The following is a 55015-nucleotide window of genomic DNA, read 5'->3' as shown; positions in this document are numbered from 1 at the left end:
CAAGGTCAGCGAATGGCTGGGCGGCGTGGTCTATGAGGACCCCTGGCTGGCGGGCGGCCACAACGGGCTGTCCAACAGCGAGGACCCGAAGAAGCCCGAGGCGCCCTATGAGCGCGTCCGCAAGCTGCGCGAGCAGATGCGCGCCTTCGGCCTGGACGCCACGCCCATCATCATGGCGGGCGGCGTCTGGTGGCTGGAGGAATGGGAGGATTGGATCGACAACCCCGAGCTGGGCCCCATCGCCTTCCAGTTCGGCACGCGGCCGCTGCTGACCAAGGAATCGCCCATCAGCGACGCCTGGAAGAAGCGCCTGACCGACCTGCAGCCTGGCGACGTGCTGCTGCAACCCTTCTCGCCCACCGGCTTCTATTCCAGCGCCGTCCGCAACGACTTCCTGGCCGAGCTGGAGGCCCGCAGCGAGCGCCAGGTGGCCTACACCATGGAGCCCGTGGGCGAGCACACGGCGGAACTCGGCATCGGGCCGCGCAAGCGCCTGGTGTGGCTGACGCCGGGTGACCGGGCGCGGGCGGAATCCTGGCTTTCGGCCGGCTTCACCGAGGCGATGCGGACGCCCGACAGCACGCTGATCTTTGTCACCCCCGAGAAGTCGCGCGAGATCGTGGCGGACCAGGTGGCCTGCATGGGCTGCCTCAGCCATTGCCGCTTCAGCAACTGGACGCAGATCGAACCCGACTATTCCACCGGCAAGAAGGCCGATCCGCGCAGCTTCTGCATCCAGAAGACCCTGCAGGACATCGCCCATGACGGCAGCCTGCAGGACAATCTGATGTTCGCGGGCCACAACGCCTACCGCTTCGGCAGCGACCCCTTCTATTCCAACGGCTTCGTGCCGACGGTCCGCCAGCTGGTGGACCGGATCATGACGGGGCGTTGATCCGCATCAAGGCGGGCCTTTCCGCCTTGCATTAGCTTTCGCGCAGATTGGGCGGCGGGCCTCTCCGTCGCTCTGGCGAAGGGATGACGGCGATGTTCGCAACCAATGTGGGCGGCGTGGACCGGATGCTGCGGGTCGCGGTGGGGCTGGCGCTGATCGTCGCCACCCTGGCCGGGCTGATCGGCGCCTGGGGCTGGGTCGGCATTGTGCCGCTGGCCACGGGGCTGCTGCGGACATGCCCGCTCTACACGCTTTTGGGCATCCGCACCTGCCCGGCGGCAAAAGGGGCCTGACGCGCCAGAGAATTCCGCGTATTGGTGGCGGAATGGACTTCCAGGCCAATCCAGACCCCGGGACCATTCTTCCCGCCGCGCTGCCGCCGGAGATGGAGGCACGCGCCGGCGAGGCCGCGCAATTGCTGCGCCTGCTGGCCAATGAACGGCGATTGCTGCTGCTGTGCCACCTCATCACCGAGGGTGAGGTGACGGTGGGGCGGCTGGCCGAAATGGTGGGGCTGTCGCAGCCCGCCATCTCCCAGCACCTGGCGCGGCTCAGGGCCGATGGGCTGGTGGCCACGCGCCGCGCCGCCACCACCATCCATTACCGCGTGGCCGACCCCCGGGTGGGGCGCATCCTGCTGACGCTGCGGGACATCTTCTGCCCGCCGGATGGCGGGCGCCAAATCTGACACGCGCAGGTTAGGAATTCACTTGTCTGTGCACGTTATGCGTGCATAGCCTGCTGCGGCTTGGTCCCGGAGGCGCCATGACGCGGTTCACCACGCAACAGAGCTTCACCATAGGCACGGGCCAGCTCGTGGTGATGACGCGGCCCACCACCAACATCGCCGTCTACGCCGCCGCGAAGATGTCGTTGAGCCTGGCGCGCGCCTTCCTGCGCCGCACCACCGCCGCGTTGCAGACCACCAACGGCCCGCGCGACCATGCCGCCCTGGCCGCGCGCTACTTCCTGACGCCGCCCACGCGCATCGACGCGGCCTCGCTCGGCACGATCCTGCAGATCCTCACGCAGACGAAGACGGGGCTGGAGGCCGATGTCACCCTCAAGGTCGGCGACAATGTCGGCAGCGGCGACAGCGACGACCTGGGCGAGGTGAACGGCGTGAGCGGCGGCGTTCCCACCAAGCCCTACCACAACATGGCGATCGACCGGGGCGATGGGACGAACACGCTCTGGGGTGCCATCAAGCTCAACGACGACCGCCTGCTCTCCGGCAAGCTCGGCGCGCAGGTGCTGATCCACGAGGCCACGCACAAATATGCGGGCACGGATGATTACTGCTATTTCAAGGACGACGCCGTCACGCCGGAGGGCGTCTTCACCGACAAGGCGCAGGCCCTGATCAACGCCGACAGCTACGCCTGGTTCGCCGTCATGCTGGGCAGCCAGTTGAAGGGATAGGCCGGGCTCTCAGCCCGGCCAGGCCTTCACCTCGGTCTCCACGAAGCTCAGCGGGCCGGGGCCGGCATTGACCACGTTGTGCTCCACCCCGGCCGGGCGGCTATAGGCGACCCCGGCCTTGAGCTGCGCCTCCATGGTGCTGCCATCGGGGAATTCGATGTGCAGCGTGCCGTCCATCATGGGCACCACGACATAGAGCCAGCCATGGCGGTGGAAGCCCGTTTCCGCGCCGGGCTCGAAATCCCAGCGGATGACGCGCACCTTGTCGTCATCCAGCTGGAGAACCGGCACGGCGGGCGGGCGGCAGCGCAGCGGGCCGGGGGATGCGGCGTCGGAAAAGCTCATTCCGCCGCGGCCTTCATCAGCCCCGGCAGGGGCAGGGCGCCGGCGGCTTCCCAGGCGGCCCAGGCCTTGTCGGCATCGGCCTGGGACAGCGGCAGGTGGGGCGGGCGGATGGTGCGCCAGCCGGCATCGCCGGTGCTGCGGGCGATGATCTCGCGCAGGCCCGGGATGAGGGCCACGCTGGTCGCGGCCTTGCGGGTGGCGGTCAGCATGGCCTGGGCGGCGTCGGCCTCGGGGCCGGTGCGCTTGGCGTAGACGATGCCACCCCAATGGGAATTGCCGTTGGAGGCGGCGGTGATGCAGCCGGCGCCGCCCTCGGCCAGGATCTTCTGCAGGAATTCATCGCTGCCCGAATAGACCTCGAAGCCGCGCGACGCGAAGGCGTCAATCATCGCCTTCATGTTCGCGTAGTCGCCCGAGCTGTCCTTCACGCCCTTGAACACGCCCGGATGCGCGTCCAGCAGGCGGCCGATCACGTTCAGGCTGAAGGGCACCGCCGATTGCTGCGGGAAGTTGTAGAGGTAGAGCGCGATGCCGCCGCCGACGCGCTTCGCCACCTCGTCGAAGAAGGCGAAGATGCCGTCATCGGAGGGGTTCTTGTAGTAGAAGGGCGGCAGCAGCAGCACGCCGCGGCAGCCCTGGGCGCGGGCATGCTGGGTCAGCTCCACCGTTTCCGTGATGGAGGAGACACCCGCACCTGGCATCATGGTGGAAGCCGGCACGCCGCGCGCGATCAGCCCTTCCAGGATGGCCATGCGCTCCTTCGCGGAGAAGCTGTTGGCCTCGCCCGTGGTGCCGAGGATGCCGAGGCCATTGCAGCCATTGGCCAGCAGCCACTTGGCGTGGGCGGCCATGCGGTCGAGGTCGGGCGAGAAATCCTCGCGCATCGCGGTCAGCACCGCGGCGTTCACGCCGCCGAACAGGGCATCCTTCATGGGGCAGTTTCCTCTGTGAGTGAGCCGGGCAGGGGCCTTGGCCCCGCCCGGCGCGGCCAGTCGCCCGGCCAGGTGGTGATGTGGTCCTCTAGCGCGCCCGCCTCGCGCTCCGCCACCGCGCGGCCGCGCACGGAGACGCCGGCGCGGACCACGCTCTCCGGGTCGCCGGAGCGGAGCGGGTGCCAGTCCGGCAAATCCCGCCCCTCGGCCAGCAGGCGGTAGGCGCAGGTGGGCGGCAGCCAGTCCATGCCCGCCAGCCGCTTGGGCGTGAGGCGGATGCAATCCGGCACGCGGGCGCGGCGGTTGGCGTAGTCGGTGCAGCGGGCCGTGGCACGGTCCAGCAGCCGGCAGGCCACGTCGGTGTGGTGCAGCTCCTCCGTGTCGGCGTCGCGCAGCTTGTGCAGGCAGCAGCGGCCGCAGCCATCGCACAGGCTTTCCCATTGGGCGCGCGTCATGCGCTCCAGCGGGACGGTCTTCCAGAAAGGCGGTTCAGGGGCCACGCCCCCTTTGTAGATCAGGCGCGCTAACGCGCCAGCCCTGCCGCCGCGAGGAAGGCCGCGCCCTCGCGCACCCGGGCGTTTTCCTTCAGTTCCAGCTTCAGGCGGGGCGTGGTGCCATGCGCAGCCATGACGCCCGCGATGGCGCGGAAGACGGCGGGCCAGGGGATGTTGCCCTCGCCCGGCACCCAGTGGCGGTCGCCATAGCCGTCCGTGTCCTGGAGGTGGACATGGTCCAGCAGCTCGCCGGCGGCGGTGATGTAGTGGTCCACCGGGGGCGCGCCGGTGCTGCCATGGGCGTAGTTGGCGTGGCCCGTGTCCACCGAGACGCGCACATGGGCGCTGTGGAAGCTGCGGGCGAGGAGCACGCGCTCCATCGGGTCCTTGTCCTCGATGTTCTCGATGACGAGGACGACGCCCAGCGATTCCGCGCGCCGGACGGCGGCGCCCAGCGTGTCGTGGCTCAGGTCCAGCACCTGCTGCCGCGCCGCCTGGTCATGGCCGAGATTGTTGTAGCCCCAGGTGGTGTAGGGGCTGTGGACCACCATCATGGTCGCACCCAGTTCGGCGCAGGCATCGAGGCCCTGGTCGAGCCGCCGCCGCACCACGGCGCGGATCTCGGGGTCCTTGGAGGCGATGGTGAAGCCCCAGAAGGGGCCATGGATGCCGAGCCGCCCCTTGTGCCCTTCCAGCAGGGATTTCGCGCGGGCGGCGCGGGCGCGCCAGTCGCTGTCCAGCACCTCGCTGCGGCAGAAATCCTGGAGTTCGAGGTCGCGTGGCTGCTCCAGCAGCCAGTCGCGGTGGTCGGGCAGGTCCTCGACGTTGAGGCAGGCGCCGAGAAGGGGAAGGGCGGGCGTGTTCGACATGCCGCCGAGCCTCCGTCACCCTCGCCCGCCGCGCAAGGCGGGGGGCGTGACGGGGGGATGAAATCCGCGCCTGATCGGATCAGCCGACCAGACGGATTACCGCGCGATGGGCGCCAGCGGCGCGCGGCCCACCCCGCTGGGCGCGGGGCCGGGGGCCGGGTTCACGAAGCCGGAATCGGCCGGCGGCGGCGGGGCGAAGCCCGGGCTGGGCGCGGGGGCGCGGGTCTGGCTGCCCGCGCGCAGCAGCGCGGCCCGCAGCGGGTCGGCGCCCGGATTGTGCACCGTCATGTTCCGCACGATGTCGCGCGCCACCACGGCGCGGCCGTAGTAGGCCTGGTCCCATTCGGGCTGGGGCTGCAGCACCGTCCCGTCCAGCGCCACGCCGGCATAGAGCCCGCGCGAGCGGGAGAAGGCCACGAGGTCCGCCCCCAGCGCCGTGGTGATGGCCCCCTCCACCGCGCCGCCCACATGCAGGACCGCCAGCGAGGCATCGGCGCCCAGCGTGAATTGCCGGTTGATCATGGCGTCCAGCGCGCGGTCGTTCATCACCAGGATCAGCGTCTGGCTGTCGCGGATGCCGGCCTGCAGGCCGAAGCTCGCCGAACCCAGCACATAGAAGGCGGGCGAGGACCAGGACCCCGCGGCGTCACGCCCCAGCAGCACGCAGCCCCCGCCCTCGCCGCCCGCGAAGAAGGCGGCGCGGAAGCGGCGCGGGCAGACCACGGCGCCGCGGGCGCGCGGCAGCAGGGTCGCGGCGTTCAGCCGGTCATTCTCGGATGAGAGGATGTCCTGGACCGACAGGGCCGAATTGTCCACGAGGCGCTGCGGCCCGGTGGCGCCGGGCGGGCCGGCGCAGGCGGCCAAGGCCAGCAAGCCCACCATCGCAAGCTTGGGGCCAAGCCCAAGCTTCCGCAGGATATTCCGGCCCGAAAGGCACGGCGAAACCAAGTTCCGCCAGATAAGGTTCCGCATGAGTTTCCCCCGATAACCCGTGCTGCGATCAGCATTCCTAACCGCAATCATGGCCGTACGAAAGCCGTTTCGCGGCGATCAGGAGACGCCGGGGAAGGGCCAGGGCTCCTCGTTTACCCCCGCGACGCGCCAATGCGCCCCATGCTTCTCCAGCGTGGTGAGCGAAAGGTTCTTCACCGAGAAGGCCAGCGCCTGCTGCGCCGAGAGCCCCATGGCGTGCATGATGGCCGCGCGGATGCTGCCGCCATGGGCCACCACAACAGCGTCGTTCGCCTCGGCCGCCAGGCGCTCGATCACGGGGCCGACGCGGCCGCGCACATCCTCCAGGCTTTCGCCCCCGGGCGGGCGGGTTTCGGCGGCATGGGGCCAGAAGGGGTGGGGCGGTTCCAGCAGGCGCTCGGTCAGCGCCTCATGCGTGATGCCTTGCCATTCGCCCAGATGCTGTTCGGCGAGGTCGGGCTCCACCGCCACCTCCTGCTCGGGGTAGCCGGCGGCGAAGATGGCGGCGGCCGTGGCGCGGGTGCGGGCCAGGGGCGTCGTCACCCACCGCGCCGGACGCGGCAGCCGGGCGGCGAGCCAGCGATAGAGCGCGGCCTCCGCCTCCAGTTGCGCCTCGCACAGGCGCACATCCATGTCGCCATAGAGGATGGCGCGGGCCGAGGGCTCCACCAGGGCGTGACGGACGAGGAAGAGGCGCGAGACGGACATGCGCGCGATGTAGCGGAGCGGCCGCGCGCCTGATAGCCAGGGCGAATGCGCGCTTTGCTCCGTGACCGCCGATTCCTCGTGATGCTGGCCCTGGGCTTCTCGGCCGGGGTGCCGCTGCCGCTGACGGGCTTCGTGCTGCGGCAATGGTTCTCGGAAAGTGACATCCCGCTCGCCGCCATCGGCTTCACGGCGCTGATCGGCCTGTCCTATTCGCTGAAATTCCTCTGGGCGCCGGTGCTGGACCATGCGCCGCCGCCCTTCTTCGCCTGGCTGGGGCGGCGGCGGGGCTGGCTGCTTTCCATCCAGCCGCCCTTGATGCTGGCCATCGTCGCACTCGGCTGGACCAACCCGGCGACGGCCGCGGCGGTGACGGCGGCGGTGGCGGTGGTGGTGGCCTTCCTCTCGGCCAGCCAGGACATCGTGATTGATGCCTACCGCATCGAGATCCTGGGCGAGGAGGAGCAGGGCTATGGCTTCGCCTGCTATGTCTGGGGCTATCGCTTCGCCATGCTGGCGGCCAATGCGGGCGCGCTGGGCATGGTGGGCCTGGTGGGCTGGGACGGCGCCTTCCTCTATTGCGCGGCGCTGGTGGCGGTCGGCCTCATCGCGGCCCTGCTGGCGCCGGAGCCGGAGGCGCCGCCGCGCGTCAAGCTGGCCTGGGGGGCGCGCCTCAAGCTCGCCGTGGTGGACCCCTTCCGCGACTTCATGCAGCGCCGCTACTGGCTGGCCATCCTGCTCTTCATCGCGCTGTTCAAGCTGGGCGAGGCGCTGGCGGGCATCATGACGGCGCCCTTCTACCGCTCGCTCGGCTTCACGCGGGGCGAGGTGGCGGCGGTGGCCAGCGTCTTCGGCCTGATGATGACGCTGCTGGGCGTGCTGGCCGGCGGCTGGTTCGTGGCCAAGATCGGCGTGGGCCGCGCGCTCATCATCACCGGCATCCTGCAGATGGTCTCGAACCTGATGTATGTGGCGCTGAACGAGGTGGGGCGCGACATGGGCATGCTCTACGCCCAGGTCGGCGTCGAGAACTTCACGGATGGCCTGGCCGACGCCGCCTTCGTGGCCTACCTGACCAGCCTGACCAACCGCGCCTTCAGCGCCACGCAATATGCGCTGCTCTCCTCACTGGCGGCGGTGCCGCTGCGCTTCCTGGGCGGCTGGTCCGGCCAGCTGGCGGAAAGCATGGGCTGGACGCCCTTCTTCCTGCTGACCACGGTGGCGGCCCTGCCCGCGCTGTGCATCATGCTGTTCCTGCTGAAGCGGCTGCCGCCGCCGCCGCGCGTCCCGGCCGCCGCCGCGACGGGGTAAGGTTTCACGCGCAGAGGCTGGTCCCGACGCGGCCGAGGGTGAAAGAGTGCGCGGGCCCATTCCGGAGCCCGCCGCATGTCCCTCCTCGCCTCGCCCTACTTCGCCACGCCGCTGCTGCTGGTGGCGAGCAACATCATGATGACCTTCGCCTGGTATGGGCATTTGAAGGCGCCGCATTGGCCGCTCTGGGTCGCGGTCATGGTGTCCTGGGGCATCGCCTTCTTCGAATACTGGCTGGCGGTGCCGGCCAACCGCATTGGCTACGGCACCTTCACGGGGCAGCAGCTGAAGGTGATGCAGGAGGTGATCACGCTGTCGGTCTTCGCCGTGTTCAGCGTGATGTTCCTGGGCGAGGCGCTGCGCTGGACCTATTTCGCCGCCATGGCCTGCCTGGTGGCGGCCGTGATCTTCATCTTCCTGCCGGTGGATTGATACGGTCGCGTGAAATTCCTGGGGAAAACCCCCTGCCGGGCGCATGGCGGCCCCGCATGGGCCCCGGAAGGGGTTGCGGCGCGGGAATCCGGTGCCATACCCTATCCGTGGTGGCGTTGCGCCGCCTGGACCCCCACCGCTTGCGTCAAGGGCGCGGTGGCCGGGCCGGACCCGCGGGGGAGGGTCCGTCACGGGACCAGGCCGCCCACGGGCCCTGAGGAGGCCCCCACCCGTACCGCCGCGCCGCCCGGGCCGGAGGTGCGTTCCTGACCGGGTTCCAGGGGGAGTGCCACATGTCCGGAATGCTGGCCGAGGTGACCGAGCGCGCGACAAACCCGCTCGATGTTCTGGAACAGATCGTCAACGCGCATGACTGGACCTTCGAGCGCCGCTCCGACCACGAGATGGCGGCCGAGGCGCCAGGCAAGTGGTGCAACTACACGCTGTTCTTTTCCTGGGCGCCCGAGATCAGCGCCATGCATTTCTCCTGCGCCTTCGACGTGAAGGTGCCAACGGGCCACCGCGCGCCCCTGTTCGAATTGCTGGCCATGGCGAATGAGCGCCTCTGGATCGGCCATTTCGGGCTGGAGGTGGAGGAGGGCGTGCCCGTCTTCCGCCACGCCGTGCTGCTGCGCGGCGCGCCGGGGGCCAGCGCGGAAAGCCTGGAGGACATGGTGGACATCGCGCTGACCGAATGCGAGCGGTTCTTTCCGGCCTTCCAGTTCGTGCTCTGGGGCGGGAAGAAGCCCGGCGAGGCGCTGGATGCGGCCATGCTGGACTGCGTCGGAGAGGCGTGATTCTCCGCCCTCAGGCGCCGGGCGAGTGATTTTCCGCCCTCAAACGCCGGGCGCGCGCTCCGCGCGCTTGGCTTGCGGCGCGCGGCGGGGGTACTGGCCGCGCGCGTAAGTGGGCGCCGCCGGCCGCTTTGCGGCCGGATGCTGTGAGGGCGCGCTGATCAGGGTTGAGGTGTACCGCCCGTTCGACGCCACGGGCCTTGCCCGCGCACCTTCCCCACGCTCCGGCCGCAAAGCGGCCGGCGGCGCCCATGCTCCCTTCCCACCCGCGCCCCCGCCGCGCGCCGCAGCCAAGCGCGCGGAGCGCGCGCCCGGCGCCTGAGGGCACGAAAAATCCAGCATTGCGGGGCCCAGCCCGCGCGCCCCGCCCGGTTGCGCGCTTCGCTCGCAACCGCCTTTGCCCCAACAGCCCCGCAATGCTAGGGACAGGTTTGCCCGCGGCGCGAATCGCCGCGGAGAGGCCGGACGTTTGGGGACCAGAGAGATGAAGTTCAGCGTCGAGCGCGCCATCCTGCTCAAGGCCCTGGCCCACACGCAATCCGTGGTGGAGCGGCGCAACACCATCCCCATCCTGGCCAATATCCTGCTCGACGCCTCGGCCGAGGGCGTGCTGCGCCTGACGGCCACCGACATGGAGATCGCCATCGTCGAGGAAGTGCCCGGCGTGCAGGTGGCCCGCCCCGGCCGCACCACGGCGCCGGCGGCCACCCTCTACGAGATCGTCCGCAAGCTGCCCGATGGCGCCACCATCGAGCTGGACCACAAGGGCGGCGACGCGCCGCTGGCGCTCCGCGCCGGCAAGTTCAACACCACCTTGCAGGTGCTGCCGGTGGAGGATTTCCCCTCCATGACCGAGGGCAGCCTGCCCCACCAGTTCAAGATCGAGGCCGCCCGCCTGCGCGGCATGATTGACCGCACGCGCTTCGCCATCTCCACCGAGGAAACGCGCTACTACCTCAACGGCATCTACTTCCATGTCGCGGAAAGCGAAGGCCGCAAGGTCATGCGCGCCGCCGCCACCGACGGCCACCGCCTGGCGCGCGTGGAGGAGGACCTGCCGGAGGGCGCGGGCGGCATGCCCGGCGTCATCATCCCGCGCAAGACCATCAACGAGCTGCGCAAGCTGGCGGAGGAGACGCGCGACGAGATCGAGATGCGCCTCTCCGACACCAAGGTCAGCTTCCGCATCGGGCCTGTCAGCCTCACCTCCAAGCTGATTGACGGCACCTTCCCGGATTATGAGCGCGTGATCCCGCGCGGGAACGACAAGGTGCTGGAGGTGGCGCGCCAGCCCTTCGCCGATGCGGTGGGCCGCGTGGCGGCCATTTCCTCCGAGCGGTCGCGGCCGGTGAAGCTCTCCATCGGGCGGAACCACCTGCTGCTGACCGCCTCCTCGGCCGAGCAGGGCTCCGCGCAGGAGGAGCTGGACGAGGATGTCGTGACCTACGCGGCCGCCCCCATCGAGATCGGCTTCCAGGCGCGCTATCTCGCCGACATCACCGACCAGGTGGGCGACATGCTGCGGTTCAAGTTCTCGGACGGCAGCGCGCCGACCGTGGTGCAGGATGCGGGCGATGAGGGTGCGCTTTACGTCCTGATGCCGATGCGGGTTTGATCCCCACGAAATCGCCTTCGGCGCTTTCGCGGGGGCCCCGGCTTGGTGCTGATCCTGCGCGTTGGGCTCCGCCTCGCATGGCGAAGCCATGCGAGGGCACCGGGGGGCTGAGGGCGCTTCGCGCTTGGCCAGGGTGCGGTTTCCCTGCCGCGCGGGGCGGGGTAGGGGTTTCCGGTGCTGCGTCTCTCGCGCCTTCGCCTCACCCGCTTTCGGAACCACGCGGCGCTCGATCTGCGCTTTGGCGGGCGTGCCGTCGTGCTCACGGGGCCGAACGGCGCGGGCAAGACCAATGTGCTGGAGGCCATCTCCCTGCTCGGCGCCGGGCGGGGGCTGCGCGGGGCACGCGGCGCCGAGATGGCCATGGACGGCGCGCCGCCCTGGGCCGTCTCCGGCCATTTCGAAGACCATGCGGGCGGCTTCGAGATCGGCACCGGCAGCGAGGAAGGCAACCCCGACCGCCGCGCCTGGCGCCTGGATGGCGAGAAGCTGCGCGGCCAGGCCGAGTTGGCCGAGCGCGTGGCCACCGTCTGGATCACCCCGCAGATGGACCGGCTGTTCCAGGACAGCGCCGGCGGGCGGCGGCGGTTTCTCGATCGGCTGGTGCTGGCCCTCGAACCCCACCATGCGCGCGAGGTCGCGGCCTATGAGACCGCCATGGCCCACCGCAACCGCCTCCTGGCCGATGCCCGCCGCGCCGACCCCGCCTGGCTCAACGCGGTGGAGGACGCCATGGCGCGGCACGGCATCGCGGCCGCCGCCTCGCGCCGCGCGCTGCTGGCGCGGCTGAACGCGGCGCTGGAAGGCGGCGTGGCCGGGGCCTTCCCGGCCGCGCAGCTGGCCCTGCAATGCCCGGCGAACGCGCTGCTTGACACCATGCCGGCGCTGGCGGCGGAGGAGGCTTTGCGCGAGGCCCTGCGCGCCGCCCGCCCGCGCGATGCGGCGGCGGGCGCCAGCCTGTCGGGGCCCCACCGCGCCGACCTGCTGTTCACCCATGCGGCCAGGGGCATGCCCGCCGCCCAATGCTCGACGGGCGAGCAGAAGGCCCTGCTGGTCTCGACCGTGCTGGCCCATGCGGCGTTGATCGCGCGCGCGCGGGGCTTCGCGCCGCTGCTGCTGCTGGATGAGGTGCCGGCGCATCTGGACGCCGCCCGCCGCGCGGCGCTGTTCGAGGCCCTGGCCGCCCTGCCGGGGCAGGCGTTTCTCACGGGCACCGACGCGGCGCTTTTCGCGCCCCTGGCGGGGGGCGAATATTTCAGCCTGGATGAGGGCGAACCCCGCCCCGCCCCCCTGGGTTGAAGCGCGGAAAAATGCCATAATGCCGCGCTTCTCCCTGACGCGCGTCCGCGCGCATCGCCCCTGGCCGCCCTCGCGGCCGGATGGGGCCCCAAGAGCCGAGGTGTCTGCCCACCCATGATGTTTCCCGCGCCATGACGGATGAACCCATGCTGCCCAATGGCGATGACTACACGGGCGCCTCCATCACCGTGCTGCGGGGCCTGGAGGCCGTCCGCAAGCGCCCCGGCATGTATATCGGCGACACCGATGACGGCTCGGGCCTGCACCACATGGCCTTCGAGATCATTGACAACGCGGTGGACGAGGCCCAGGCCGGCTATGCCAGCCGCGTGGACGTGGTGCTGAACGGCGATGGCAGCGTGACCGTCACCGATGACGGCCGCGGCATCCCGGTGGATATCCATGCCGAGGAAGGTGTGAGCGCGGCCGAGGTGGTGCTGACGCGGCTGCACGCCGGCGGCAAGTTCAACCAGAATTCCTACAAGGTCTCGGGCGGGCTGCACGGCGTGGGCGCCGCCGTGGTGAACGCGTTGTCGGAGTGGATGGAAGTCCGCATCTGGCGCGAGGGCAGCGAACACCTGATCCGCTTCGAGCATGGTGAGACGGTGCAGCCCCTTCGCATCGTGGGCCCGGCCACGCGGGCCAAGGGCACGGAGGTGACGTTCAAGCCCTCCGCGCTGACCTTCACCAAGACGGAATACGAATTCGCCATCCTGGAACGGCGGTTGCGGGAGCTGGCCTTCCTCAATTCCGGCCTCGCCATCACGCTGCGCGATGACCGGCACGTGCCGGCGCAGACGGCGGAGTTCAAGTTCGATGGCGGGCTGGTGGCCTTTGTGGAGTGGCTCGACAAGGGCAAGGACCCGCTGTTCAAGCCGCCCATCAGCGTCATCGCCAAGGAAGGCGACGGCATCCGCGTGGAACTCGCGATGTGGTGGACCAGCTCCCCGCGCGAGGTGATGCTGTGCTTCACCAACAACATTCCGCAGCGCGATGGCGGCACGCACCAGGCGGGCTTCCGCCAGGCGCTGACGCGGGTGGTGGGCAAGTTCGCCGAGGATCTGGCGAAGAAGGAAAAGGTGGAACTGGCCGGCGAGGACATGCGCGAGGGGCTGACCTGCGTGCTGTCCGTGAAGGTGCCGGACCCGAAATTCTCCAGCCAGACCAAGGACAAGCTCGTCAGCTCCGAGGTGCAGCCGGTGGTGCAGATGGCCGTGGCCGACGCCCTGACCCATTGGTTCGAGACGCACCCCAAGGAAACCCGCCAGGTGCTGGACCAGGTGGTGCTGAGCGCCGTGGCGCGGAAGGCGGCGCAGCTGGCGCGGGAGAAGGTGGGGCGGAAGAACGCGCTCGACATCTCCACCCTGCCCGGTAAGCTGGCCGATTGCCAGGAGAAGGACCCGGCGAAGAGCGAACTCTTCATCGTCGAGGGTGATTCGGCGGGCGGTTCGGCGAAGCAGGGGCGCAACCGCGCCAACCAGGCCATCCTGCCGCTCAAGGGAAAAATCCTGAACGTGGAGCGCGCGCGCATCGACAAGATGCTGGGCAGCGCCGAGATCGGCACGCTGATCACGGCACTCGGCACCGGCATCGGCGCGGGCGACCCGGCCAAGGGCGGCTTCGACGCGAACAAGCTGCGCTACCACCGCATCATCATCATGACGGACGCGGATGTGGACGGTTCGCACATCCGCACCCTGCTGCTGACCTTCTTCTTCCGGCAGATGCCGGAACTGATCGAGCGAGGGCATCTGTATATCGCCCAGCCGCCGCTCTACCGCGCCAAGCGCGGCAATGAGGAACGCTACCTCAAGGACGACCGCGCGCTGGAAGACTTCCTGCTGGAGAAGGCGCTCTCCAACGCGCGCATGATCCTGGCCGATGGCCGGGCGCTGGAGGGAGCGGAGCTTGCCACCTTCGTGGAGACGCTGCGCCAGATCACCAGCCGCATGCGCCGCATGGCGGCCAATGTGCCGGTGGAGGTGCTGGAACAGGCCGCACTTGCCGCCACGCTGACGCCCGACGCGCAGCGCGCGCTGGAAAACGCGCCCGAACTGGCCGCGCGGCTGGACGCCATGGCGCCCCCCTCCGAACGCGGCTGGGTGGTGACGGTGGACGAGGCCGGCGTGCACATGCACCGCATGGTGCGCGGGGTGGCCGAGCGCCACACGCTGACCGCCGCGGCGCTCCGCAGCGCCGAGGCGCGCTGGCTGGATGAGCGGCGGGACCTGCTGCGCGCCAATTTCGCCCAAGGTGCCACGCTGGCCTTCGAGGGCAATGAGGCGCCGGTGCGCGGGCCGCTGGCGGCCTTCGACCGCCTTCTGGCCCAGGGCCGCAAGGGCCTCAGCTTCCAGCGCTTCAAAGGCCTGGGCGAGATGAACCCCGACCAGCTCTGGAAGACGACGCTCGACCCCGCCGTGCGGACCCTGCTGCAAGTCCGCGTGGACGATGCCGAGGATGCGGAGACGGTCTTCTCCACCCTGATGGGCGATGTGGTGGAGCCGCGACGGGAGTTCATCGTGGGGAACGCGCTGAAGGTGGCGAATTTGGATGTCTGAGTATGGCGCGCCCCCGCGCGGCGGCTGGGTGCGCTTCATCGTGGAACTCCATGTGAATGACCTGGACGCCAGCCTCGATTTCTGGCGCGGCGTGCTGGGCTTCACCACGGCCTATGCCCGGCCTTCCGAGGGCTTTCATTACCTCGAACACGCGGCGGGGATGCAGGTGATGCTCTGCCGCCGCAATGGCCGCTTCGAGACGGGGCCGATGCAGCATCCGCTTGGCCAGGGCGCCATGATGCAGCTCTACTTCGACGCGCTGGCGCCCGTCCTTTCCGCGCTGGAGGCGCGGTCCTGGCCGCTGCACACCGGCCCGCGCGACATCTGGCGCCGGACCGGCGATGTCGAACTCGGCCAGCGCGAGGTCTTCGTGCAGGACCCCGATGGCTACCTGTTGATGCTGGCGCAGAACATCGGCACGCGGCCCATCAGCGCCTGATCGCCTTCGGTGGGGTCACCGAAGGCGTGAATCAGCCGCGGGCCAAGCACCTGATCGTCTTCGGTGGCATCACCGAAGGCGTGAATCAGCCGCCCATCAGCGCCTGACGATCACCGCCACCGGCCCGCCGCCGTCGGGCCCCTGGTGCTCCGCGCCGCCTGACACGAACAAATCCGTCCGCCCCGTCGCGGCCGCCACCACGCCGCCCACCAGGGCGCGGGCATGGCGCGTCGCGTTGATGTCGCTGTCATCCCACATGATGTGGCGGCGGCCGCGGATCAGGCCGGTGGAACTCGGTTCCGCCTTGCACAGCAGGGCCACCAGGCGCGCGGCGTCCTCGGCCGGCAACTGGCCAGCGCCAGCATCCAGCCCGGCGGCGGACAGCGCCCGCTGCACCGCCGGCAGGTCAATGGCGTCGCGCATCACGGCATGGGCGATGGTGAGGTCGCCGCCCCAGTCGGGGGAATTGCCCAGCACCACCACCTCGTTGCGCGTCAGTTCCACGCCGGCGGAACAACTGGCGCGGCCCGAGAACAACCCCCAGTCCCGCCCCACCACGCCATCATCCAGCGCCGCGCGCGGCACCTCGCCCAGCGCCAGCGCCACCCCCAGCGCCGAGGCCCCGCGCGAGAGGCCCATGGAGGCATAGGTGTCCTCCGTCGCGCAGGCGGCGCCGCGCGCGCGGGCCTCGGCCATGCGCTCGCTGGTCAGGAGCGGGCACTTCACCTGCACGTAGTGGACGTCGCGGACGTCGCGGATACCGGCCTGCGCCATCGCCTCGCGCACGGCGGCGGCGGTGGCGTCCACCTGGGCCATGCGGCTCAGCGCCTCGGGCGGGAATTCGGGGGTGAAGGCGACGCCCAGGGCCAGGGCGGGGGCGGCGGCGGGCGGCGCGCCCTCGCGCACCCCCAGCACCAGGAAATGCGGGGAAAGCCCGCCCTCCGTGCCGCCCGACATCACCATGGCCACGCGGCCCAGCACGGTGCCCAGATCCGTGCCCAGGCGGGCGGCCAGCATGTGGCCCAGCGCCTCCACGGCATAGGCGCGGGTGAAGTCGTTCACGCAGCCATTGCCCTCGGTCTTGCCCAGGATGGCCACCACCTCCTCCGGCCGGATCATCCCCTGCTCGAACAGCGCGGCCACGGCGGCGGCGTCGCCGGGGTGGCGGGCGGGGACGAGGAAGGCGAGGGCCTGGCGGGGCATGGATCACCATGGGTTGTGGACGGGGCAGGAGATGCCCCGTGCCACGCCCTTGCGAGGTTTTCAACGCGGCATGGATCGGCTAACCGAAGCCCCTTGGCCCGATGAGGCAGGGCCGTGACAGATCAAGGATGCCATGCGCCCCGTCAGGATCGCCCCCTCGCTGCTCGCCGCCGATTTCTCGCGCCTGGGCGAGGAGGTGCGCGCCATCGAGGCCGCCGGCGCCGACTGGCTGCACCTCGACATCATGGACGGGCATTTCGTGCCCAATATCAGCTTCGGACCGGGGCTGGTGCGGGCGCTGAAGCCGCATTGCGGGCTGTTCTTCGACGTCCATCTGATGATCGCGCCGGCCGACCCCTACCTCGCCGCCTTCGCGGAGGCGGGGGCGGACCTCATCAGCCTCCACCCGGAGGCGGGGCCGCACCTGCACCGTTCGCTCCAGACCATCCGCGCGCTGGGCAAGAAATGCGGCGTAGTGCTGAACCCCGCCACCCCCGTGCAATCCGTGGCCCACGTGATGGACCTGGTGGACCTGATCCTGGTCATGGCGGTGAACCCGGGCTTTGGCGGGCAATCCTTCCTGGACAGCCAATTGGCCAAGATCACGACGCTGCGCGGCATGATCACGGAAAGCGGCCGCGACATCGCGCTCCAGGTGGATGGCGGCGTCACGGCCGCCACCGCGCCGCGCTGCGTGGCCGCCGGCGCCGATGTGCTGGTGGCCGGCACGGCGGTCTTCGGCGCCCAGGACTACGCCGCCGCGATCCGCGGCCTGCGGGGGAAGGCGGCATGAGCGACGTGTTCCGCAACGCGCGCCGCCTGTTTTCGCGGATCAAGCCGGTGCGGGTGCCGGAGGCGCCGGCGCGCTCCTTCCGCGACCTCTGGCCGGGCGATGCCAATCGCGGCGCCGCGCTGCTGCGGGGCGAGATGGAGGTGATGGGCAGCGCCCGCGCGCTGGATGGCTGGGGCCCCGAATCCGGGCCGCTGCCCTGGCGGATGGCGGCGCATGGCTTCGCCTGGCTGCGCGACCTCCGCAGCCTGGGCAGCGACGCCGCCCGCGTGGAGGCGCGCGACCTGACGGAGGCCTGGCTGGCCCAGGGCGCCAATGAGCCGGTGGCGAACCTGCCGGAAGTGGCGGCCATGCGCGTCTCCTCCTGGCTGGGCCATTGGGATTTCTTCGCCGCCTCGGCCGAGGAAGGGTTTCGCCGCGCGCTGATGCAGCGCCTCGCGCATGACGGGCGCCGGCTCGCGGCCAGCCTGCCGGACGAGGCCGCGCATCGCGGCGCGCTGATGGTGATGAAGGGCACCATCGCCGCCGCCGTGGCGCTGGGCGAGGAGGCCTGGATGGTCCGCGCCCTGAAATTCCTGCCGGCCGAGCTGGAGCGCCAGTTCCACCCCGATGGCGGCCATGTGGAGCGCAGCCCCGCCGTGCAGCTCCTGGCCTTCCAGGACCTGATCGAGCTGCGGAACCTGCTGAACGGCAGCGGCGTCACGGCGCCGCCGCAGCTCGCCACCGTGATTGACCGCGCGGGGCAGGCCCTGCGGCTGTTCCGCCATGGCGACGGCACGCTCTCCTTGTTCAACGGCACGCGGGAGGAGCCGGCCTCGCTGGTGGACCTGGTGCTGACCCAGGGCCAGGCCAAGGGCCGCGCGCCGCTGCTGTTGCAGGAGACGGGCTTTCATCGCCTGGCCGCGAGCCGGACGCTGGTCATCGCCGATTGCGGCGCGCCGCCGCCGGGCCGCGGGGCCGACCCCGCCACGGGCGCCCCGCGCGGTGCGGACCGCTTCGCCCATGCCGGCGCGCTCTCCTTCGAGATGTCCGTGGGGCGCGACCGGCTGATCGTGAATTGCGGCGCCTCGCCGGCGGGTGATTCGGCCTGGCGCGACGCGCTGCGCTCCACCGCCGCGCATTCCACATTGACGCTGGCGGACACCAACAGCGCCGAGCTCCGCCCCGAGGGCCTGGGCCGCCGGCCGGAGCGGGTGGAGGTGGAACGCTTCGAGGCCAATGGCGCGCAATGGCTGGAAGCCACGCATGACGGCTATCGCCGCACGCACAACGCCATCCACAAGCGCCGCCTCTACCTGTCGGAGAATGGCGACGATCTGCGCGGCGAGGATGTGCTGGAACCACAAGGCACGGTGGACCAGCCCTGCGTGGTGCGCTTCCATTTGCACCCTGGCGTGAAGGCCGTCTTGCAGGAGGAGGAGGGCGGCGTGCTCATGCGCCTGCCCACCGGCCAGGGCTGGCGCCTGCGCGCGCGGGGGGCCGCCATCGCGCTGGAGGACAGCGTCTATCTCGGCCTCGGCGCCGAGGCGCGGCGGACCAGCCAGATCGTCCTCACCTCGCAGGGCGAGGCGGAGGGCATCCAATGGGCCATCACCCGCGTGGCCCCGGCCGAGCCCGCCTCGCCCCCCGCCTGATGGCGTGCGCGTCCTGGAAGTCTCCAATGTGGACTATTCGCTGCGGCATTTCCTGCTGCCGCTGATGCGCGCGGCCCGCGCCCGCGGGCATGAGGTGGTGGGGATGTGCGCCGAGGGCCCCCTGCTGGAGGTGGCCCGCGCCGAGGGCTTCCGGATCATCCCGGTGCCGATGGCGCGCAGCCTCTCGCCGCGCGCGAACCTCGCGGCCTATCGCGCCATCCGCGCCGCGCTCGGCGCCGAGCGCTTCGACCTGGTGCACGCGCACATGCCCATCTCGGGCATTCTCGCGCGGCTGGCGGCGCGGGCGGCGGGCGTGCCGCGCGTGGCCTATACCTGCCACGGCTTCCTGTTCAACCAGCCGGGGCCGCTATGGCGGCGGGGGCTCTCGCTCGGCATGGAATGGTTGGGCGGGCGGCTGACGGACCGCTTCCTCACCGTCAGCGCGGAGGAGGCGGCGGATGCGCGGCGCCTTCGCATCCATCGCGAAGCCACGGCCTTTGGCAATGGGCGCGACCCGGCGATCTTCCACCCGGACCCGGCCGCGCGCGCGGCGATCCGCGCCGAACTCGGCGTGCCGGAGGAGGCGGTGGTGGTCGTGGCCGTGGCGCGGCTGGTGCGGCACAAGGGCTGGCCGGAATTGCTGGAGGCCATGGCGCGGGTGCCGAGGGCCCATCTCTGGGCGGTGGGCGAGCGCCTGCCCACCGACCATGGCCCGGACATGGAGCCGCACTTCGCCCGCGCCGCCGCCGCCATGGGCCCGCGCCTGCGCCGCCTGGGCCATCGGCGCGACGTGGCCCGGGTGCTGGCGGCCGCCGACATCTTCTGCCTGCCGAGCCATTTCGAGGGCCTGCCGATGAGCGGCATCGAGGCCATGCTGTGCGGCCTGCCCGTGGTGGCCACCGACATCCGCGGCTGCCGCGAACTGGTGCGGGACGGCGAGACCGGCCTGCTGGTGCCGCCCATGCAGGCCGCGCCGCTGGCCGATGCGCTTTCGCGTCTGGCCGCCGACGCGCAACTGCGCCAGAGCATGGGCCAGGCGGGCCTGGCCCGCGCGCTTTCGCACTACACCGAGTCCAGCGTGCTGGAACGCACCCTCGACCATCTGGGACTTTGAGCCATGACCGACCGCCTGCCCATTCGCCGCGCCTTGCTCTCCGTCTCGGACAAGACGGGCATCGTGGATTTCGCCCGGATGCTGGCGGGGATGGGGGCCGAGATCCTCTCCACCGGCGGCACCGCCCAGGCGCTGCGCGCGGCCGGCATCGCGGTGAAGGACGTCTCGGAGCATTCGGGCTTCCCGGAGGTGCTGGACGGGCGCGTGAAGACGCTGGTGCCGCAGGTGCATGGCGGGCTGCTGGGCCGGCGTGACCTGTCGGCGCATCTCCAGCAGATGGAGCAGCACGGCCTGGCGCCGATCGACCTGCTGGCCGTCAACCTCTACCCCTTCGAGGCGACGGTGGCGAAGGGCGCGGAGTTCGACGACTGCATCGAGAACATTGATATCGGGGGCCCCGCGATGATCCGCTCGGCCGCCAAGAACCACGCCCATGTGGTGGTCTGCACCGAGCCGCTGCACCTGCTGCGCGTCACCGAGGAATTGGCGACGCAGGGCGGCACGAGCCTCGCCCTGCGGCGCGAATTGGCGGCGGCCGCCTATGCGCGCACCGCTTCCTATGATGCCGCCATCAGCACCTGGTTCGCGGGGCAGGTGGCGCAGGAGTTTCCGCCGCGCCTGGCCTTCGCGGGCCACCTCGCGCAGACGCTGCGCTATGGCGAGAACCCGCACCAGCGCGCGGGCTTCTACCTGGACGGCACGGGGCGGCCCGGCATCGCCACCGCGCGCCAGGCGCAGGGCAAGGAGCTGAGCTTCAACAATTTGAACGACACCGACGCCGCCTTCGAATGCGTGGCGGAGTTCGAGCGCCCGGCCATCGTCATCGTCAAGCACGCGAACCCCTGCGGCGTGGCCGAGGGCGAGGACCTTGCCGCCGCCTGGGACGCGGCGCTGCGCTGCGACCCCGTCTCGGCCTTCGGGGGCATCGTCGCCGCCAACCGCGTGCTGGACGCGGCGGCGGCGGAGCGCATCAGCGCCATCTTCACCGAGGTGGTCATCGCGCCCGATGCCGATGAGGCGGCGCGCGCCATCTTCGCCCGCAAGAAAAACCTGCGCCTGTTGCTGACGGGCGGGCTGCCGGACCCGGCCTTGCCGGGGATGGTGTTCCGCAGCGTGGGCGGCGGTTTCCTCGCGCAGTCGCGCGATGCGGGGCGCGTGACGGAGGGCGCGCTGAAGGTGGTGACCCAGCGCGCGCCCACCGCGCAGGAAATGGCGGACCTGCTGTTCGCCTTCCGCGTCTGCAAGCATGTGAAGTCCAACGCCATCATCTACGCCAAGGGCGGCGCCACGGTGGGCATCGGCGCGGGGCAGATGAGCCGGGTGGATTCGGCGCGCATCGCCGCCTGGAAATCCGCCGAGGCCGCGCGTGCGTCCGGTTCCGACACACCCCTGGCGCAGGGTTCCGTCGTGGCCTCCGACGCCTTCTTCCCCTTCGCCGATGGGCTGGAGGCGGCGGCGGCGGCGGGGGCGACCGCGGTGATCCAGCCGGGGGGTTCGATGCGCGACAACGAGGTGATTGCCGCCGCCGATGCCGCCGGGCTGGCCATGGTGTTCACGGGGATGCGGCACTTCCGGCACTGACGTGTTCCCCACGAAGTTTTCGCCGCCGTGCACGCCGTTCCGGCGTGGACGGCGGCGAAACCTTCGCGGGGGCCCCAGTGAGTTCCCCACGAAATCGCCTTCGGCGCTTTCGCGGGGGGCCCGGTAGTTTCCCCACGAGACCGCCTTCGGCGTTCTCGCGGGGGGGCCGGTTTGGCGCCGTGTCCTGCTGGGTGGGCTCCGCCTGCCGTGGCGAAGCCACGGCAGGGCACCGGGGGGCGGATGGGCTTGATGGGGGGCGTTCGTGATGTCGGTGGAAGTGGTTCTGCTGGGGCTGGTGGTCCTGCTGCTGCTCGCGGTGCTGGCCCTGTTGCTGGCGCGCAAGCCGGGGGCTGATCCCGGCGTGGCGCTGCTCCAGGCCGCGCAGGAACGGCAGGGCGAACGCCTTGGCGCGCTGGCGGGGGAGGTGAAGGCCGCGCTCGCCGCCAGCGAGGCCGCGACGGGCCGCGAAATCCAGGGCTTTTCCGTCGAGCAGACCAAGGTGCTCAGCGAGGGTCTGACGCGCCTTGCCCAGGGCACCGGCACGCTCCAGACCGACCTCGCCGGCAAGCTGGAGGCGATGCGCGGCGCGCTGGCGGAAGGCCAGGCGGAAGCGGCCAAGGCCCTGCGCGCCGAGATGTCCGAAAAGCTGGCCGCCATGAACGTGATGGTGGAGCAGGTGCGCGCCGCGTTGGCCGATTCCCAGTCCGCCATGCGCACCGCCATCGCGACGGAGATGACCGCGGCGCGCGACCTGATTGACCGCAAATCCGCCGAATCCCGCGCCGAGATCGAGGCGCGCCTCAAGGAGATGCGCGAGGCGAATGACAAGCGCCTCACCGACATCCAGGCCAGCGTGAACGAGAAGCTGGGCGAGGCGGTCGAGAAGCAGATGACCGAGAGCTTCACCCGCGTCATTGACCAGTTCAACGCCATCCAGGCCATGATGGGCAATGTGCAGTCCGTGGCCTCGCAGGTGGGCGACCTGCGGCGGCTGTTCTCCAACGTGAAGACGCGCGGCGGCTGGGGCGAGGCCCAGGTGAAGGCCATGCTCGACGATTTCCTGCCCGAGAACAGCTACGAGACGAACGTGAAGCTGCTGGAGGGCAGCAACGAGGTGGTGGAATTCGCCATCCGCATGCCGACCAGCGGCGAGGCCGTGGTGCGCCTGCCCGTGGACGCGAAATTCCCGGTGGAGGATTACGAACGCCTCCTCGCCGCCCATGACGCTGGCGACGTGGCGGCCGAGGCCCAGGCCCGCCGCGCCCTGGAACTCCGTATCCGCGCGGAGGCCCAAAAGATCCGGCAGAAATACGTCCACCCGCCCGCCACCACGGAATTCGCCGTCCTCTACCTCCCCACCGAAGGCCTCTATGCCGAGGTCGCGCGCATCCCGGGCCTGATTGACGAGGTGGGGCGCAACGCGCGCGTCTTCATCGCCGGGCCCTCGCTGCTGCCGGCCATGCTGCGGACCATCCAGCTGGGCCATGTCACGCTCGCGCTGTCCAAAAATGCGGAAGGCGTGCGGGATTTGCTTGCCGCCACCAAGGCCGAGATGGCCAAGATGGATGGCGTCCTGGAGAAGCTGGGCAAGCAGGTGGGCACGGTGAACAACACGATCGGCGATGCGCGCACGCGCACCCGCGCCATCGCGCGCAAGCTGAAGGGCGTGGAGGCCATGCCGGGCGAGCAATCCGCCGCCGCCCTCGGCCTCGACGCCACCCTTCCCGAGGAGGACGACGAGGCGTGAGCGCGCTGCAATGGCAGTCGCTCGCCGGCATGGGCGCGCTGTGCCTGCTGGCCTGGGTGCTGGGGGGCTGCAGGCGCGGCGTCTCGGCGCGGGTGGTTCTGGCGGGGCTGGCCTCGGTGCTGGGCCTGGCGGCGCTGCTGTTGAACGTCGCCTGGCTGCGGGTGGGCTTCGGCTGGATCGGCCAGGCGGTGGAGGCGCTGGCGCGGGCCACGCGGGCGGGCACCTCGCTTGTGTTTGGCTATCTGGGCGGGGCGCCACTGCCCTTCCCGGAACCCTTCCCCGGCGCCGCCTTCATCCTCTTCTTCCAGGCGCTTCCGCTGGTGCTGGTGGTGGGCGCGCTTTCGGCTGTGCTGTTCCATTGGGGGGTGCTGGGCTTCTGCGTGCGGCTGCTGGCGCGGGGGCTGCGGCGCGTCTTCGGTCTTGGCGGGGCCAGCGGCTTCGGCGTGGGCGCCAATGTCTTCGTGGGCATGGTCGAGGCGCCGCTGATGATCCGCCCCTGGCTGGCGCGGATGAACTCCACCGAATTGTTCGTGGTGATGGTGGCGGGCATGGCCACCATCGCGGGCAACATGTTCGTGGTCTATGCGCTGATCATCGCGCCGGTGGTGCCGGATGCGGCGGGGCAGTTGCTGACGGCCTCGCTGATCTCCGCGCCCGCCGCCGTGCTGGTGGCGCTGCTGATGCGGCCGGGCGAGACGACCACCACCGCCGAGGAAGCCCCGGTGCTGCGCTATTCCTCCACCATGGAGGCGCTGGTGCAGGGCATTGGCGACGGTTTGCAACTCATGCTGGGCGTGATGGCGGCGCTGATCGTCTTCGTGGCGCTGGTCGCCCTGGCCAATGAGGTGCTGCAACCCCTGCTGGGCGTGACCTTGCAGGAAGTGGCGGGCTGGCTCTTCCGCCCGCTGGCCTGGGCCATGGGCGTGGCACCCGAGCACGCGGCGCGGGTCGGCGAATTGCTCGGCGTGAAGGTGGTGGTGAACGAATTCGTCTCCTACCTGGCGCTGGCGCAGGAAGGCGCGGCGATGGATGCCCGCACGCGGCTGATCCTGGCCTATGCCATGTGCGGTTTCGCGAATTTCGGCTCGGTCGGCATCATGCTGGGGGGCATGTCGGCCATGGTGCCGGAACGCCGGGCCGAGATCGCGCGGCTCGGCTTTCCCGCGCTGGCGGCGGGCACCATTGCCTGCTGCATCACGGGCGCGGCGGTGGGGGTGCTGACGGCGCCGTGAGGCCGCGGGCCGTCTGCGCGGCGGATTCACGCCTTCGGTGATTCCACCGAAGACGATCCGAAGCGCCAGGCATTCACGCGGCGGATTCACGTCTTCGGTGATTCCACCGAAGATGATCCGACGCTACGCTTCCCGCCCATGACCCACCTCGTCCATCGCAGCCTGCGCGCCGCACCCCCCATCGCCATCTCCGGCCAGGGCATCTGGCTGCGCGAGAAGGGCGGACATGCCGTGATGGATGCGAGCGGGGGCGCGGCCGTGGCCTGCCTCGGCCATGGCCACCCGCATGTGCTGGCGGCCATGCGCGCGCAGCTGGAACAGCTCACCTACGCGCACACGGCGCTGTTCTCCTGCGAGAGCGCGGAACAGCTGGCCGACATGCTGGTGGGCCATGCGCCGGGCGGGCTGACGCACGCCTATTTCTGCTCCTCCGGCAGCGAGGGGATGGAGGCCGCGCTCAAGATGGCGCGGCAGCATTTCGTGGAGGCGGGGCAGCCCCAGCGCCGCCACTTCATCGCGCGCCGGCAGAGCTATCACGGCAACACGCTGGGCGCGCTGGCGGCCGGCGGCAACATGATGCGGCGCGCCACCTACCTGCCCATCCTCAGCGACGCCTTCCATCATGTCTCGCCCTGCTACGCCTATCGCGACCGGCGCGATGACGAGAGCGACGCCGACTACGTGCAGCGCCTGGCCGATGAGCTCGAAGCCGAGTTCCAGCGCCTCGGTCCCGACACGGTCATCGCCTTCTGCGCGGAGACGGTGGTGGGCGCGACACTCGGCTGCGTGACGGCCCTGCCGGGCTACTTCGAAAAGATGCGCGAGGTCTGCGACCGCCACGGCGCCCTGCTGATCCTGGACGAGGTCATGTCCGGCATGGGCCGCACCGGCACCCAGCATGCCTGGGAGGCGGAGGGCGTGGCGCCCGACATCCAGGTCATCGCCAAGGGGCTGGGCGGCGGCTACCAGCCCATCGGCGGCATCCTGGTCAATGACCGCGTGCTGGCGCCGCTGCGGGATGGTTCGGGCGGCTTCATGCACGGCCACACCTACCAGGCGCATCCGCTCGCCTGTGCCGCGGCCGTCGCGGTGCAGGAGGTGATCCGCGCCGAGAACCTGCTGGCGAACGTCCAGATCATGGGCGCGCGTCTGGAACAGGGCCTGACGGAGCGCCTGGGCAACCACGCCCATGTGGGCGACATCCGCGGCCGCGGCCTGTTCTGGGCGGTGGAACTGGTGGCCGACCGCGCCAGCAAGGCCGTCTTCGACCCTTCCCTGCGGATGAATGAGCGCGTGAAGCAGGCGGCCTATGCGCGCGGCCTGGGCTGCTATCCCATGGGCGGCACCATTGATGGCCGCCAGGGGGACCACGTTATCCTCGCACCCCCCTACAACGTGACCGAGGCGGAAATGGAGATGATTCTTGACCGCTTCGCCGCCGCGCTGCGCGAGGCCCTGGGCGGCTGAACCGCGCGTGAAGGCTGGACTTTCACCCTGAAATCGCATGAAAGGCGCGGTATGATGATGTCTGTGGAGGCGCGCGCCGCCTCACCCGTGCCCTTGTGCCCGCCCCGTGACTGATGCCCCGCCATCCTCCCCGCCGGCCGCCGATGCCGGCCCCGCGACCCGGCGCCTGACGCCCGAGCAGGTCGAGCTGGGATACAGGCTGCTGCTGGGCCGCCCGCCCGAGCGGCCGGAGGTGATGGAGGCCCACCTGAATTCCGGCCGCACGGTCGAGCAGTTCGGCTGGTTCCTCATGCAGAGCCAGGAATTCCGCATCCGCATGCGCGACGCCGCGGGGCTGGTGGGCGCCCTGCCGCCCCCGCCGCCGGCCGGCACCCACACCATGCCGCGCGGCCGGGCGCTGGACGCGGTGCCGATCTACTATTTCCTCCACATCCCGAAGACGGCGGGAACGGCGATGTGGAAGCTGCTCGGCGACATGTTCCACCCCTTCGTGCAGTTCTACCACCTGCTCCTGGCCGAGGCGGGGGGCGAGGCGCAGCTCGCCCAGCGCCTGGCCAAGGACACGCAATTGCTGCAAAGCAAGCTGCTGGTCTGCGGGCATTTCTCGGTGAACCACCCGCTGGTGCAGCGCGCGCCGCGGCGCAAGGTGCTGCTGTCGGTGCTGCGGGAGCCGGTGTCGCGGGCGGTCTCCTTCTACGACCATGTGCGTTCCCGCGCCGACCACCCGCTGCACCCGCGCCTGCGGGATGTGAGCTTCGCCCGCGCCTTGGCCGAGTTCCCGGAATTCGCCCACCAGCTGGAGAACTACCAGCTGCGCCAGCTCTTCGGCACGGTGGAGGAGCGCGGCATCCGCCGGATGATGAGCCTGAACAGCTATGTCCTCGGCCGTTTCGACGAGCTGCCGCGCTTCATCGAGACGGTGGAGAACGTGACGGGGCTGAAGCGCTGCTCCGAACTGATCACGACGAATGTGAAGCGCATGCCCAAGGGCATGGAAAGCGGGGCCAGGCAGCCCGACTTCGCCCAGGTGGCCGAGGAGCTGCGCCGGCGCAACGCGGCCGAGATCGCGTTCTATGAGGCCATGGGTCCTGTCCGGGTCACGGTGCCCACGCGCAGCCCCCCGGCCCGCCGGAAGAAGGAGCCGCAGGCCTAGCGGCTTTCCCTATCGCCGCGCCCGCAATGCCGCGGCCAGCGTGCCGTCATCCAGCGCATCGAGGCTGCCGCCGATGGGCACGCCCTGCGCGAGCCTTGTCACCGTGACGGGCGCGCCCGCCAGCCGGTCCTGGAGGTAATGCGCGGTGCTGGCGCCTTCCACCGTGGCGGGCAGGGCCAGGATCACCTCGCGCACCTGGTCATCCTCCGCGCGGCGCAGCAGGGGGGCGATTCGCAGTTCCTCCGGCCCCGTGCCTGACAGCGCCGAGAGCGTGCCGCCCAGCACGTGATAGACGCCCGGGTGCGCGTGCGCGCGTTCCAGCGCCCAGAGGTCCGCGACACCCTCCACCACGCAGACGAGGCCCTGGTCACGCTCCGGGTTGGTGCAGATGCGGCAGGGATCGGCGGCGTCGAGATTGCCGCAGATGCGGCAGGGGGTGACGGCCTCGGCCGCCGCGCGCAGCGCGTCGGACAGCGGCAGCATCAGCGCCTGCGGGTCCGCCAGCATGCGCAGGGCCGCCCGCCGCGCGCTGCGCCGGCCAAGGCCGGGAAGGCGCGAGAGCAGCGCAATCAGGTGCTCGACGGGGTCCAAGTGGTCAGAAGGGCAGCTTCAGCCCGGGCGGCAGGCCCATGCCGGCGGTGGCCTTCTGCATTTCCTCGGCCATGGTGGCCTCGACCTTCTGCTTGGCATCGGCATGGGCGGCCACCAGCAGGTCCTCCAGCACCTCGCGGTCCTCGGCGGTCATCAGCGAGGGGTCGATGGTGACGCGGCGCAGGTCGCCCTTGCCGGTCAGCTTCACCTTCACCATGCCGGCGCCGGCCTGGCCCTCGACCTCGGTGGATTCCAGCTTCGCCTGCATCTCCGCCATGCGGGTCTGCATCTGCTGGGCCTGCTTCAGCATGTTGCCAAGATTCTTCACTCAATCCTCCTCGGGGAATTCGTCGTCATAGGCGGGTTCGGCGTCGGGGGGCGCGAATTCGGGCAGCTCCTCCTCGACCGGCGCCACGGGGGCGAGGCCATAGGCGTCCAGGTTCGCGTCGCGCACGGCGTCCAGCGTGGCCCCCGGAAAGGCGGTCAGGATGGCCACCACCAGCGGGTGGGTGGCCGCGGCGGCGCGGCGGTCCTGCTCGGCGGCCTGGGATTGCTCGGCCAGCGTGGGTTCGCCGGGCGCGTTGGACAGCGCGATGGTCCAGCGCGCGCCGGTCTTCTCCTCCAGCATGCGGGTGAGCTGGGCGGCGAGGTCGCGCGGGGCCTGGGGGCGCACGCGCATCTCGACCTGCCCGCGCGCGACCCGCACCGGGTGGACGTCGTGCAGCAGATGCGCGTGCAGCAGGGGGTGGGTGCCGCTTGCCAGCGCCACCACCTCGCGCCAGGCCGAGGGCTGGGGCAGCGGAGCCGGGGCAGGGGACGCGGCCGCCATGATCGGCCCGCCGCCGGCCACCGCGCGCAGCCCGCCGCCGCCATGGGTGGGCGCGGGCGCGCCACTTGCCGCCGGCACCGTTCCGCCCGATTCGAGGCGCTTCAATATGTCGCCCGGCGTGGGCATGTCGGCCACATGGGCGAGGCGGATCAGCACCATCTCGGCCGCCGCGCGGCGGTCGGGGGCCTGCTGCACCTCCTCCAGCCCCTTCAGCAGCATCTGCCAGGCGCGGGCCAAAGCGGGGACGGAGAGGCTGGCCGCCAGGGCCGCGCCGCGCACGCGCTCATTCTCCGGCAGGCCCTGGTCCTCGCGCAGGGCGGGGATGGCGGCGAAGCGGGTCAGGATATGCAGCTGCTCCAGCATGTCGGAGAGAATGTTCGCGGCGTCCGCGCCGCGCTCATGCGCCTCGGCCATGCGGGCCAGCGCGGGCGGCAGGTCGCCGCGCAGCACGGCTTCCAGGATGTCCAGCACCAGGCCGCGATCGGCCAGGCCCAGCATGTCGCGCACGCTCTCGGCCGTGACCTGGCCGCCATCGCCGGCGAGCGCGATGGCCTGGTCCAGCAGCGACAAGCCGTCGCGCACCGAGCCATCCGCCGCGCGGGCCAGCAGGGCCAGCGCCGAATCCTCGGCCGCGCTGCCCTCCAGCCCGGCGATGCGGGCGAAATGGGCACGCAGCCGATCCTCGGGCACGCGCTTCAGCGCGAAGGTCTGGCAGCGGCTGCGGATGGTGATGGGCACCTTCCGCAATTCCGTCGTGGCCAGGATGAAGGTGATGGCGGGCGGCGGTTCCTCCAGCGACTTGAGCAGGGCGTTGAAGGCCTGCTCCGTCAGCATGTGGACCTCGTCGAGGATAAACACCTTCTGGCGGCCCTGGGCGGGGCGGAAGCGCAGCGCCTCGCGCAGTTCCCGCACGTCATCAATGCCGCGGTTGCTGGCCGCGTCCATCTCGATCACGTCGGGGTGGCGGTCGGCGAGAATCGCCACGCATTCGGGGCAGACGCCGCAGGGGTCGGCCGTGGGGCCGCCCTTTCCGTCCACGCCCACGCAGTTCAGCGCGCGGGCGATGATGCGGGCGGTGGTGGTCTTTCCCACGCCGCGCACGCCCGTCATCAGGAAGGCGTGGTGCACGCGGCCGCGCGCGAAGGCATTGCGCAGCGTGCGGACCAGGGCCTCCTGGCCGATCAGATCATCCAGCGCCTGAGGGCGATACTTCCGGGCCAGCACGCGATACGGCGTGGGCTTGGCGGCGGCCGGGGCGAGGGGGGCCGCCACAGGCACCTCCTCCAGGCCGAACAGGCCAGGGCCCTCGGGCGGGGGGGGCTCAGGGAGGCCGGCTTCGGCCTCCGCCGGGCTCATGTCGCGCTCGAGATCGCTGGGCATGGGTCCTGGTGGCGAAAAGACGGTGGAAGGCCGGACACGACCCGGGCAAGAACCCGTTACGGCTGCTTCCTTCCGGACCTGACCGGGTTGGCGAGGAGCCCGTCCGCACCGACCTTCCGCGACGACATATAGCACGCGAACCCCGCTTTGGCACCCGCCCCCGGTGAAGGATGCGCCGGGCGGGGGCTGCCGCCCCCGCGCCCCCGCCAGGGGCCATGGGCCCCTGACCCCCTTTCGCTTCAGTGGGGATTTGGAGGGAGGGGCATGGCGTGCGCATGCAACGGGCGCACCGGTGACGCCCCTCCCTCCAAATCCCCATTCAAAAAGCCAAACGGGTTCCGAGGGCCTGGGCCCTCGGCGGGAGGGGTGCGGGGAGGGCGGCGCCCTCCCCGCGGCACTCCTCATCGGCGGACGGGCGCGCAACCAGGGGGCGTGTTTCGCGTTGGCCCGTTATGGAAAAGATGGACCCTGACAAGAACCTCAACGCCCAGGAAGCCCGGCAGGGCAAGACCTTGGGGGTGATGCGCTGGGTGCTGTTGGCCAGCCTGATTCTGGTCGTGCTCGGCTTCGTGCTGGCAAGGCTGATGGCCTGAACAGGCGCGAGGCCGCGGGGTTGCCCGCCGCCGCATAGGGAGACCCGACATGAGCGACCTCGATCCCAACCGGAACCTGAGCGGCCAGGAGGCGCGGCAAGGCCGCATCATCGGCCACGGCCGTGTGCGCGGCATTCTGATCACGAGCCTCGTGCTGGTGGTGATTGGCTTCGCCGTAGCCTGGATGCTGGTCTGACCTGACAGTTGGCGGGCGTGCGGGGGCGGCCTAGTGTCGCTCCATGCTCGCCATTCCCGCCCAACGCGCCAACGCCTACACCGGCAGCCCGCTCGACCGCGCGGGCAAGCTGCGCGACGACCCGGCCTTCATCGAGGCCGCGCTGGCCGATGACGCCACCCTTTTCGTGCCGGTCTGGCGCGCCCGCAACCTGATGCGCGGCGTGGAGGAGGGGCGGCCGGAGGCCGTGCTGCTCTCCCGCCCCGGCGCCGAGGCGGTGCGGATGGCGGGCGGCCCCTGGGCCTTCCTCGGCCTGTGGGAAAAGCGCCCTGTCTTCGCGGTGGACTGCTCCACCGCCGATGACCCCCTGCCCCTGCTGCCGCCCGAGATGGGCGCCTTCACCGACCTGCGCGCCGTCGCCGGCCTGCTGCCGCCCGGCGAGGCGAGCGTGCTGGCCCATGCCCGCGGCATGATGCATTGGCGTGTGAAGCACCGTTTCTGCGGCGTGTGCGGCGGCGTGTGCGATGCGCGCAGCGCGGGCCACGCCATGGTCTGCACCGCCTGCGGCGCCCAGCATTTCCCCCGCACCGACCCGGCCGTCATCATGCTGGTGGTGCGCGGCGATGCCTGCCTGCTGGGCCATTCGCGCCGCTTCCCCAACAGCGTGATGTATTCGACGCTGGCGGGCTTCGTGGAACCCGGCGAAAGCTTCGAGGAGGCGGTGCGCCGCGAGGTGATGGAGGAGACGGGCGTGGAGGTGGGCGACGTGACCTATCATTCCTCGCAGCCCTGGCCCTTCCCCTCCTCCATCATGATCGGCTTCCACGCCGAGGGGCTGAGCGACGACATCACGCTCGACGACGAGGAATTGCAGGATGCGCGCTGGTTCACCCGCGACCAGATCCGCGACCCCTCTTCCCACGGATTTTCCCTGCCGCGCGCCGATTCCATCGCGCGCCGCCTGATCGAGGACTGGATGTCGGCATGAGGTATGCGCCCTTCCTGCTGCTGTTCCTGCTGGCCGCCTGCGCCCAGCCGGACGAGCCCCTGCGCGGCGGCGCCCCTATGACCAATGCCGAATGCCGCGCCGAGGCCGAGGCCGCGCCGGCGGTGCGCGCCTCGGGCGCCCAGGCCGGCCCCGCCGCCTATGGCCCGAGCCGCCGCGCCCAGATCGCGCGGCAGGAGGCCCTGGCCCAGGCCTACAGCGACTGCCTGCGCCGCCGGAACCTGCCCGCGCCGGGCGGGGTCGAGCGGCTGCGGCCCTGAAGCGGGGCGGCGCCGGCCATGGGATTCCGTGCGTTTCTCCTGGCCGCGCTGCTGCTGGCGCCCCCCGCATTGGCCCAGCCCACCCCGGCCGAACCGGCCGAGATCGGCCAGATCCGCCGCGAATTGAGCGCCGGCTGCCGGGCCCGGTCGGGCCAGGCGCCGAGCTTCGGGCCGAACTTCCTCCGCCTGGCCAACCTGACGCCCGATGGGCGGCCGGACTATGTGGTGGACGTCTCGGCCATGACCTGCCCGGGGGCCACGGGGGCTTTCTGCCGGGGGCGTGAATGCCCGGTGCATGTGATCGTGAGCTTCCCGGGCGGCTATCGCCGCGTGCTGGAACGCTTCGCGGAGGGGGTGGACATCCGCCCCGGGGCCGACCGGGACGTGCTGGTGTTCGGGCATGAGGCGCTGGCCTGGGATGGCAACCTCTTCGCCGCCGTCCCCATGCCGCCCGCGCCGGCCGTCGCCGCCACGCCGGTGGCCACCGGCCCCGCCTGGCGGCTGGAGGCGTCGCCGCGCGCCACGGCGGCCAGCCCGCCGCTCGGCATGGTGCGGGGGCTGAACCTCTATTGCGACGGGCCGCTGAACCCGGTGGCGGAAGCCGCCTTCATGGGCCCCATGCCGCCGCGCGTGGACATCACGCTGGAGACGGGCGGGCAGCGCCTGCAGGTGAGCTTCCTGCGCCACTCGCCCCTGGAGGCGCTGTGGCGCGCCGATGTGCATGGCGCGCCCGAGGTGGCACGCCTGCTGGCCCAGGCCGCGACGCCGGTGGAACTGGCCGTGGACGGCATGCCCCAGGGCGCGCTGGGCATGGGCGGCGCGGAGGCGGCGCTGCGGCAGGCGTTGGGGCGGTGCCTCAGGCTCAGGTAAGGCCGGCCCTACCGCCCCTCATGCGCCACCCGGAACGGGTGCGCCGTGTAGCAGCCCAGCACCTTCACCTCGCGCGAGAAGAAGCGCAGTTCCTCGAAGGCGCGGAAGAGGGCGGGGTCGTCCGGGTGGCCGTCCACGTCGCAGAGGAACTGGGTGGCGGTGAAGGCGCCGTCCAGCATGTAGCTCTCCAGCTTCGTCATGTTCACGCCGTTGGTGGCGAAGCCGCCCAGCGCCTTGTAGAGCGCGGCCGGCATGTTCCGCACCCGGAAGACGAAGGTGGTCAGCGTGTGCGGGGTGCCGAGCGCGGGCATCTGGCGCTCGCGCGCCATCACGTAGAAGCGGGTGGTGTTGTGCGCGGCGTCCTCGACATTGCGGCGCAGGATGTCGAGGCCATAGACCTCGGCCGCCAGTTCGCTGGCCACCGCGGCATCCTCCTCCGTGCCCTCGCGCGCGATGAGTTCCGCGGCCCCGGCCGTGTCGGCCTGGATGACGGGGGTGAGGTTCAGCTCCTTCATCACCTTCAGCACCTGCCCCAGCGCCATCGGGTGGCTGTGCGCGCGGCGGATGGTGGCCAGCGTGACGCCGGGGCGGGCCAGCAGGCAGTGCTCCACGCGCTCGAAATGCTCACCCACCACGGAGAGGCCGGATTCGGGCAGCAGGCGGTGGATGTCGGGCACGCGGCCGGCCAGCGAGTTCTCGCAGGGCAGCATGGCCAGCTGGGCGTGGCCCTCCCGCACCGCGGCCATGGCGGCCTCGAAGCTCGGGCAGGGCAGGGTGGTCCAGCCGGGATAGGCCTGGCGGCAGGCGAGGTCCGAATAGGCGCCGGGGACACCCTGGAAGGCGATGGTCTGGCTCATGATCTCGTGTTCAAGGTGGGGTTGCGGGCGTTCCGGTGACGAAACCCGTGCCGTGGGCGGTTGATGCGGCGGCGGGTGGCAGCTATGTGGTCCCGAACGCATAAGTCAGGGCTGGCCTTCGCGCAAACCCGCGCAACGGCCGCCGGGAACGAGGAAGGGTGAGCTCGGCATGAGCCTTGAGTTCAACAAGATCGCCGCGGCCGTGCTGACCGCGGGTGTGGCCTTCATGGGCGCGGGCATCATGGCCGAGGTGCTGATCCACCCCAAGCGCCTGGCCGAACCGGCGATCAGCCTGGGCCGCGACCCGGCGGCCGCCGCGCCCGCCGCCGCGGCCGCCGCGCCCGCGGCCCCCGCCATCGAGCCGATCGGGCCGCTGCTGGCCGCCGCCAGCGCCGAGAACGGCGCCGCCGCCGCCCGCCGCGCCTGCGCCGCCTGCCACAGCTTCAACGAGGGCGGGCGCAATGGCGTGGGCCCGAACCTCTGGGGCATCGTGGGCGCCAACCATGCGCGCGTGGAGGGCTTCAACTACAGCGCCGCCAACCGCGCCCTGGCCGACAAGCCCTGGGACTTCGAGGCGCTCAACGAATTCATCGCCGCGCCGGCGCGCGCCATGCCCGGCACGCGCATGGCCTTCGCCGGCATCGCCAGCGCGCAGCAGCGGGCGGACATCATCGTCTACCTCCGCAGCCTGTCCAACGACCCGGTGCCGCTGCCCTGAGCCTCGATCCGGCGCTCGTCGCCGCGGCGGAGGCGGCGGCGGACCTGGCGGGGGAGGCCATTCGCCCGCTGTTCCGCTCCGCCCTGCTGGTGGAGGCGAAGGGCGATGCCTCGCCGGTGACCGAGGCCGACCGCGCCGCCGAACGCGCGCTGCGCACCTTCCTGACCGAACGCTTCCCCGCCCATGGCATCATGGGCGAGGAATACGGCACCGAGCGTGGCGACGCCGAATACCTCTGGGTGCTGGACCCGATTGACGGCACCCGCGCCTTCCTGACCGGGCGGCCCCTCTTCGGCACGCTGATCGGCCTGCTGCACCGGGGCGTGCCCGTGCTGGGCCTCATTGACCAGCCCGTGACGGGTGAGCGCTGGGTCGGCGTGGCGGGCGAGGGCACGCGCTTCACCTCACGCCTGGGTGGGATCGCGCAAGTGCGCCCTTGCCCGCGCCTCGCCGAGGCGGAACTGGCCGTCACCTCCCCCGACATCTTCGACGACGCGCAGCGCCCGGGCTTCGAGCGCGTGCGCCAGGCGGCCCGCCGCGTGACCTGGGGCGGGGATTGCTATGCCTACGGGTTGGTGGCGCTGGGCCTGGTGGATGCGGTGGTCGAGGCCACGCTGAAGCCCTGGGACTGGGCGGCGCTGGTTCCCGTCGTGGAAGGCGCCGGCGGCCGCATGACCGATTGGCGGGGAAGCGCGCTCACGCTGGACAGCCCCGGCGAGGTGATCGCCGTGGGCGATGCTGCGCTGCTGCCGGAGATCGTGGGGCTGTTGGGCGGTTAGCGTCTGGTCGTCTTCGGTGGAACACCGGAGACGTGAATCAGCCGCGCGGCATGGGCGTCTGATCGTCTTCGGTGGAACACTGGAGACGTGAATCAGCCGCGCGGCATGGGCGTCTGATCGTCTTCGGTGGAACACCGAAGGCGTGAATCAGCCGCTCGGCATGGGCGTCTGATCGTCTTCGGTGGAACACCGAAGGCGTGAATCAGCCGCGGGATGGATGCTTCAGCGCGTGCGTGCCGGGGCCGTGGTGCCGCCGCCGCCGCCGGGCAGGCTGCCCGCCGCGATGGCGCCCAGCGCGGCCAGGGGCACGATCAGCGCCGGCGCCGTCAGCCCCGAGCCGCCCGTGAAGGTGCCGAGCGCCGGCGGTGCGGCCTGCGCCGGCGCCGTGACCGTCGCTCGGGGCGCGCCGGCCGGCGGCAGCACGGGGCGGGGGCGGGAGACGACGGGGGCGCCGCGCGGCGGCACCACCACCTGTTCGCCAGGCGGGATCACCAGCGCGGGCTGCGCGGCGGCGGGCAGGGCAGGAAGGGCGAGGGCGGCCAGCGCCACCACGAAGCTACGCATGTTGGCGAGGTAGCGCCGCGGGGCAATCGGGGGCAAGCGAATTCCGCGCGGATCAGCCCCGCAGCAGGTTGCGGGCGATGATGACGCGCATGATCTCGTTCGTGCCCTCCAGGATGCGGTGCACCCGCAGGTCGCGCACGATCTTCTCGATGCCGTAGTCGGCGAGATACCCGTAGCCGCCCAGCAATTGCAGCGCGTCGTCGGCCACGCGGTGGCCCGTGTCGGTGACGAAGCGCTTGGCCATGGCGCAGAAGGCGCCGGCATCGGGCGCCTTTTCGTCCAGCTTGGCGCAGGCGCGCCAGAGCAGGGTGCGGGCCGCCTCCAGCTCGGTTGCCATGTCGGCCAGCTTGAACTGGGTGGCCTGGAAATCTGCGATGGGGCGGCCGAAGGCGCGGCGCTCGTTCACATAGGCCAGCGCGATGTCCAGCGCCGCCTGCGCACCGCCCAGCGAACAGGCGGCGATGTTGAGCCGCCCGCCATCGAGCCCCGCCATGGCGTAGCGGAAGCCCTGGCCTTCCTCGCCCAGCAGGGCGGCGGCGGGGACGCGGGCATCCTCCAGGATGACCTGCCGGGTGGGCTGGGCATTCCAGCCCATCTTCTTCTCGTTGGCCCCGAAGGAAAGGCCGGGGGTGCCGGCCGGGATCAGCAGGGCGGACACGCCATCCGCGCCAGCACCGCCGGTGCGGACCATGGTGAGGTAGAGGTCCGCGGCACCTGCCCCGCTGATGAACTGCTTGGTGCCGTTCAGCACATAGCCCTCATTGTCGCGCGCGGCGCGGGTGGAGAGTGCCGCGGCGTCGCTGCCGGAGCCGGGCTCGGTCAGGCAGTAGCTGGCCACCTTCTCCATGGTCAGCAGCGCGGGCAGCCATTCGGCGCGCTGGGCGTCACTGCCCCAGCGGTCCAGCATCCAGGCGACCATGTTGTGAATGGAAAGAAAGGCGCTGGTCGTGGGGCAGCCGGTGGCCAGCGCCTCGAAGACCACGGCGGCGTCGAGGCGCGTGAGGCCGGCGCCACCGCTCTCCTCGCGCACATAGAGCCCGGCCATGCCGAGGCCGGCCGCTTCCCGCAGCACCTCCACCGGGAAATGCCGCGCCTCGTCCCAGGCTTGCGCGTTCGGGGCGATGCGCTCGCGGGCGAAGTCCAGCGCGGTGGCGCGGAGTTCGCGCGTGGCCTCGGGCAGGTCGAACATCAGGCCTCCAGTTCGGCCCAGCGGGCGCGGACCTTCTCCACATTCGCGGCCTTGATGGGGCCGAAGCCCTTGATGCCGGCCGCCGCCTCGGCCCAGTCGCAGGCGCGGGCGTGGTGGGCCGGCGTCAGTTGCGCCAAGGCGCGCTCGATGCCCGCACGATACTCCGCGATGAGCGCGCGTTCCATCCGGCGTTCCGCGCTGCGGCCGAAGGGGTCCAGCAGGGTGCCGCGCAGCGCCTTGCCGTGGCGCAGCAGCCCCATGGCGCGCAGCATCCAGGGGCCGAATTCGCGCTTGGCGGGGCGTTCGCCCTTGGAGAGCAGCGGCGGCGCCAGATGCATGTTCACGCGGGTGGTGCCGGTGAAGCGGCGCGACAGTTCCGCCTGCCATTGCGGGTCGGCGTGCAGGCGCGCCACCTCGTACTCATCCTTGTAGGCCATGAGGCGATAGAGCTGCGTGGCGACGGCGCGGGAGAGCCGTTCCTCGCCCGGGATCACGCTGCCTTCCGCCTCGCGCACGCGCGCCACGAAATCCGCATAGGCGCGGGCATAGCGGGCCGACTGGTAGTCGGTCAGGTCCGCCACGCGGCGGGCGATGAGGCTCTCCAGGCTTTCCGGCGTGCGGGGGGCGGCCTCGGCGGCGCGGCGGCCGGCCTCGAAGGCGGTGAGGTTCCGCTCCACCGCCGCGCCGTTCAGCGTGATGGCCTGGCGCAGCGCCTCGCGCCCCATGGGCACCAGGCCGCGCTGCCAGGCCGCACCCAGCAGCCAGATGTTGAGGAAGATGAGGTCGCCGAAATCACGCTCCACGATGCGGGCGCCGTCCAGCGCCACCACCTCGCGCGCCACCGCGCGGACGCTTTCCAGCATGGCGGGCGCGTCCTCGCGCGTCTCGGGGTCCAGCACGAAGCGGCCGGTGGGCGAGACATTGGCGCTGACCACCACGCGGGTCCGGCCGGGGCCCAGCAGCGGGCGCGCCACCTTGCCATGCGCGCCCACGAGGTCGGCGGCGATGACGGCATCGGCCTGGCCCTGGCCGATGCGCGGGTTGGCCACGCTGCCGCCGGGCTGCCCAATGCGAAGCTGGGCATAGACGCCGCCCCCCTTCTGCGCGAGGCCCAGCATGTCCAGCGTCCGCACCGGACGGCCCTCGATGTGGGCCGCCATGGCGAGGATGGCGGAGAGCGCCGTGACGCCCTGGCCGCCGACGCCCGCCAGCAGCAGGTTCCAGGCCTCGCCGCGGCGGGGTTCGGGGAGGCTGGGCTCCGGTGGTTCGCCCTCCAGCATGGGGGCGGGGGGCTTCGCGGGCTCGGCGCCCTCCAGCGTGAGGAAGGAGGGGCAGAAGCCGTCCACGCAGGAAAAATCCTGGTTGCAGCCGGACTGGTCAATGCGGCGCTTGCGGCCCCATTCCGTCTCGATGGGTTCCACCGCGATGCAGTTGGAGACGCGCGAGCAATCGCCGCAATCCTCGCAGACGCGGGGGTTGATGACGGCGCGCTTGGTGGCCTTCACGGCGAGGTTGCGCTTGCGAAGCCGCCGGCGTTCGGTGGCGCATTGCTGGTCGTAGATCAGGACCGTGACACCCGGCGTCTCGCGCAGGCGGCGCTGCACGGCGTCGAGTTCGGCGCGCGGGTGGAAGGTGACGCTGCGGGGGATCAGCGGGTCGCCGCGGTGACGATCGGGGTCGTCGCCCACGATCACGACGGCGGCCGCACCTTCCGCCACCATCTGGGCGGCGATGCGGGGGACGGTCACCTCGCCCTCCGGCGCCTGGCCGCCCGTCATGGCGACGGCGGAGTTCACCAGGATCTTGTAGGTCATGGTCGCCTTGGCCGCGATGGCGGCGCGCACGGCCATGCTGCCCGAATGGGCGTAGGTGCCGTCGCCCATATTGGCGAAGACGTGCGGGGTTGCGGTGAAGCGGTGCTGGCCGATCCAGGGCGCGCCCTCGCCGCCCATATGGGTGAAGAGGTCGCTCTCGCGATTCATGTCCTTGGCGAGGTAGTGGCAGCCGATGCCGGCCAACGCATGGCTGCCTTCGGGCACCTTGGTCGAGCTGTTGTGCGGGCAGCCCGGGCAGAAATAGGGCTGGCGCAGTGAGAGGGGTTCCGTGGCCTGCGCCGCCAGCGCGTCCAGCTCCGCCATGCGGGCCGTGAGCTGTTCGGTGCGCAGCCCCTCGGGCAGGGTGGCGGCCAGGGCGCGGAGGATCTGCGCGGCGTCGAGTTCGGACAGGTCGCTCAGCACATCCTTGCCGCGCAGGGCGGGGCGGGTGGGGAGGTCATAGAGCGCCTCGCGCAGCTGGGTCTCCAGGAAGGCGCGGCGGTCCTCCACCACGAGGATGGTGTCGAGGCCGCGCGCGAAGTCGCGCGCCGCCAGCGCGTCCAGCGGCCAGACCAGGCCCGGCTTCCAGATGACGAGGCCCATCATCCGCGCGAGGTCCGGCGTGATGCCGGCATCGGCCAGGGCCTGCTTCAGCGTGGACCAGGCCTTGCCGCGCACCGCGATCCCGAAGCGCGGATGGGGCGCGTTCCAGATCACGGGGTTGAGGTTGTTGGCGCGGGCGAAGGCGATGGCGGCGGGCAGCTTGTGGTGGCGCACACGCTCCTCGATGGGCAGCGCCGCATCCTTCAGGCGGATGTGCAAGCCGCCTTCGGGCAGCGCGATCTCGGGGGCGATGGTGGCGAAGGCGGCCGGGTCCACCGTGAGGCTCATGGTGGCGTCCATGGTCTCGGCCACGCATTTGAGGCCGACCCAGAGGCTGGAGAAGCGCGAAAGGGCGATGCCCTTCACGCCATATTCCAGCACCTCGCCCACATCGGCGGGGTCCAGCAGCGGGATTTCGAGGTCCGCGAAGGCGTATTCGCAGCCCGAGGTGACGGTGGAGGATTTGGAGGCCGGGTCATCCCCCGCCAGGGCCAGCACGCCGCCGAAGGGCGCCGTGCCCGCGCCATTCGCATGGCGCAGCACGTCGCCCGAGCGGTCCACGCCCGGCCCCTTGCCGTACCAGATGGCGAAGACGCCCTGGTGCTTGGCATTGGGATAGAGCCCCACCTGCTGCGTGCCCCAGCAGGCGGTGGCGGCGAGGTCCTCATTGAGGCCCGGCTCGAAATGGATCTGCTGTGCCTGGAGGCGCTTATGCTGCTTCGCCAATTCCCGGTCGAAGCCACCGAGCGGCGAGCCGCGATAGCCGCTGATGAAGCCCGCGGTGTCCAGCCCGGCCGCGGCATCCAATTGCCGCACCACCAGGGGCAGCCGCACCAGCGCCTGGGTGCCGGTCAACAGGGTTTCCCGGCCGGCGGCGTCCCAGCGTTCCTCGAGCGTGATGTCGGGGCGCACGATGCTGTTCATGGAAGGCCTCCCGGGGCTTTGTAGCTTGGAAGCTTGCGCGGGATCGCGCAAGATTTCCTGCCGTATCCTGTTGTGCGCCGCCGAAATCCCGGAAGGATCTTCTGCCATGGACGCGATTGACCGCCGGATTCTCCGCGCCCTGCATGGCGAGGCGCGGCTGAGCAATGCCGAGCTGTCCGAACGGGTGGGGCTTTCGCCCTCACCCTGCTGGGCGCGGGTGCGCAAGCTGGAGCAGGCGGGGGTGATCCGCGGCTATCGCGCCGAGCTGGACCAGGCGGCGCTGGGCCTGCCCGACACCGTCATCATCGAGGTGATGACCGAGAAGCATGACGAGGCCCAGCTGCGCGACTTCGAACAGGCCATCGCCGCCATGCCCGAGGTGATCGAGGCCTGGCTGGTTACGGGGGAGTATGACTACATCCTGAAGGCGGCGGTGGGCGGCACGGCGGGCTATGAACGCCTGCTGCGCGAGAAGATCTACCGCCTGCCCGGCGTGCGGCACACGCGCACGGCCTTCGGCATACGGTGCCTGAAGCAGGTGTTCACGCCGGTGCCTGGGTGAGGTGCAACTTCACCGAAGGCAGAGCCGCATCAAACGAATCCGGCCGCAAAGCGGCCGGCGCGCCCAGGCCAACCGCGCATCTGGCACGCCAGCGCGCGGCGCGTAAGCCAAGCCGCCGGAGGCGGCGCGTCACGCCGAAGGCGTGCCTCCGGCACGACGCGCCTGAGGGCACGAATCAACCCCGCGCGCGGTCCTGCGCATCAAAATACCTTTTCACGATGCCGTAGCCGTAGAACAGGCCGAAGGCGATCAGCATCAGGCCCCAGGCGTAGAAGAAGCCCTCGGCCAGGGTCACCACGAACATTCCGGCCAGCACCATCAGCGCGGCCATCACCATGAACACCACAGAGGAAACAGGCATCAGCGTCGGTCCTTCCTGACATCATCGTCGTCGAAGAGGATGCGGGCGGCGGCGCCGTCCAGATCCTCGTATTGCCCCGAGCGCATGGCCCAGAGGAAACCCAGCAGCCCAAGGCCACCCAGGAAGAGCGCCAGCGGGATCAGCCACACCAGGATGTCCATCAGCGCATCTCCTTCTGCAGGCGCAGCGCGTTGGCGATGACGGCCAGCGAGGAGCTCGCCATCACCAGCGCCGCGATCAACGGCGTGGCGAAGCCCAGTATGGCCACCGGCACCGCCACGATGTTGTAGAGGAAGGCGAAGCCGATGTTCTGCGCGGCCACGCGCTGCGCGAGGCGCGCGCGCGAAATGGCCTCGGCCAGCGGCAGCAGCCCGCCGCCCTGCAGCACGAAGTCGGAGGCGGCCTGGGCCACGTCCATGCCCTCGGCCGGGGCGGCGGAGACATGGGCGGAGGCGAGTGCCGCGGCGTCATTCACGCCATCGCCCACCATCAGCACGCGCTTGCCCTGGCGGGCCAGTTCCGCGATGCGCGCGGCCTTGGCCTCGGGGCTGGCGCCGCCGCGATGGGCCTCGATGCCGGCCTCGGCCGCCACGCGGGCCACCACCTCGGGCGCGTCGCCGGAGAGAAGCTCCACCGAAAGCCCCGCGCGCTGGAAGGCCGCGATGGCGGCGGCGGCGTCGGGGCGCAGCGCATCGGCGAAGCGGAAGGCGACGGGCGCCTGGCCTGGGCGGGAAAGGTGCAGCCCCATGCCCGTGCGGTCCTCGCCCAGCCCGCAGAAGCGGGCGGAGCCGAGGCGGGTTTGGCCCTGGCGCAGGCCCTGGCCAGGGAATTCCTCCACGCCCTCGGCCACGGGCGCGTCCGGGCAGGCGCGCACCAGCGCTTGGGCCAGCGGGTGGCGGCTGCGGCGGGCGAGGGAGGCGGCCTCGCGCAGATCCGCCTCGGTCCAGGCGCCGGGCAGCAGGCGCGGGCGGCCGTCGGTCAGCGTGCCGGTCTTGTCGAGGACGACATGGTCGGTACTCGCCAGCCGCTCGATGGCGGTGGAGGAGGCGACGAGCACGCCGCGCCGGAACAGCGCGCCGGAGGTGACGACCTGCACGGCCGGCACGGCGATGGCCAATCCACACGGGCAGGTGATGATGAGCGCCGCCACCGCCGGCACCAGCGCCGCCTGCCAGGGCGCGCCCACCCACAGCCACCAGCCCAGGAAGGTCAGCACCGCGACGACATGGGCGATGGGGATGTAGATGCGCGCCGCGCGGTCGGCCAGCGCGGGGAAGCGGCCGCGCGCCTGCTCGGCGCGTTCCAGGAAGCGGCCCATGGCGGCCAGCGAACCATCGGTCGCGGTGGCCGTGACGGTGGCGGTGAAGGGGGCGCCCATGTTCACGCCGCCGGCCGCCAGCTTCTCGCCGCGGGCGAAGCGGCGCGGCAGGCTTTCGCCGGTGGTGCTGGCGGTGTCGAGCAGGGCCTCGGCATCATCGAGCCGCGCGTCGAGCCGCAGGCGTTCGCCGCTGGCCACCAGGATGCGCGCGCCGACGGCCACGCGCTCGACCGGGATGGGCGCGGGGGCGCCGAGCACCTGCACCTGGCCTTCCTGCAAGGCCAGCAGTTCGGCCACCGACTGCCGCGCGCGGCGCCGTGCCGCGCGGTCCAGCAGGCGGCCGGCCAGCATCAGCGCCAGCAGCGCCGTGGCGCCGTCGAACCAGGTGTATTCGCCGTTGCGGAAGGTCTCGCTCAGCGACATCAGCGTGGTGGCGATGACGCCGAGCGAGACGGCGCTGTCCATGTTCAGCCGGCCGGCCTGGAGCCCGCGCCAGGCGCCGCGATAGAGCGGCATGCCGGCGATGAGCACGGTCGGCATGCCGATCAGCGCGGCCAGCCAGTGCATGAGGTGCCGCGATTGCTCGCCCAGCTCCACCCCCACCCAGACGGGCACGGAGACGAGCATGACGTTCATCGCGCCGAAGGCCGCGATGCCCAGCGCGCGGGCAAGTTCACGGCCCTCCGCATCCTCGGTGGCGCGCAGGCAGGCGGGCGAGAAGGGCGCCACGCGGAAGCCCAGCCGCGCGATCAGCGCGGCGAAGTCATTGGCGCGCTCGGCCGGGCCTTCCCAGCCGATGGTCAGCCGCCGCGTGGAGAGGTTGGCGCGGGCGCGGCGCACATCGGGCTCCGCCGCCAGCGCCTGTTCCACCAGCCAGATGCAGGCGCCGCAGGTCAGGCCGGAGACGACAAGCTCCAGCCGCCGCGTGCCGTCCTTCTGCGCCACGGCATGGGCCGCGAAGTCGAGGTTGGGGGCTTCCACCGGCTTGAGGTTGCCATCCGCCGCCTCACGCTTGCGGTAGAAGGCGTCGAGGCCCAGGCCCTGCACCAGATGATGCGCGCCCTCGCAGCCCGTGCAGCAGAAGCGCGTGACACTGGGCGCGCCGCAATGCGCGCACGTGGCGTAGGATTGCGGCGCGGCCTGTGGCGCGGGGCGGCCCAGCACGCTCATGGGAAGATCAGGCGCTGGCGGATGTCGAGGCGCTGGCCATGCCCGTCCAGGAGGAAGCCACGGAACTCCCATTGGCCGGAGGCGATGTCGGGGGCGGCGAAGCCCTCGCGCGGGGTGCTGGTGCCGAGTTCCACGCGCGTGCCCTCGATGGGGCGTTGCAGGTAGGCCTCCAGCACGCCCGGCACCGGGCGGCCCTCGCGGTCGGTGACGGCGAGCGTGATGCGCCCGCCCGTCAGGCGCACGCGCGCCGTCCAGCCCAGCGCATCCTGCCGCGCGGCCTCGGCCAGCACGTGGTTGTAGGCGCGGCCACGGTCATAGGCCTGGCCGGTGGTGAGGCCGGTGAAGCTGCTGATGGCGGTGTAGGCCATGAAGCCGTTCACCACGACCACGACCAGCATGCCCCCCACGAAGACCCAGGGGATCCAGCGGCTTTTGCGTTCCGTCATCGTGTTCATCGGCGGGGTCCCATGAAGGCGCTGTGTTGCGTCACCAGCGTGCGGCCGGAGCCGTCCACCAGGCGGAAGGTGATGGAGGTGCTGTCGCGCAGCGCGAGGCCGGGCGGGGCGGTGACCAGCGCGCGCCATTGCGTGATGCCGTCATCGCGCGTGGTGAGGATGGGGCGGCCGGCGGCGTCCTCCATCGCATCCTGCACGGTGAGGTGCAGGCCCTGCGGCCCGTCCAGCACCAGCGCCAGGTGCAGATCCTCGCCGCGCAGCTTGTTGGCGAGCTTCAGCGTGTAGCCGTTGCGGATGCCGCCATCGGAGAGCTGCACGAAAAGCGGCGCGCGGTCGCGCTCGACCGAGAGGGTCAGCGTGGCGCGCAGCATCCAGGCGCCCAGCATCAGGGCCACCACGCCCATGATCACGCCCGCATAGATCAGCGTGCGCGGGCGGATCTTCTTCTGCGGCGTGCGGGCGGCCATGCCGGCGGCGTTGCGCGCGGGGCCGGGGGCCATGCCGGCCACGGCGGCCTGGCTGGCGGCCAGGTTCTTCAGGGTCTCGAAGGCGATGAGGCCCTTGTCGCGGCCGAGCTTGGCCATCACGTCGTCGCAGGCATCCACGCAGAGGCCGCAGCCGATGCATTCGAGCTGCTGCCCGTCGCGGATATCAATGCCCGTGGGGCAGACATGCACGCAGGCCTTGCAGTCCACGCAGTCGCCATGCGCCGCGTCGGGCTTGCCGCGCGGCTCGCCGCGCCAGTCGTGATAGGTGACGACGAGGGAGTTGTCGTCCAGCATCGCGCCCTGGAAGCGCGGCCAGGGGCACATATAGGTGCAGACCTGTTCGCGCGCCGCGCCGGCCAGCACATAGGTGGTCGCGGTGAAGAGGGCGAAGAAGCCATAGACCGTCAGCGAGGCCTGGCCCGTCAGCATCGCCCAGGTCACGCTCGGCGCGTCGTTGAAATACATGATCCAGGCGCCGCCGGTGGCCATGGCGATGCCCAGCCAGGCGGCGTGCTTGGACAGCTTCAGCTTCCACCACCGCGCGTCATGCGCGCCCTGGTCCAGCTTGATGCGCGCGTTGCGGTCGCCCTCGATGCGGCGTTCCACCCACATGAAGAGGTCCGTCCAGACCGTCTGCGGGCAGGTGAAGCCGCACCAGAGGCGGCCATAGAGCGAGGTGACGGCGAAGAGGCCGATGGCGCCCAGCACCAGGGCGCCGGTCAGGAAATACACCTCCTGCGGCCAGAGCTCGATCCAGAGGAAGAACAGGCGGGCGTGGGAAATGTCCACCAGCACCGCCTGGTCCGGCACGCCGGGCCCGCGGTCCCAGCGGAACCAGGGCACGACGTAGTAGAGGGCCAGCAGCACGACCAGCACGGCCCATTTGATGTTCCGCACACGCCCCTTGACCGCGCGCGGCTGGACCTTCTGGTGGCTGGCGTAGAGCGAGGGCTCCGGCTTGGGGGCCACCTTCGGCCGGTCGGGCGCGATCTGGTTCATGGCGTGCTCACTCACCCCCGCCGAGGGCGTGCACGTAGACGGTGATCATGTTTATCATCGCGGGGTCGAGCCGCCCGCGCCAGGCCGGCATGACGCCCGCGCGGCTGTAGGCGATGGAGCGCACCACGCTGGCGCGGTCGCCGCCGTAGAGCCAGATCTGGTCGTTCAGCCGGGGCGCGCCCATGTCGCGGTTGCCCTCGCCGCCATCGCCGTGGCAGCTCGCGCAATTCTCGGCATAGAGCTCGCGCCCGCGGGTGACGGCGGCGGGGTCCGCGCTGCGGCCGGAGAGGCTCAGCACGAAATCCGCCGTGTCGTTGATCTGCGCCTGGGTCAGCATGCCGGTGGCGAGGAAGGCGGGCATGGCGATGCCGCGTTCCTCATCGCTCTCGCCCGCGCGCACACCGTGGCTGATGGTGGTGTGGATGGCCTCGAAACTGCCGCCCCACAGCCAGTCATCATCGGCGAGGCTGGGGAAGCCGCCGGTCGCACCCTGGCCGCCGGCGCCATGGCAGCCCGCGCAGTTGTTGGCGAAGCCCACGCGGCCACCGGCCAGCGCGAAGCCGCGCAGCTCGGGGTCGGCCGCGATCTGCTCGGCGGTCACCTCGCGCAGGCGGGCCAGCATGGGGGCCTGGCGGGCGCGCTCGGCGTCCATCTGCGCGGGCAGGGCGCCGCGCGCGGTCCAGCCCGTCAGCCCCGTCCAGCCCTGCACGGGGATGGCCGGATAGAGCACCACCCAGACCGCCGCGAAGAGGATGGTGGCGTAGAAGGTGTAGAGCCACCACTTCGGCAGCGGCGTGTTCAGCTCCTTCAGCCCGTCCCACTCATGGCCGGTGGTCTCCTGGCCGGTGATGCTGTCCTTCTCGATCTTGGTCGGCATCGGTTCAGCCTTTCCCGCCGTCGCGGAAGATCATCTCGCCATGCCGCTTCCAGTCCTGGCGGCGCGAGGGTTTGAGGGTCCAGAACAGGATTCCGCCGAAGAGGACGAAGAACCACACGACCCAGAGGGTGGAGAAAAGCCATTGCAGCTCGACGAGCATGGGTGCCGCTCCTCCTACTGCTGGCGCAGCTGCTCGGGCGTCACGTCGCGGAAGTCCACGAGCGTGCCGAGCATCTGCATGTAGGCGACCAGCGCATCCATCTCGGTCACCACGGCGGGGTTGCCGTCGAAGGCGGCCTGGCGGGCGCGCGCGTAGCGGGACTGGAAGCCCGTGGCGTCGCGGTCCGGGCGCGCCTGGGCTTCCAGGTCCGCCCGCGCGTTCGCGATCATCTCCGCGGTGTAGGGCACGCCGAGCGCCGCCTGGGCGCGCAGGTGCTGCTGGATGTTGCGCGTGTCGAGCGGCCGGTCGAGGAAGGCGTAGGGCGGCATGATGCTCTCGGGCACCAGCGCGCGCGGATCACGCAGATGCGCCGCCTGCCAGTCATCCGAATAGCGGCCGCCGACGCGCGCGAGGTCCGGCCCCGTACGCTTGGAGCCCCATTGGAAGGGTCGGTCATACATGCTCTCGGCGGCCAGGCTGTAGTGGCCGTAGCGCTCGGCCTCGTCGCGGAAGGGGCGGACCATCTGGCTGTGGCAGGCGTAGCAGCCCTCGCGCACATAGATGTTGCGGCCCATGAGTTCGAGCGGCGTGTAGGGGCGGATGCCCTGCACGCGCTCGATCGTGGTCTCCACCGTGAAGAGCGGCACGATTTGCGCGAGCCCGCCGATCGAGACGGTGATGAGGGTGAGCACGCCGAGCAGAAGGATGTTCCGCTCGATCATGCCGTGGCTGAATTTCTTGAGCATGTCGGGGTTCCCCTTACTCGGCGGCCACGGCGCGGGCGGGCGCGGGTGCCAGGTCCCGCTCCACCTCGGGCGCATCGGCCACGGTGATGGTCTTGTAGACGTTCCAGGCCATGAGGATCGCGCCGGTCAGGTAGAGGGCGCCACCCAGCACGCGGATCACGTAGTAGGGGTGCATGGCGGCGACGGTCTCGACGAAGCTGTATTGCAGGAAGCCCAGCTCGTCATACGCACGCCACATGAGGCCCTGCATGATGCCCGAGACCCACATCGCGGTGATGTAGAGAACGATGCCCAGCGTCGCGAGCCAGAAGTGCCACTCGATCAGCCTGGTGCTGTACATCCTGGCGCGCGACCACAGCGCCGGCACCAGCCAGTAGAGCGCGCCGAAGGTGATGAGCCCGTTCCAGCCGAGCGCGCCCGAATGCACGTGCCCGATGGTCCAGTCGGTGTAGTGCGACAGGCTGTTCACCGCGCGGATGGACATGACCGGGCCTTCGAAGGTGGACATGCCATAGAAGGCGACGGCGGTGACGGAGAAGCGCAGCCCGGGGTCGGTACGGAGTTTGTCCCAGGCGCCCGACAGCGTCATGATCCCGTTGATCATCCCGCCCCAGGACGGCATCCAGAGCATCACCGAGAACACCATGCCGAGCGTCTGCGCCCAGTCGGGCAGCGCGGTGTAGTGCAGGTGGTGCGGGCCGGCCCAGATGTAGAGGAAGATGATGGACCAGAAGTGCACGATGGACAGCCGGTAGCTGTAGATCGGCCGGTTCGCCTGCTTCGGGATGAAGTAGTACATCATCCCGAGGAAGCCCGCGGTCAGGAAGAAGCCCACCGCGTTGTGGCCGTACCACCACTGGATCATCGCCCCCTGCACGCCGGCGGGTGCCGAGTAGGAGAAGCCGCTGCCCCAATGGATCGGCAGGGAGATGTTGTTGCCGATGTGCAGCATCGCCACCGTGATGATGAAGGCGAGCAGGAACCAGTTGGCCACGTAGATGTGCGGTTCCTCGCGCTTGATGATCGTGCCGCCGAAGCCCACCAGGTAGGTGACCCAGAGCACGGTCAGGAAGATGTCGATGAACCACTCGGGCTCGGCGTATTCCTTGCCCTGGCTGTAGCCGAGCACGTAGCTGAGTGCGGCCGAGACGATGAAGAACTGGTAGCCCCAGAAGATGAACCAGCCCATCTCCTCGCCGCCGAACAGCCGCGCGCGGCACGTGCGCTGCACGATGTAGAGGCTGGTGCCGATCAGCGCGCTGCCGCCGAAGGCGAAGATCACCGCGCTCGTGTGCACCGGGCGCAGCCGGCCGAAATGCGTCCATTCCAGGTCGAGGTTCAGCAGCGGCCACGCCAGCTGCGAGGCGATGACCACGCCCACCAGAAAGCCCACCAGCCCCCAGAAGATGGTGGCGATGGCGAAGGCGCGGATGGGGCCGTCCACGTAGTCGGGCATGGGTCTAGGGGCCGACATGGCCCCTGGTTGCGTGGCGCTCAGCGTGGCCATCCTTGCTGTCCTTCCTCATCAGGCGGCGCGTCTCGGCCGCCGGGGCGATGGAGGCGCGCGGCCACCGGGCCGGGCTTGCCTCCATGGGCGCGGAAGGAAGCATCCCACTCCGTCAACGTCCTTGATGTGGATCAACCGCATGGTGCGATGCGGCGATGCTATATGCGGGGTGCAAGCCGAGCAGCGCAGGGCCACCCGACATGAGCACCGACACCACCGCCCAAGTGACACCCATCACGGGCCGCATCCGACGCATCGCCACCGACCGCCCCTGGACCTGGCTGACGCTGGGCTGGCGCGACATGATGGCGAACAAGGCCATCAGCCTCGCCTATGGGGCGGTGCTGACGCTGGCGGGCTGGGTGCTGGCCCTTCTGCTGTTCGAGATGGGCACGGCCTGGGCCATCCTGCCCGCCACGGCCGGCTTCTTCATCATGGCGCCGATCCTGGCGGCCGGCCTCTATGAGGTCAGCCGCCGGCGCCAGGCGGGCGAGGCGGTGACGCTGGCCGAGGCGGTGGCGGGCTTCCGCCGCAACCCCACGCAGATCGCGATGATGGGTGTGACGCTGCTGGTGCTGCACCTGTTCTGGACGCGCATCGCGGGGCTGCTCTTCGCGCTGTTCTTCGGCATCAACTTCGCGCCCAGCCTCGGACAGCTGCCGCTGGCGATGCTGCAGAGCGAGCAGCTGCTGCCCTTCCTGGTGGTGGGCACGGGCTTCGGCTTCGTGCTGGCCTCGGTCACCTTCGCGGTGGCCGCCATCTCCATCCCCATGCTGCTGGACAAGCCGGAGGTGAGCTTCCTGGAGGCGGCCACCGTCTCCATCCAGGCGGTGATGGAGAACTGGCGCGCCATGGCGCTCTGGGCGGGGTTGATCGTGGTGTTCACCGGGCTGGCGCTGGTGCCCTTCTTCCTGGGCCTCGTCATCGTGATGCCGCTGATCGGCCATGCCACCTGGCACGCCTACAAGGACCTGGTTGCCCGGTAGGATCTGCTCGGGCGGCCGATTCATGTCCTCGGTGAGGCCACCGAGGACGATCGGACGCCTGCTATCGCGCGAAGAGGGGCAGCATCAGGATCAGGCTCAGCAGCAGGGCGTTCGCCAGCGTGACGAAGAGCCCCGCCGTGAGCGAGACGATCAGGATGGCGCGCGGCATGGGGCCGTGATGGTTCTCCATCTCGCGCATCGTGGCCACGGCGGTGGCGGTGGAGCCGATGGCGAAGCCGAAGAAGCCCGCGGCGCAGACCGCGGCCTCCGCGTCGTCACCCATCACGCGGAACACCAGCCAGCGTGCGAACAGGGCGGTGGCAAGGGTCTGCGCCGCCAGCAGCAGCAGCAGCGGGCCGGCCAGCGCCACCAGCTCCCACAGCCGCAGCGCCGCCATGGCCAGCGCCAGGAACAGCGCCAATGTCACGCCCGAGAGCGCCTCCAGCGCGGGGGGCGGCGGCGGCTGGCGCAGCGGCGCCAGGACGAGGTTCCGCAACAGCACGCCGGCCAGCAGCGCCCAGAGGAAATCGGGCAAAGTCACGGGCCAGCTCCGGGCCATTGGCACCAGCGCCATGGCGGCCGCCACGCAAAGCAGCACGAGCGCGAGGGTGGGGGCCAGCGCGGCCTCGTCCGGGCGGCGGGGCGGGGGCGGGGGCGAATCGGCGCCGCCTCCGCCCGCGCCGCCGCCCAGCCCGCGCGCCACCGGCCCGGCCAGCAGCCCGCCGATGACGATGCCGAGCGTGGAGGCCGCCACCGCCAGCTCCAACGCCGCCGGCACGCCATATTCCCGCGCGAAGAGCCCGCCGAAGGCCGCGCCCGTGCCATGCCCGCCCACCAGCGTGACCGAGCCCGCCAGCAGCCCGATCAGCGGGTCGAGCCCCAGCGCCAGCGCCAGCCCCACCCCCAGCGCGTTCTGCACCAGGATGAACAGCACGGTCAGCAGGGCGAAGCGGGCCAGCAGCGCGCCGCCCTTCAGGAGTTGGCGCAAATCGGCCGAGAGGCCCACCGTGGCGAAGAAGGCCAGCAGCATGGGCTCGCGGATGGCGGCGCTGGTCTCGGGCACGGGGGCGCCCGCCAGATGCAGCAGCGCCACCCCCAGCGCCCAGGCCGTGCCGCCGGAGACGGGTTCAGGGATGTGCCAGCGCGTCAGCGCCGGAAAGCCCCGGTGCAGCGCCCGGCCGAGCAGGATGACCAGGGCGGCCACCGCCAGGCTGCCCACCGCGTCCAGCGCCATGACTGTCCTCAACCCCTTGTCGGGGAGAGCACTTACACCGGCGCGGCCAGCGCCTCCACACCCGCCACGCGCGGCCCGGCCAGGTATCGGTTGATGGCGCCGGCCAGGGCGCGGGCCAGGCGGGCGCGGTGGGCCGGGGTGTTGAGCAGCGATTCGTCCCGGGGGTGGGAGAGGAAGCCGCCCTCGACCAGCACGGCCGGCACGTCGGGCGCCTTCAGCACCACGAAGCCCGCGCGGCGGTGGGGCTGGTTGAGCAGCGCGAAATCACCCTCCAGCGCGTTCACCGTCAGCCGCGCGACGCGGGTGGAGGCGGCATGCGTCTCCTGCCGCATGAGGCTGAGCAGGATGCGCTGCACCTCGGGCGAGACGGAGGGCAGGCGCAGCCCGCCGGCGCGGTCGGCCAGGTTCTCGCGCCGGGCGAGTGCGGCGGCCAGCGCGTCCGAGGCATCTTCCGAGAGGGTATAGACCGAGGCGCCGCGCAGCCCCGAGGCCTGGCCCGGCGGGGCGGCATCGGCGTGCAGCGAGACGAGCAGCGCGGCCTCCTGGTCCCGCGCCACCTGCACGCGGCGGCCGAGCGGCACGAAGACATCGCGCCCGCGCGTCAGCACCACCCGGCAGCGGCCCCCGGCGAGCAGCTGGCGGCGGAGTTCGATGGCCAGCGCCAGCGTGATCCGCTTTTCCTGGGTGCCCCCGGGGCCGATGGCGCCCGGGTCGGCCCCGCCATGGCCCGGATCGAGCACCACCACGGGCAGCCTGGTGGCCGGGCGGCGGCGCTGGGCCGCGGCGGGCGAGGCGCCCCATGCCAGCCCCGCCATGGCGGCGAGCCAGGCCCGCCGATGCATATCCGTCATATGGTCGCGCCCCCCAGCGCGGTGGCGCGACCCCCCGATCGCGCCAGGGGGCAGTCTAGCCCGAAGCGGCCCCGAAATCCACCTTCGGCTGCCTTCCCGTCGGGCAAACCGCCCGTTGGCTGGGCAGGGCCAGGGGAAAACCTGGGGGCGATGGCAACGGGCGCCTTGTGGGAAGGGGGCGCGGCGCGTAAGGTGGGCTGCCCCAGCGATAGGTGTTGCGGGCGGAGCGGGGCAGGCGGCAGACGCGCCACCCCCGTCGCGGCTTGGTCCGATGCCCTCCTCCCGGAAGGGAGACCGGCGGCGCCATCCCTGACAAGGGGGGCGGGCCGGGCCGGCATCCACCACAATCCGCGACCTGTTCCGCCTGTCTCATCCGCGGTGCATGCGCCCTGCCGCCCGCGGCGGTGCCTGCCGCACTATCGTCCGCCCGTGTCGGGCGCACATGAGTGGGGGTGCAGCCATTGGGCCTGCCAGCCCGCCGCGCGCGCAGCGCCGGCACCGCCAACGGCAGGCCCCCGAGCGAGGAAAGACGCCCGATGTCCCCGACATCGCCGGATGGCCGATCCCGCCCGGACTCCGTCCCTTCCTTCCCATTGCGCGCCCTCCCTGCCCTGGCCCTGCGCCGGGCGGGCCTGCGCGCGGAGTTTTTCCCGCATGACCAAGCGCATGTTGATCGACGCCGCCCACCCGGAAGAGACCCGGGTGGTCGTCATGGATGGCCACCGCGTTGACGAATTCGACCTGGAGGCGGCCAACCGCCTCCCGCTGAAGGGCAATATCTACCTGGCCCGGGTGGTCCGGGTGGAGCCCAGCCTGCAGGCCGCCTTCGTCGAATATGGCGGCAACCGCCACGGCTTCCTCGCCTTCGGCGAGATCCACCCCGACTACTACCAGATCCCCGTCGCCGACCGGCAGAAGCTGATCGAGGCGCAGGAGGCCGAGGCCCGCGAGGAAGCCGAGGCCGAGGCCCGCGAGGAGGAGCGCCGCGCCCAGCGGGAAGCCCAGCGCGAGGCCCAGAGGGAAGCGCAGAAGGAAAGCCAGCGCGCGGCCGCCAAGGCCATGGCCGAGGAACGCCGCGCCGCCGCCCAGGCCATCCTGGACGCGACCCCAGGCATGGAGGCCCCCGCCGAGGGCGCCGAAGCCCCCGCCGAGGACCTGCCCGAGGGCGAGGTGGCCGAGGCGCTCGCCGCCGAACTGGCCGCCGAGGACGCCGCCCGTGCCCGTGGCGCCGAGGAGGCCTCGGGCGAGGAAACCCTGCCCGACGACGTGGCCACCGACGAGGGTGATGGCGAGGAGGGTGAGGAACCCTCCGGCCGCGTGGAAATCCTGCCCCCCTCCGACAGCCCGCGCCCCGAGACCATCGGCGTGAGCGAGGGCGATGCCGAGGGCGACGCCGAGGCCGAGGCCGAGGAACAGGCGCGCGAGCGTCGCTCCAGCCCCCGCTTCCTGCGGAACTACAAGATCCAGGAGGTGATCCGCCGCCGCCAGATCCTGCTGATCCAGGTGGTGAAGGAGGAGCGCGGGACGAAGGGTGCGGCGCTGACCACCTACATTTCGCTGGCCGGGCGTTTCTCGGTGCTGATGCCGAACTCGCCGCGCGGCGGTGGCGTCTCGCGCAAGATCACGTCCGCTGCCGACCGCCGTCGGCTCCGTGAGGTGATCGAGGAGCTGGAGATGCCCAAGGGCATGTCGCTCATCGTCCGCACCGCGGGCGCGCAGCGGCCCAAGCCTGAGATCCGGCGCGACTGCGAATACCTGCTGCGCCTGTGGGACGGCATCCGCGAACGGACGCTGGCCAGCACCGCGCCCGCGCTGATCTACGAGGAAGCGGACCTCATCAAGCGCTCCATCCGCGACGGCTATGCCCGCGACATGGACGAGATCTTCGTCGAGGGCGACGAGGCCTATGCCCAGGCGCGCGAGTTCATGGGCATGCTGATGCCCGAGCACCTTGGCAAGATCAAAGCCTACCGCGACGGCGCCGTGCCGCTCTTCTCGCGCTTCCAGGCCGAGGCGCAGCTCGATGCCATGCACGACCCCAACGTGCAGCTGAAGTCGGGCGGCTACATCGTCATCAACCAGACCGAGGCGCTGGTCGCGATCGACGTGAACTCCGGCCGCTCCACGCGCGAGCGGAACATCGAGGACACGGCGCTCAAGACCAACATGGAAGCGGCGGAGGAGATCGCGCGGCAGCTGCGCCTGCGCGACCTCGCCGGGCTGATCGTGATCGACTTCATCGACATGGACAGCAACCGCGCCAACGCGCTGGTCGAGAAGAAGCTGAAGGATGCGCTGCGGCATGACCGCGCGCGCATCCAAGTGGGCCGCATCAGCCATTTCGGCCTGCTGGAAATGTCGCGGCAGCGGCTGCGGCCCTCGCTGGCCGAGACCACCTTCATCACCTGCCCGCATTGCCAGGGCCGCGGCGTGGTCCGCAACATCGAGAGCAGCGCCCTGGCCGCGCTGCGCGCGGTCGAGGAGGAATGCGCCAAGCGCCGCGCCGCCGAGATCACGGTGCGCGTGACCAGCGCCGTCGCGCTCTACCTGCTGAACCGCAAGCGCGACCGCCTGGCCGATATCGAGACGCGCTGGGGCGTGACCGTGCTGTTCGAGCCCGATGACACGCTGATGGGCGCCGAGACGCGCATCGAGCGCAGCAAGGCCCCGCCGCCGCCGCCCGCCGAGGAGCGCCCCACCGCCCTGCGGATGGATTTCGCGCCCCAGTCTGAGGACGCCGAGGAGGAGGCCGAGGAGGCCGAGGCCCCGGCCGAAGCCGCCGCCAGCGCCGCCAATGGCGAGGAGGGTGGCCGCCGCCGCCGCCGCCGCCGTGGCCGTGGCCGCCGCGAGAATGGCGATGCGAGCCCGGCCGCCGACGGCAGCCCGGACAGCGAGGGCGAGGCGGAGTTCGAGGGCGAGGCGCCCGACGCCAAGCCCACCCCCCAGGCCGCCGCGCCCCAGGCCTCGGACCCCGACGCCCCCGACGCCGAGGCCACGCCCGCCGAGCCCCCCGCCGAGGGCGAGGACGAAGCCGGCCGCCGCCGTCGCGGCCGTCGCGGTGGCCGCCGCCGGCGCGAGGGCGAGGCGCCCGAGGGCGGCACCCCCGCCCCGGCCGCGCGCGAGGCCAAGAGCTACGAAGGCCCCACCCC

Annotated in this window: 54 protein-coding genes and 1 other RNA gene (2 of these 55 running past the window's edge); 29 read left to right on the top strand and 26 right to left on the bottom strand. The window is 71.2% G+C overall.

Annotation, left to right across the window (positions count from 1 at the left end; all coding sequences use genetic code 11):
* From JTN19_RS15365 to JTN19_RS15350, 4 genes are all read left to right on the top strand, one after another.
* On the top strand, nucleotides 1-895 hold the 3' portion of the coding sequence (locus JTN19_RS15365; RefSeq protein WP_206934411.1) for a nitronate monooxygenase. Its footprint begins 506 nt before the window's first position; the window shows 895 of its 1401 coding nt (coding positions 507-1401); its start codon lies off the left edge, out of view; it ends in the stop codon at nucleotides 893-895.
* 92 nt (nucleotides 896-987) lie between these two features.
* A complete protein-coding gene (locus tag JTN19_RS15360; protein ID WP_206934409.1) occupies nucleotides 988-1188 on the top strand; it encodes a YgaP family membrane protein in 201 nt (66 codons plus the stop codon).
* Nucleotides 1189-1220: 32 nt separating this feature from the next.
* Complete coding sequence (locus JTN19_RS15355) at nucleotides 1221-1583, top strand: ArsR/SmtB family transcription factor (protein WP_340643338.1); 363 nt, start codon at nucleotides 1221-1223, stop codon at nucleotides 1581-1583.
* Nucleotides 1584-1660: 77 nt separating this feature from the next.
* A complete protein-coding gene (locus JTN19_RS15350) occupies nucleotides 1661-2317 on the top strand; it encodes a M35 family metallo-endopeptidase (RefSeq protein ID WP_206934407.1) in 657 nt (218 codons plus the stop codon).
* 9 nt (nucleotides 2318-2326) lie between these two features.
* On the opposite strand, the gene JTN19_RS15345 is transcribed toward JTN19_RS15350, so the two are convergent.
* The 6 genes from JTN19_RS15345 to JTN19_RS15320 form a co-directional block, all read right to left on the bottom strand.
* Nucleotides 2327-2662 (bottom strand): cupin domain-containing protein, encoded by a 336-nt coding sequence (locus tag JTN19_RS15345; RefSeq protein WP_206934405.1) that lies wholly within the window; start codon nucleotides 2660-2662, stop codon nucleotides 2327-2329.
* Nucleotides 2659-3594 carry a dihydrodipicolinate synthase family protein gene (locus JTN19_RS15340; protein ID WP_206934403.1) on the bottom strand — a complete coding sequence of 312 codons (936 nt, stop codon included), beginning with the start codon at nucleotides 3592-3594 and terminating at the stop codon, nucleotides 2659-2661. The genes JTN19_RS15345 and JTN19_RS15340 overlap by 4 nt, the downstream gene beginning before the upstream one ends.
* Nucleotides 3591-4094 carry a YcgN family cysteine cluster protein gene (locus JTN19_RS15335; RefSeq protein WP_206934400.1) on the bottom strand — a complete coding sequence of 168 codons (504 nt, stop codon included), beginning with the start codon at nucleotides 4092-4094 and terminating at the stop codon, nucleotides 3591-3593. The genes JTN19_RS15340 and JTN19_RS15335 overlap by 4 nt, the downstream gene beginning before the upstream one ends.
* A 23-nt stretch (nucleotides 4095-4117) precedes the next feature.
* Entirely contained in the window at nucleotides 4118-4957 is an 840-nt protein-coding gene (locus JTN19_RS15330; protein WP_206934398.1) for a sugar phosphate isomerase/epimerase family protein, read from the bottom strand.
* 96 nt (nucleotides 4958-5053) lie between these two features.
* Nucleotides 5054-5839, bottom strand: a complete 786-nt coding sequence (locus tag JTN19_RS15325) for a lipid-binding SYLF domain-containing protein (RefSeq protein ID WP_206934396.1) — start codon at nucleotides 5837-5839, stop codon at nucleotides 5054-5056.
* Nucleotides 5840-6007: 168 nt separating this feature from the next.
* Nucleotides 6008-6637 (bottom strand): histidine phosphatase family protein, encoded by a 630-nt coding sequence (locus JTN19_RS15320; RefSeq protein ID WP_206934394.1) that lies wholly within the window; start codon nucleotides 6635-6637, stop codon nucleotides 6008-6010.
* Nucleotides 6638-6682: 45 nt separating this feature from the next.
* On the opposite strand from JTN19_RS15320, the gene JTN19_RS15315 reads away from it, so the two are divergent.
* The 7 genes from JTN19_RS15315 to JTN19_RS15285 all read left to right on the top strand — a co-directional run bounded on the left by JTN19_RS15315 (nucleotide 6683) and on the right by JTN19_RS15285 (nucleotide 15079).
* Nucleotides 6683-7945 (top strand): AmpG family muropeptide MFS transporter, encoded by a 1263-nt coding sequence (locus JTN19_RS15315; RefSeq protein ID WP_206934391.1) that lies wholly within the window; start codon nucleotides 6683-6685, stop codon nucleotides 7943-7945.
* Between the two features lie 75 nt (nucleotides 7946-8020).
* A complete protein-coding gene (locus JTN19_RS15310) occupies nucleotides 8021-8377 on the top strand; it encodes a DMT family protein (protein ID WP_206934390.1) in 357 nt (118 codons plus the stop codon).
* Between the two features lie 293 nt (nucleotides 8378-8670).
* Nucleotides 8671-9174: a type III secretion system chaperone family protein gene (locus JTN19_RS15305; protein ID WP_191083646.1), complete on the top strand. Its 504-nt coding sequence runs from the start codon at nucleotides 8671-8673 to the stop codon at nucleotides 9172-9174.
* A 481-nt stretch (nucleotides 9175-9655) separates the two neighbouring features.
* The gene (gene dnaN / locus JTN19_RS15300) at nucleotides 9656-10786 is read left to right on the top strand and encodes a DNA polymerase III subunit beta (RefSeq protein WP_206934388.1); all 1131 of its coding nucleotides are present in this window, start codon (nucleotides 9656-9658) and stop codon (nucleotides 10784-10786) included.
* 174 nt (nucleotides 10787-10960) lie between these two features.
* Entirely contained in the window at nucleotides 10961-12082 is a 1122-nt protein-coding gene (gene recF / locus JTN19_RS15295) for a DNA replication/repair protein RecF (RefSeq protein ID WP_206934386.1), read from the top strand.
* Between the two features lie 131 nt (nucleotides 12083-12213).
* A complete protein-coding gene (gyrB, locus tag JTN19_RS15290) occupies nucleotides 12214-14640 on the top strand; it encodes a DNA topoisomerase (ATP-hydrolyzing) subunit B (protein WP_242531177.1) in 2427 nt (808 codons plus the stop codon).
* A complete protein-coding gene (locus JTN19_RS15285) occupies nucleotides 14633-15079 on the top strand; it encodes a VOC family protein (RefSeq protein WP_206934384.1) in 447 nt (148 codons plus the stop codon). The genes gyrB and JTN19_RS15285 overlap by 8 nt, the downstream gene beginning before the upstream one ends.
* A 96-nt stretch (nucleotides 15080-15175) precedes the next feature.
* Here the strand turns inward: JTN19_RS15285 and atzD are convergent, their stop codons facing one another.
* On the bottom strand, nucleotides 15176-16282 hold the full coding sequence (gene atzD, locus JTN19_RS15280) for a cyanuric acid amidohydrolase (protein ID WP_206934382.1): 1107 nt from the start codon (nucleotides 16280-16282) through the stop codon (nucleotides 15176-15178).
* Between the two features lie 133 nt (nucleotides 16283-16415).
* Between atzD and rpe the strand changes: the two genes are divergently transcribed.
* The 8 genes from rpe (at nucleotide 16416) to JTN19_RS20225 (ending at nucleotide 27000) form a co-directional block, all read left to right on the top strand.
* Nucleotides 16416-17075, top strand: coding sequence for a ribulose-phosphate 3-epimerase (gene rpe / locus JTN19_RS15275; protein ID WP_206934380.1), 660 nt, complete (start codon nucleotides 16416-16418; stop codon nucleotides 17073-17075).
* Nucleotides 17072-18706, top strand: a complete 1635-nt coding sequence (locus JTN19_RS15270) for a heparinase II/III family protein (protein WP_206934378.1) — start codon at nucleotides 17072-17074, stop codon at nucleotides 18704-18706. Before rpe ends, JTN19_RS15270 begins: the two co-directional genes overlap by 4 nt.
* 4 nt (nucleotides 18707-18710) lie before the next feature.
* On the top strand, nucleotides 18711-19820 hold the full coding sequence (locus JTN19_RS15265) for a glycosyltransferase (RefSeq protein ID WP_206934376.1): 1110 nt from the start codon (nucleotides 18711-18713) through the stop codon (nucleotides 19818-19820).
* Nucleotides 19821-19823: 3 nt separating this feature from the next.
* Nucleotides 19824-21401 carry a bifunctional phosphoribosylaminoimidazolecarboxamide formyltransferase/IMP cyclohydrolase gene (gene purH / locus JTN19_RS15260; RefSeq protein WP_206934375.1) on the top strand — a complete coding sequence of 526 codons (1578 nt, stop codon included), beginning with the start codon at nucleotides 19824-19826 and terminating at the stop codon, nucleotides 21399-21401.
* A gap of 265 nt (nucleotides 21402-21666) precedes the next feature.
* Entirely contained in the window at nucleotides 21667-23148 is a 1482-nt protein-coding gene (gene rmuC / locus JTN19_RS15255) for a DNA recombination protein RmuC (protein ID WP_242531193.1), read from the top strand.
* Nucleotides 23145-24380: a NupC/NupG family nucleoside CNT transporter gene (locus JTN19_RS15250; RefSeq protein WP_340643337.1), complete on the top strand. Its 1236-nt coding sequence runs from the start codon at nucleotides 23145-23147 to the stop codon at nucleotides 24378-24380. Before rmuC ends, JTN19_RS15250 begins: the two co-directional genes overlap by 4 nt.
* Before the next feature lie 138 nt (nucleotides 24381-24518).
* Nucleotides 24519-25847, top strand: a complete 1329-nt coding sequence (locus tag JTN19_RS15245; RefSeq protein ID WP_206934372.1) for an aspartate aminotransferase family protein — start codon at nucleotides 24519-24521, stop codon at nucleotides 25845-25847.
* Nucleotides 25848-25953: 106 nt separating this feature from the next.
* Nucleotides 25954-27000 (top strand): sulfotransferase family 2 domain-containing protein, encoded by a 1047-nt coding sequence (locus tag JTN19_RS20225; protein WP_206934370.1) that lies wholly within the window; start codon nucleotides 25954-25956, stop codon nucleotides 26998-27000.
* 9 nt (nucleotides 27001-27009) lie between these two features.
* Here the strand turns inward: JTN19_RS20225 and recR are convergent, their stop codons facing one another.
* The 4 genes from recR to ffs form a co-directional block, all read right to left on the bottom strand.
* A complete protein-coding gene (recR, locus tag JTN19_RS15235; RefSeq protein ID WP_206934368.1) occupies nucleotides 27010-27591 on the bottom strand; it encodes a recombination mediator RecR in 582 nt (193 codons plus the stop codon).
* 4 nt (nucleotides 27592-27595) lie between these two features.
* Entirely contained in the window at nucleotides 27596-27919 is a 324-nt protein-coding gene (locus tag JTN19_RS15230) for a YbaB/EbfC family nucleoid-associated protein (RefSeq protein WP_206934366.1), read from the bottom strand.
* Nucleotides 27920-29800, bottom strand: a complete 1881-nt coding sequence (locus JTN19_RS15225; protein WP_242531176.1) for a DNA polymerase III subunit gamma/tau — start codon at nucleotides 29798-29800, stop codon at nucleotides 27920-27922.
* A gap of 21 nt (nucleotides 29801-29821) precedes the next feature.
* Nucleotides 29822-29918, bottom strand: an RNA gene (ffs, locus tag JTN19_RS15220) — signal recognition particle sRNA small type.
* A 343-nt stretch (nucleotides 29919-30261) separates the two neighbouring features.
* Between ffs and JTN19_RS20435 the strand changes: the two genes are divergently transcribed.
* From JTN19_RS20435 to JTN19_RS15200, 5 genes are read left to right on the top strand one after another with little or no spacing between them, the layout of a single operon-like run.
* Nucleotides 30262-30393: a hypothetical protein gene (locus JTN19_RS20435; protein WP_278008617.1), complete on the top strand. Its 132-nt coding sequence runs from the start codon at nucleotides 30262-30264 to the stop codon at nucleotides 30391-30393.
* Between the two features lie 49 nt (nucleotides 30394-30442).
* Nucleotides 30443-30589, top strand: a complete 147-nt coding sequence (locus JTN19_RS15215; RefSeq protein ID WP_206934363.1) for a hypothetical protein — start codon at nucleotides 30443-30445, stop codon at nucleotides 30587-30589.
* Between the two features lie 43 nt (nucleotides 30590-30632).
* A complete protein-coding gene (gene nudC, locus JTN19_RS15210) occupies nucleotides 30633-31556 on the top strand; it encodes an NAD(+) diphosphatase (RefSeq protein ID WP_206934361.1) in 924 nt (307 codons plus the stop codon).
* Entirely contained in the window at nucleotides 31553-31834 is a 282-nt protein-coding gene (locus JTN19_RS15205) for a phosphoribosylamine--glycine ligase (RefSeq protein WP_206934360.1), read from the top strand. The genes nudC and JTN19_RS15205 overlap by 4 nt, the downstream gene beginning before the upstream one ends.
* A gap of 18 nt (nucleotides 31835-31852) precedes the next feature.
* Nucleotides 31853-32704, top strand: coding sequence for a hypothetical protein (locus JTN19_RS15200; RefSeq protein ID WP_206934358.1), 852 nt, complete (start codon nucleotides 31853-31855; stop codon nucleotides 32702-32704).
* A gap of 8 nt (nucleotides 32705-32712) precedes the next feature.
* Here the strand turns inward: JTN19_RS15200 and JTN19_RS15195 are convergent, their stop codons facing one another.
* Nucleotides 32713-33561 carry a prephenate dehydratase gene (locus JTN19_RS15195; RefSeq protein WP_206934356.1) on the bottom strand — a complete coding sequence of 283 codons (849 nt, stop codon included), beginning with the start codon at nucleotides 33559-33561 and terminating at the stop codon, nucleotides 32713-32715.
* Between the two features lie 169 nt (nucleotides 33562-33730).
* Between JTN19_RS15195 and JTN19_RS15190 the strand changes: the two genes are divergently transcribed.
* A complete protein-coding gene (locus JTN19_RS15190; RefSeq protein ID WP_206934354.1) occupies nucleotides 33731-34279 on the top strand; it encodes a c-type cytochrome in 549 nt (182 codons plus the stop codon).
* Nucleotides 34276-35058 (top strand): histidinol-phosphatase, encoded by a 783-nt coding sequence (gene hisN, locus JTN19_RS15185; protein ID WP_206934553.1) that lies wholly within the window; start codon nucleotides 34276-34278, stop codon nucleotides 35056-35058. Before JTN19_RS15190 ends, hisN begins: the two co-directional genes overlap by 4 nt.
* A gap of 222 nt (nucleotides 35059-35280) precedes the next feature.
* On the opposite strand, the gene JTN19_RS15180 is transcribed toward hisN, so the two are convergent.
* From JTN19_RS15180 to JTN19_RS15170, 3 genes are read right to left on the bottom strand one after another with little or no spacing between them, the layout of a single operon-like run.
* Nucleotides 35281-35622: a hypothetical protein gene (locus tag JTN19_RS15180; protein WP_206934352.1), complete on the bottom strand. Its 342-nt coding sequence runs from the start codon at nucleotides 35620-35622 to the stop codon at nucleotides 35281-35283.
* A gap of 52 nt (nucleotides 35623-35674) precedes the next feature.
* Nucleotides 35675-36811 (bottom strand): acyl-CoA dehydrogenase family protein, encoded by a 1137-nt coding sequence (locus JTN19_RS15175; RefSeq protein WP_206934350.1) that lies wholly within the window; start codon nucleotides 36809-36811, stop codon nucleotides 35675-35677.
* The gene (locus tag JTN19_RS15170) at nucleotides 36811-40152 is read right to left on the bottom strand and encodes an indolepyruvate ferredoxin oxidoreductase family protein (RefSeq protein WP_206934348.1); all 3342 of its coding nucleotides are present in this window, start codon (nucleotides 40150-40152) and stop codon (nucleotides 36811-36813) included. The genes JTN19_RS15175 and JTN19_RS15170 overlap by 1 nt, the downstream gene beginning before the upstream one ends.
* Nucleotides 40153-40258: 106 nt before the next feature.
* Between JTN19_RS15170 and JTN19_RS15165 the strand changes: the two genes are divergently transcribed.
* Complete coding sequence (locus JTN19_RS15165; protein WP_184382748.1) at nucleotides 40259-40714, top strand: Lrp/AsnC family transcriptional regulator; 456 nt, start codon at nucleotides 40259-40261, stop codon at nucleotides 40712-40714.
* A 175-nt stretch (nucleotides 40715-40889) separates the two neighbouring features.
* On the opposite strand, the gene JTN19_RS15160 is transcribed toward JTN19_RS15165, so the two are convergent.
* From JTN19_RS15160 to ccoN, 9 genes are read right to left on the bottom strand one after another with little or no spacing between them, the layout of a single operon-like run.
* A complete protein-coding gene (locus JTN19_RS15160; protein WP_206934346.1) occupies nucleotides 40890-41075 on the bottom strand; it encodes a hypothetical protein in 186 nt (61 codons plus the stop codon).
* Nucleotides 41075-41236 (bottom strand): cbb3-type cytochrome oxidase assembly protein CcoS, encoded by a 162-nt coding sequence (gene ccoS, locus JTN19_RS15155; protein ID WP_206934344.1) that lies wholly within the window; start codon nucleotides 41234-41236, stop codon nucleotides 41075-41077. The genes JTN19_RS15160 and ccoS overlap by 1 nt, the downstream gene beginning before the upstream one ends.
* Nucleotides 41236-43563 carry a heavy metal translocating P-type ATPase gene (locus JTN19_RS15150; RefSeq protein WP_206934342.1) on the bottom strand — a complete coding sequence of 776 codons (2328 nt, stop codon included), beginning with the start codon at nucleotides 43561-43563 and terminating at the stop codon, nucleotides 41236-41238. Before JTN19_RS15150 ends, ccoS begins: the two co-directional genes overlap by 1 nt.
* Nucleotides 43560-44009, bottom strand: coding sequence for a FixH family protein (locus tag JTN19_RS15145; RefSeq protein WP_206934340.1), 450 nt, complete (start codon nucleotides 44007-44009; stop codon nucleotides 43560-43562). Before JTN19_RS15145 ends, JTN19_RS15150 begins: the two co-directional genes overlap by 4 nt.
* 5 nt (nucleotides 44010-44014) lie before the next feature.
* Nucleotides 44015-45505, bottom strand: coding sequence for a cytochrome c oxidase accessory protein CcoG (ccoG, locus tag JTN19_RS15140; RefSeq protein WP_206934338.1), 1491 nt, complete (start codon nucleotides 45503-45505; stop codon nucleotides 44015-44017).
* A 7-nt stretch (nucleotides 45506-45512) separates the two neighbouring features.
* Entirely contained in the window at nucleotides 45513-46382 is an 870-nt protein-coding gene (ccoP, locus tag JTN19_RS15135; RefSeq protein ID WP_206934336.1) for a cytochrome-c oxidase, cbb3-type subunit III, read from the bottom strand.
* A 4-nt stretch (nucleotides 46383-46386) separates the two neighbouring features.
* Nucleotides 46387-46542, bottom strand: a complete 156-nt coding sequence (locus tag JTN19_RS15130; protein ID WP_206934334.1) for a cbb3-type cytochrome c oxidase subunit 3 — start codon at nucleotides 46540-46542, stop codon at nucleotides 46387-46389.
* Between the two features lie 14 nt (nucleotides 46543-46556).
* Entirely contained in the window at nucleotides 46557-47288 is a 732-nt protein-coding gene (gene ccoO, locus JTN19_RS15125) for a cytochrome-c oxidase, cbb3-type subunit II (protein ID WP_206934332.1), read from the bottom strand.
* A gap of 13 nt (nucleotides 47289-47301) precedes the next feature.
* Nucleotides 47302-48744, bottom strand: a complete 1443-nt coding sequence (ccoN, locus tag JTN19_RS15120; protein WP_242531175.1) for a cytochrome-c oxidase, cbb3-type subunit I — start codon at nucleotides 48742-48744, stop codon at nucleotides 47302-47304.
* A gap of 251 nt (nucleotides 48745-48995) precedes the next feature.
* Here ccoN and JTN19_RS15115 point away from each other — a divergent pair, with 251 nt between their 5' ends.
* Nucleotides 48996-49781, top strand: coding sequence for a DUF2189 domain-containing protein (locus tag JTN19_RS15115; protein ID WP_206934328.1), 786 nt, complete (start codon nucleotides 48996-48998; stop codon nucleotides 49779-49781).
* A gap of 61 nt (nucleotides 49782-49842) precedes the next feature.
* On the opposite strand, the gene JTN19_RS15110 is transcribed toward JTN19_RS15115, so the two are convergent.
* A complete protein-coding gene (locus JTN19_RS15110; RefSeq protein WP_206934326.1) occupies nucleotides 49843-51015 on the bottom strand; it encodes a sodium/glutamate symporter in 1173 nt (390 codons plus the stop codon).
* 32 nt (nucleotides 51016-51047) lie between these two features.
* The gene (locus JTN19_RS15105) at nucleotides 51048-51866 is read right to left on the bottom strand and encodes an N-acetylmuramoyl-L-alanine amidase family protein (protein WP_206934324.1); all 819 of its coding nucleotides are present in this window, start codon (nucleotides 51864-51866) and stop codon (nucleotides 51048-51050) included.
* Between the two features lie 654 nt (nucleotides 51867-52520).
* Here JTN19_RS15105 and JTN19_RS15100 point away from each other — a divergent pair.
* On the top strand, nucleotides 52521-55015 hold the 5' portion of the coding sequence (locus JTN19_RS15100) for a ribonuclease E/G (RefSeq protein WP_206934322.1). 448 nt of this gene lie beyond the right edge of the window; 2495 of the gene's 2943 nt are visible here — the first part of the coding sequence; its start codon is at nucleotides 52521-52523; the stop codon falls past the right edge of the window.

The organism is Roseococcus thiosulfatophilus (genome assembly GCF_017311575.1).
Classification (GTDB): Bacteria; Pseudomonadota; Alphaproteobacteria; order Acetobacterales; family Acetobacteraceae; genus Roseococcus; species Roseococcus thiosulfatophilus.
The sequence above is the reverse complement of the archived record's forward strand: the minus strand, read 5'-3'. Positions and strand labels throughout refer to the sequence as shown.

What these genes read in the sequence shown, in the direction of transcription:
- JTN19_RS15360 (WP_206934409.1), top strand. Translation starts at nt 988, where the DNA reads ATGTTCGCAACCAATGTGGGCGGCGTGGACCGGATGCTGCGGGTCGCG.
- JTN19_RS15355 (WP_340643338.1), top strand. Translation starts at nt 1,221, where the DNA reads ATGGACTTCCAGGCCAATCCAGACCCCGGGACCATTCTTCCCGCCGCG.
- JTN19_RS15350 (WP_206934407.1), top strand. Translation starts at nt 1,661, where the DNA reads ATGACGCGGTTCACCACGCAACAGAGCTTCACCATAGGCACGGGCCAG.
- JTN19_RS15345 (WP_206934405.1), bottom strand. Translation starts at nt 2,662, where the DNA reads ATGAGCTTTTCCGACGCCGCATCCCCCGGCCCGCTGCGCTGCCGCCCG.
- JTN19_RS15340 (WP_206934403.1), bottom strand. Translation starts at nt 3,594, where the DNA reads ATGAAGGATGCCCTGTTCGGCGGCGTGAACGCCGCGGTGCTGACCGCG.
- JTN19_RS15330 (WP_206934398.1), bottom strand. Translation starts at nt 4,957, where the DNA reads ATGTCGAACACGCCCGCCCTTCCCCTTCTCGGCGCCTGCCTCAACGTC.
- JTN19_RS15325 (WP_206934396.1), bottom strand. Translation starts at nt 5,839, where the DNA reads ATGGTGGGCTTGCTGGCCTTGGCCGCCTGCGCCGGCCCGCCCGGCGCC.
- JTN19_RS15320 (WP_206934394.1), bottom strand. Translation starts at nt 6,637, where the DNA reads ATGTCCGTCTCGCGCCTCTTCCTCGTCCGTCACGCCCTGGTGGAGCCC.
- JTN19_RS15315 (WP_206934391.1), top strand. Translation starts at nt 6,683, where the DNA reads ATGCGCGCTTTGCTCCGTGACCGCCGATTCCTCGTGATGCTGGCCCTG.
- JTN19_RS15310 (WP_206934390.1), top strand. Translation starts at nt 8,021, where the DNA reads ATGTCCCTCCTCGCCTCGCCCTACTTCGCCACGCCGCTGCTGCTGGTG.
- JTN19_RS15305 (WP_191083646.1), top strand. Translation starts at nt 8,671, where the DNA reads ATGTCCGGAATGCTGGCCGAGGTGACCGAGCGCGCGACAAACCCGCTC.
- dnaN (WP_206934388.1), top strand. Translation starts at nt 9,656, where the DNA reads ATGAAGTTCAGCGTCGAGCGCGCCATCCTGCTCAAGGCCCTGGCCCAC.
- gyrB (WP_242531177.1), top strand. Translation starts at nt 12,214, where the DNA reads ATGACGGATGAACCCATGCTGCCCAATGGCGATGACTACACGGGCGCC.
- JTN19_RS15285 (WP_206934384.1), top strand. Translation starts at nt 14,633, where the DNA reads ATGTCTGAGTATGGCGCGCCCCCGCGCGGCGGCTGGGTGCGCTTCATC.
- atzD (WP_206934382.1), bottom strand. Translation starts at nt 16,282, where the DNA reads ATGCCCCGCCAGGCCCTCGCCTTCCTCGTCCCCGCCCGCCACCCCGGC.
- rpe (WP_206934380.1), top strand. Translation starts at nt 16,416, where the DNA reads ATGCGCCCCGTCAGGATCGCCCCCTCGCTGCTCGCCGCCGATTTCTCG.
- JTN19_RS15270 (WP_206934378.1), top strand. Translation starts at nt 17,072, where the DNA reads ATGAGCGACGTGTTCCGCAACGCGCGCCGCCTGTTTTCGCGGATCAAG.
- purH (WP_206934375.1), top strand. Translation starts at nt 19,824, where the DNA reads ATGACCGACCGCCTGCCCATTCGCCGCGCCTTGCTCTCCGTCTCGGAC.
- rmuC (WP_242531193.1), top strand. Translation starts at nt 21,667, where the DNA reads ATGTCGGTGGAAGTGGTTCTGCTGGGGCTGGTGGTCCTGCTGCTGCTC.
- JTN19_RS15245 (WP_206934372.1), top strand. Translation starts at nt 24,519, where the DNA reads ATGACCCACCTCGTCCATCGCAGCCTGCGCGCCGCACCCCCCATCGCC.
- JTN19_RS15225 (WP_242531176.1), bottom strand. Translation starts at nt 29,800, where the DNA reads ATGCCCAGCGATCTCGAGCGCGACATGAGCCCGGCGGAGGCCGAAGCC.
- JTN19_RS20435 (WP_278008617.1), top strand. Translation starts at nt 30,262, where the DNA reads ATGGACCCTGACAAGAACCTCAACGCCCAGGAAGCCCGGCAGGGCAAG.
- JTN19_RS15215 (WP_206934363.1), top strand. Translation starts at nt 30,443, where the DNA reads ATGAGCGACCTCGATCCCAACCGGAACCTGAGCGGCCAGGAGGCGCGG.
- nudC (WP_206934361.1), top strand. Translation starts at nt 30,633, where the DNA reads ATGCTCGCCATTCCCGCCCAACGCGCCAACGCCTACACCGGCAGCCCG.
- JTN19_RS15205 (WP_206934360.1), top strand. Translation starts at nt 31,553, where the DNA reads ATGAGGTATGCGCCCTTCCTGCTGCTGTTCCTGCTGGCCGCCTGCGCC.
- JTN19_RS15200 (WP_206934358.1), top strand. Translation starts at nt 31,853, where the DNA reads ATGGGATTCCGTGCGTTTCTCCTGGCCGCGCTGCTGCTGGCGCCCCCC.
- JTN19_RS15195 (WP_206934356.1), bottom strand. Translation starts at nt 33,561, where the DNA reads ATGAGCCAGACCATCGCCTTCCAGGGTGTCCCCGGCGCCTATTCGGAC.
- JTN19_RS15190 (WP_206934354.1), top strand. Translation starts at nt 33,731, where the DNA reads ATGAGCCTTGAGTTCAACAAGATCGCCGCGGCCGTGCTGACCGCGGGT.
- JTN19_RS15180 (WP_206934352.1), bottom strand. Translation starts at nt 35,622, where the DNA reads ATGCGTAGCTTCGTGGTGGCGCTGGCCGCCCTCGCCCTTCCTGCCCTG.
- JTN19_RS15175 (WP_206934350.1), bottom strand. Translation starts at nt 36,811, where the DNA reads ATGTTCGACCTGCCCGAGGCCACGCGCGAACTCCGCGCCACCGCGCTG.
- JTN19_RS15170 (WP_206934348.1), bottom strand. Translation starts at nt 40,152, where the DNA reads ATGAACAGCATCGTGCGCCCCGACATCACGCTCGAGGAACGCTGGGAC.
- JTN19_RS15165 (WP_184382748.1), top strand. Translation starts at nt 40,259, where the DNA reads ATGGACGCGATTGACCGCCGGATTCTCCGCGCCCTGCATGGCGAGGCG.
- JTN19_RS15160 (WP_206934346.1), bottom strand. Translation starts at nt 41,075, where the DNA reads ATGCCTGTTTCCTCTGTGGTGTTCATGGTGATGGCCGCGCTGATGGTG.
- ccoS (WP_206934344.1), bottom strand. Translation starts at nt 41,236, where the DNA reads ATGGACATCCTGGTGTGGCTGATCCCGCTGGCGCTCTTCCTGGGTGGC.
- JTN19_RS15150 (WP_206934342.1), bottom strand. Translation starts at nt 43,563, where the DNA reads ATGAGCGTGCTGGGCCGCCCCGCGCCACAGGCCGCGCCGCAATCCTAC.
- JTN19_RS15145 (WP_206934340.1), bottom strand. Translation starts at nt 44,009, where the DNA reads ATGACGGAACGCAAAAGCCGCTGGATCCCCTGGGTCTTCGTGGGGGGC.
- ccoG (WP_206934338.1), bottom strand. Translation starts at nt 45,505, where the DNA reads ATGAACCAGATCGCGCCCGACCGGCCGAAGGTGGCCCCCAAGCCGGAG.
- ccoP (WP_206934336.1), bottom strand. Translation starts at nt 46,382, where the DNA reads ATGCCGACCAAGATCGAGAAGGACAGCATCACCGGCCAGGAGACCACC.
- JTN19_RS15130 (WP_206934334.1), bottom strand. Translation starts at nt 46,542, where the DNA reads ATGCTCGTCGAGCTGCAATGGCTTTTCTCCACCCTCTGGGTCGTGTGG.
- ccoO (WP_206934332.1), bottom strand. Translation starts at nt 47,288, where the DNA reads ATGCTCAAGAAATTCAGCCACGGCATGATCGAGCGGAACATCCTTCTG.
- ccoN (WP_242531175.1), bottom strand. Translation starts at nt 48,744, where the DNA reads ATGCCCGACTACGTGGACGGCCCCATCCGCGCCTTCGCCATCGCCACC.
- JTN19_RS15115 (WP_206934328.1), top strand. Translation starts at nt 48,996, where the DNA reads ATGAGCACCGACACCACCGCCCAAGTGACACCCATCACGGGCCGCATC.
- JTN19_RS15110 (WP_206934326.1), bottom strand. Translation starts at nt 51,015, where the DNA reads ATGGCGCTGGACGCGGTGGGCAGCCTGGCGGTGGCCGCCCTGGTCATC.
- JTN19_RS15105 (WP_206934324.1), bottom strand. Translation starts at nt 51,866, where the DNA reads ATGACGGATATGCATCGGCGGGCCTGGCTCGCCGCCATGGCGGGGCTG.